This is a genomic window from Mycobacterium sp. 4D054 (assembly GCF_052245755.1).
Taxonomy (GTDB): domain Bacteria; phylum Actinomycetota; class Actinomycetes; order Mycobacteriales; family Mycobacteriaceae; genus Mycobacterium.
Map to the genome: position 1 here is coordinate 1 of NZ_JBQQCF010000042.1, position 46642 is coordinate 46642.

The 46642-nt window shown below is 67.1% G+C and carries 57 protein-coding genes, 4 tRNA genes and 2 pseudogenes; 39 read left to right on the forward strand and 24 right to left on the reverse strand.

Going from position 1 to position 46642, the window contains the following annotated elements; genetic code table 11:
- Both ACTWP6_RS23565 and ACTWP6_RS23570 read left to right on the forward strand, forming a co-directional pair.
- On the forward strand, positions 1-218 hold a 218-nt coding region (locus ACTWP6_RS23565), incomplete at its 5' end, for a hypothetical protein (protein ID WP_443188923.1).
- A gap of 157 nt (positions 219-375) precedes the next feature.
- Entirely contained in the window at positions 376-819 is a 444-nt protein-coding gene (locus ACTWP6_RS23570; protein WP_260755795.1) for a pyridoxamine 5'-phosphate oxidase family protein, read from the forward strand.
- Positions 820-822: 3 nt separating this feature from the next.
- Here ACTWP6_RS23570 and wzm read toward each other — a convergent pair whose 3' ends face one another.
- The 4 genes from wzm to ACTWP6_RS23590 are packed head-to-tail and all read right to left on the reverse strand — an operon-like array spanning position 823 to position 3923.
- Entirely contained in the window at positions 823-1653 is an 831-nt protein-coding gene (wzm, locus tag ACTWP6_RS23575) for a galactan export ABC transporter permease subunit Wzm/RfbD (RefSeq protein ID WP_260755794.1), read from the reverse strand.
- Complete coding sequence (glfT1, locus tag ACTWP6_RS23580) at positions 1650-2594, reverse strand: galactofuranosyltransferase GlfT1 (RefSeq protein WP_443188924.1); 945 nt, start codon at positions 2592-2594, stop codon at positions 1650-1652. The genes wzm and glfT1 overlap by 4 nt, the downstream gene beginning before the upstream one ends.
- A complete protein-coding gene (gene wzt / locus ACTWP6_RS23585) occupies positions 2591-3406 on the reverse strand; it encodes a galactan export ABC transporter ATP-binding subunit Wzt/RfbE (RefSeq protein WP_260755792.1) in 816 nt (271 codons plus the stop codon). Before wzt ends, glfT1 begins: the two co-directional genes overlap by 4 nt.
- Before the next feature lie 7 nt (positions 3407-3413).
- Positions 3414-3923, reverse strand: a complete 510-nt coding sequence (locus tag ACTWP6_RS23590; protein WP_443188925.1) for a bacterial proteasome activator family protein — start codon at positions 3921-3923, stop codon at positions 3414-3416.
- A gap of 411 nt (positions 3924-4334) precedes the next feature.
- Between ACTWP6_RS23590 and ACTWP6_RS23595 the strand changes: the two genes are divergently transcribed.
- Positions 4335-5531, forward strand: a complete 1197-nt coding sequence (locus ACTWP6_RS23595; protein ID WP_443188926.1) for a cysteine desulfurase-like protein — start codon at positions 4335-4337, stop codon at positions 5529-5531.
- Between the two features lie 6 nt (positions 5532-5537).
- Here the strand turns inward: ACTWP6_RS23595 and ACTWP6_RS23600 are convergent, their stop codons facing one another.
- On the reverse strand, positions 5538-6515 hold the full coding sequence (locus ACTWP6_RS23600; protein WP_443188927.1) for an NAD(P)H-quinone oxidoreductase: 978 nt from the start codon (positions 6513-6515) through the stop codon (positions 5538-5540).
- A 77-nt stretch (positions 6516-6592) separates the two neighbouring features.
- Here ACTWP6_RS23600 and ACTWP6_RS23605 point away from each other — a divergent pair, with 77 nt between their 5' ends.
- The 3 genes from ACTWP6_RS23605 to ACTWP6_RS23615 all read left to right on the forward strand — a co-directional run bounded on the left by ACTWP6_RS23605 (position 6593) and on the right by ACTWP6_RS23615 (position 8036).
- A complete protein-coding gene (locus ACTWP6_RS23605; protein ID WP_260755788.1) occupies positions 6593-7105 on the forward strand; it encodes a MarR family winged helix-turn-helix transcriptional regulator in 513 nt (170 codons plus the stop codon).
- Positions 7106-7115: 10 nt separating this feature from the next.
- Positions 7116-7202 (forward strand) — tRNA-Ser (locus tag ACTWP6_RS23610).
- Positions 7203-7613: 411 nt separating this feature from the next.
- Positions 7614-8036 carry a hypothetical protein gene (locus tag ACTWP6_RS23615; RefSeq protein WP_443188928.1) on the forward strand — a complete coding sequence of 141 codons (423 nt, stop codon included), beginning with the start codon at positions 7614-7616 and terminating at the stop codon, positions 8034-8036.
- A gap of 537 nt (positions 8037-8573) precedes the next feature.
- On the opposite strand, the gene ACTWP6_RS23620 is transcribed toward ACTWP6_RS23615, so the two are convergent.
- Entirely contained in the window at positions 8574-8750 is a 177-nt protein-coding gene (locus tag ACTWP6_RS23620) for a hypothetical protein (protein ID WP_443188929.1), read from the reverse strand.
- Between the two features lie 5 nt (positions 8751-8755).
- Complete coding sequence (locus ACTWP6_RS23625) at positions 8756-9400, reverse strand: hypothetical protein (RefSeq protein WP_443188930.1); 645 nt, start codon at positions 9398-9400, stop codon at positions 8756-8758.
- Between the two features lie 259 nt (positions 9401-9659).
- On the opposite strand from ACTWP6_RS23625, the gene ACTWP6_RS23630 reads away from it, so the two are divergent.
- From ACTWP6_RS23630 to ACTWP6_RS23675, 10 genes are all read left to right on the forward strand, one after another.
- Entirely contained in the window at positions 9660-9848 is a 189-nt protein-coding gene (locus ACTWP6_RS23630; protein WP_443188931.1) for a helix-turn-helix domain-containing protein, read from the forward strand.
- Between the two features lie 97 nt (positions 9849-9945).
- Positions 9946-10557, forward strand: coding sequence for a hypothetical protein (locus ACTWP6_RS23635; RefSeq protein ID WP_443188932.1), 612 nt, complete (start codon positions 9946-9948; stop codon positions 10555-10557).
- Positions 10558-10648: 91 nt separating this feature from the next.
- Positions 10649-10774: a hypothetical protein gene (locus tag ACTWP6_RS23640; protein ID WP_443188933.1), complete on the forward strand. Its 126-nt coding sequence runs from the start codon at positions 10649-10651 to the stop codon at positions 10772-10774.
- Positions 10775-10986: 212 nt separating this feature from the next.
- Positions 10987-12570 carry a hypothetical protein gene (locus ACTWP6_RS23645; RefSeq protein ID WP_443188934.1) on the forward strand — a complete coding sequence of 528 codons (1584 nt, stop codon included), beginning with the start codon at positions 10987-10989 and terminating at the stop codon, positions 12568-12570.
- A gap of 91 nt (positions 12571-12661) precedes the next feature.
- A complete protein-coding gene (locus tag ACTWP6_RS23650) occupies positions 12662-13624 on the forward strand; it encodes a hypothetical protein (RefSeq protein WP_443188935.1) in 963 nt (320 codons plus the stop codon).
- A 416-nt stretch (positions 13625-14040) separates the two neighbouring features.
- Positions 14041-14871, forward strand: coding sequence for a hypothetical protein (locus ACTWP6_RS23655; RefSeq protein WP_443188936.1), 831 nt, complete (start codon positions 14041-14043; stop codon positions 14869-14871).
- Between the two features lie 349 nt (positions 14872-15220).
- A complete protein-coding gene (locus ACTWP6_RS23660; protein ID WP_443188937.1) occupies positions 15221-15544 on the forward strand; it encodes a hypothetical protein in 324 nt (107 codons plus the stop codon).
- Positions 15545-15695: 151 nt separating this feature from the next.
- Positions 15696-16181 (forward strand): GNAT family N-acetyltransferase, encoded by a 486-nt coding sequence (locus tag ACTWP6_RS23665; protein ID WP_443188938.1) that lies wholly within the window; start codon positions 15696-15698, stop codon positions 16179-16181.
- 11 nt (positions 16182-16192) lie between these two features.
- A complete protein-coding gene (locus ACTWP6_RS23670; protein WP_443188939.1) occupies positions 16193-16642 on the forward strand; it encodes a GNAT family N-acetyltransferase in 450 nt (149 codons plus the stop codon).
- Between the two features lie 115 nt (positions 16643-16757).
- Positions 16758-17504 (forward strand): DUF5131 family protein, encoded by a 747-nt coding sequence (locus ACTWP6_RS23675; protein WP_443188940.1) that lies wholly within the window; start codon positions 16758-16760, stop codon positions 17502-17504.
- Here ACTWP6_RS23675 and tcmP read toward each other — a convergent pair.
- Complete coding sequence (gene tcmP, locus ACTWP6_RS23680; RefSeq protein WP_443188941.1) at positions 17501-18496, reverse strand: three-Cys-motif partner protein TcmP; 996 nt, start codon at positions 18494-18496, stop codon at positions 17501-17503. The two genes, ACTWP6_RS23675 and tcmP, sit on opposite strands and share 4 nt — an antisense overlap.
- Positions 18497-18617: 121 nt before the next feature.
- On the reverse strand, positions 18618-18773 hold the full coding sequence (locus tag ACTWP6_RS23685; RefSeq protein ID WP_443188942.1) for a hypothetical protein: 156 nt from the start codon (positions 18771-18773) through the stop codon (positions 18618-18620).
- A gap of 83 nt (positions 18774-18856) precedes the next feature.
- On the opposite strand from ACTWP6_RS23685, the gene ACTWP6_RS23690 reads away from it, so the two are divergent.
- From ACTWP6_RS23690 to ACTWP6_RS23700, 3 genes are all read left to right on the forward strand, one after another.
- Complete coding sequence (locus ACTWP6_RS23690; RefSeq protein WP_443188943.1) at positions 18857-19795, forward strand: hypothetical protein; 939 nt, start codon at positions 18857-18859, stop codon at positions 19793-19795.
- Between the two features lie 68 nt (positions 19796-19863).
- Entirely contained in the window at positions 19864-20151 is a 288-nt protein-coding gene (locus tag ACTWP6_RS23695) for a hypothetical protein (RefSeq protein WP_443188944.1), read from the forward strand.
- Positions 20152-20276: 125 nt separating this feature from the next.
- On the forward strand, positions 20277-21239 hold the full coding sequence (locus ACTWP6_RS23700) for a hypothetical protein (protein ID WP_443188945.1): 963 nt from the start codon (positions 20277-20279) through the stop codon (positions 21237-21239).
- A 55-nt stretch (positions 21240-21294) separates the two neighbouring features.
- Here the strand turns inward: ACTWP6_RS23700 and ACTWP6_RS23705 are convergent, their stop codons facing one another.
- The 3 genes from ACTWP6_RS23705 to ACTWP6_RS23715 form a co-directional block, all read right to left on the reverse strand.
- Positions 21295-21501 (reverse strand): hypothetical protein, encoded by a 207-nt coding sequence (locus ACTWP6_RS23705; RefSeq protein WP_443188946.1) that lies wholly within the window; start codon positions 21499-21501, stop codon positions 21295-21297.
- A 70-nt stretch (positions 21502-21571) separates the two neighbouring features.
- Positions 21572-22006: a hypothetical protein gene (locus tag ACTWP6_RS23710; RefSeq protein WP_443188947.1), complete on the reverse strand. Its 435-nt coding sequence runs from the start codon at positions 22004-22006 to the stop codon at positions 21572-21574.
- The gene (locus ACTWP6_RS23715; protein WP_443188948.1) at positions 22003-22749 is read right to left on the reverse strand and encodes a recombinase family protein; all 747 of its coding nucleotides are present in this window, start codon (positions 22747-22749) and stop codon (positions 22003-22005) included. The genes ACTWP6_RS23710 and ACTWP6_RS23715 overlap by 4 nt, the downstream gene beginning before the upstream one ends.
- 329 nt (positions 22750-23078) lie before the next feature.
- Here ACTWP6_RS23715 and ACTWP6_RS23720 point away from each other — a divergent pair, with 329 nt between their 5' ends.
- Positions 23079-24245 carry a hypothetical protein gene (locus tag ACTWP6_RS23720; RefSeq protein ID WP_443188949.1) on the forward strand — a complete coding sequence of 389 codons (1167 nt, stop codon included), beginning with the start codon at positions 23079-23081 and terminating at the stop codon, positions 24243-24245.
- Positions 24246-24358: 113 nt separating this feature from the next.
- Here the strand turns inward: ACTWP6_RS23720 and ACTWP6_RS23725 are convergent, their stop codons facing one another.
- A complete protein-coding gene (locus ACTWP6_RS23725) occupies positions 24359-24667 on the reverse strand; it encodes a hypothetical protein (RefSeq protein WP_443188950.1) in 309 nt (102 codons plus the stop codon).
- A gap of 499 nt (positions 24668-25166) precedes the next feature.
- On the opposite strand from ACTWP6_RS23725, the gene ACTWP6_RS23730 reads away from it, so the two are divergent.
- On the forward strand, positions 25167-26471 hold the full coding sequence (locus ACTWP6_RS23730) for an MFS transporter (RefSeq protein WP_443188951.1): 1305 nt from the start codon (positions 25167-25169) through the stop codon (positions 26469-26471).
- Here the strand turns inward: ACTWP6_RS23730 and ACTWP6_RS23735 are convergent.
- Genes ACTWP6_RS23735 through hisC form a run of 4 tightly spaced genes read right to left on the reverse strand, consistent with a single transcriptional unit; the run spans position 26458 to position 29301 of the window.
- The gene (locus ACTWP6_RS23735; protein ID WP_260755786.1) at positions 26458-27282 is read right to left on the reverse strand and encodes a crotonase/enoyl-CoA hydratase family protein; all 825 of its coding nucleotides are present in this window, start codon (positions 27280-27282) and stop codon (positions 26458-26460) included. The two genes, ACTWP6_RS23730 and ACTWP6_RS23735, sit on opposite strands and share 14 nt — an antisense overlap.
- Positions 27283-27293: 11 nt before the next feature.
- Positions 27294-27740: a hypothetical protein gene (locus ACTWP6_RS23740; RefSeq protein WP_443188952.1), complete on the reverse strand. Its 447-nt coding sequence runs from the start codon at positions 27738-27740 to the stop codon at positions 27294-27296.
- 18 nt (positions 27741-27758) lie between these two features.
- Positions 27759-28235 carry a DUF4334 domain-containing protein gene (locus ACTWP6_RS23745; protein ID WP_443188953.1) on the reverse strand — a complete coding sequence of 159 codons (477 nt, stop codon included), beginning with the start codon at positions 28233-28235 and terminating at the stop codon, positions 27759-27761.
- A 7-nt stretch (positions 28236-28242) separates the two neighbouring features.
- Complete coding sequence (gene hisC, locus ACTWP6_RS23750; RefSeq protein ID WP_443188954.1) at positions 28243-29301, reverse strand: histidinol-phosphate transaminase; 1059 nt, start codon at positions 29299-29301, stop codon at positions 28243-28245.
- Positions 29302-29384: 83 nt separating this feature from the next.
- Between hisC and ACTWP6_RS23755 the strand changes: the two genes are divergently transcribed.
- The 4 genes from ACTWP6_RS23755 to ACTWP6_RS23770 all read left to right on the forward strand — a co-directional run bounded on the left by ACTWP6_RS23755 (position 29385) and on the right by ACTWP6_RS23770 (position 30596).
- Positions 29385-29473: transfer RNA gene (locus ACTWP6_RS23755), tRNA-Ser, on the forward strand.
- Between the two features lie 34 nt (positions 29474-29507).
- Positions 29508-29580: transfer RNA gene (locus tag ACTWP6_RS23760), tRNA-Arg, on the forward strand.
- 109 nt (positions 29581-29689) lie between these two features.
- Positions 29690-30193 (forward strand): metallophosphoesterase family protein, encoded by a 504-nt coding sequence (locus ACTWP6_RS23765; RefSeq protein ID WP_260755782.1) that lies wholly within the window; start codon positions 29690-29692, stop codon positions 30191-30193.
- On the forward strand, positions 30186-30596 hold the full coding sequence (locus ACTWP6_RS23770) for an MmcQ/YjbR family DNA-binding protein (RefSeq protein WP_443188955.1): 411 nt from the start codon (positions 30186-30188) through the stop codon (positions 30594-30596). The genes ACTWP6_RS23765 and ACTWP6_RS23770 overlap by 8 nt, the downstream gene beginning before the upstream one ends.
- Position 30597: 1 nt before the next feature.
- On the opposite strand, the gene ACTWP6_RS23775 is transcribed toward ACTWP6_RS23770, so the two are convergent.
- Positions 30598-30936 carry a winged helix-turn-helix transcriptional regulator gene (locus tag ACTWP6_RS23775; RefSeq protein ID WP_443188956.1) on the reverse strand — a complete coding sequence of 113 codons (339 nt, stop codon included), beginning with the start codon at positions 30934-30936 and terminating at the stop codon, positions 30598-30600.
- A 103-nt stretch (positions 30937-31039) separates the two neighbouring features.
- Between ACTWP6_RS23775 and ACTWP6_RS23780 the strand changes: the two genes are divergently transcribed.
- The gene (locus ACTWP6_RS23780; protein ID WP_443188957.1) at positions 31040-31906 is read left to right on the forward strand and encodes an NAD(P)-dependent oxidoreductase; all 867 of its coding nucleotides are present in this window, start codon (positions 31040-31042) and stop codon (positions 31904-31906) included.
- A 29-nt stretch (positions 31907-31935) separates the two neighbouring features.
- Positions 31936-32762 (forward strand): annotated as a pseudogene (locus ACTWP6_RS23785) (NAD(P)-dependent oxidoreductase).
- Here ACTWP6_RS23785 and ACTWP6_RS23790 read toward each other — a convergent pair.
- A complete protein-coding gene (locus tag ACTWP6_RS23790; RefSeq protein ID WP_443188958.1) occupies positions 32728-33312 on the reverse strand; it encodes a cupin domain-containing protein in 585 nt (194 codons plus the stop codon). The pseudogene ACTWP6_RS23785 and the gene ACTWP6_RS23790 overlap by 35 nt on opposite strands.
- A gap of 36 nt (positions 33313-33348) precedes the next feature.
- On the opposite strand from ACTWP6_RS23790, the gene ACTWP6_RS23795 reads away from it, so the two are divergent.
- Positions 33349-35226 carry an alkyl/aryl-sulfatase gene (locus tag ACTWP6_RS23795; RefSeq protein ID WP_260755779.1) on the forward strand — a complete coding sequence of 626 codons (1878 nt, stop codon included), beginning with the start codon at positions 33349-33351 and terminating at the stop codon, positions 35224-35226.
- A gap of 16 nt (positions 35227-35242) precedes the next feature.
- Here ACTWP6_RS23795 and ACTWP6_RS23800 read toward each other — a convergent pair whose 3' ends face one another.
- Complete coding sequence (locus ACTWP6_RS23800) at positions 35243-36019, reverse strand: SDR family NAD(P)-dependent oxidoreductase (RefSeq protein WP_443188959.1); 777 nt, start codon at positions 36017-36019, stop codon at positions 35243-35245.
- A gap of 18 nt (positions 36020-36037) precedes the next feature.
- Between ACTWP6_RS23800 and ACTWP6_RS23805 the strand changes: the two genes are divergently transcribed.
- The 3 genes from ACTWP6_RS23805 to ACTWP6_RS23815 all read left to right on the forward strand — a co-directional run bounded on the left by ACTWP6_RS23805 (position 36038) and on the right by ACTWP6_RS23815 (position 38568).
- The gene (locus ACTWP6_RS23805) at positions 36038-36646 is read left to right on the forward strand and encodes a histidine phosphatase family protein (protein ID WP_260755777.1); all 609 of its coding nucleotides are present in this window, start codon (positions 36038-36040) and stop codon (positions 36644-36646) included.
- Between the two features lie 10 nt (positions 36647-36656).
- Positions 36657-37676 (forward strand): phosphotransferase family protein, encoded by a 1020-nt coding sequence (locus ACTWP6_RS23810; RefSeq protein ID WP_443188960.1) that lies wholly within the window; start codon positions 36657-36659, stop codon positions 37674-37676.
- Positions 37677-37755: 79 nt separating this feature from the next.
- Positions 37756-38568, forward strand: a complete 813-nt coding sequence (locus ACTWP6_RS23815; protein WP_260755775.1) for a transglutaminase-like domain-containing protein — start codon at positions 37756-37758, stop codon at positions 38566-38568.
- Position 38569: 1 nt separating this feature from the next.
- Here the strand turns inward: ACTWP6_RS23815 and ACTWP6_RS23820 are convergent, their stop codons facing one another.
- Entirely contained in the window at positions 38570-38932 is a 363-nt protein-coding gene (locus ACTWP6_RS23820) for a LapA family protein (protein ID WP_260755774.1), read from the reverse strand.
- A gap of 104 nt (positions 38933-39036) precedes the next feature.
- Between ACTWP6_RS23820 and ACTWP6_RS23825 the strand changes: the two genes are divergently transcribed.
- From ACTWP6_RS23825 to ACTWP6_RS23845, 5 genes are read left to right on the forward strand one after another with little or no spacing between them, the layout of a single operon-like run.
- The gene (locus ACTWP6_RS23825; RefSeq protein ID WP_443188961.1) at positions 39037-39987 is read left to right on the forward strand and encodes an ABC transporter substrate-binding protein; all 951 of its coding nucleotides are present in this window, start codon (positions 39037-39039) and stop codon (positions 39985-39987) included.
- A gap of 16 nt (positions 39988-40003) precedes the next feature.
- Entirely contained in the window at positions 40004-41116 is a 1113-nt protein-coding gene (locus tag ACTWP6_RS23830; protein WP_443188962.1) for an ABC transporter ATP-binding protein, read from the forward strand.
- Positions 41117-41120: 4 nt separating this feature from the next.
- The gene (locus tag ACTWP6_RS23835; RefSeq protein ID WP_260755771.1) at positions 41121-41789 is read left to right on the forward strand and encodes an ABC transporter permease; all 669 of its coding nucleotides are present in this window, start codon (positions 41121-41123) and stop codon (positions 41787-41789) included.
- A complete protein-coding gene (locus tag ACTWP6_RS23840; protein ID WP_260755770.1) occupies positions 41786-42580 on the forward strand; it encodes an ABC transporter permease in 795 nt (264 codons plus the stop codon). The genes ACTWP6_RS23835 and ACTWP6_RS23840 overlap by 4 nt, the downstream gene beginning before the upstream one ends.
- Positions 42577-43197: a putative glycolipid-binding domain-containing protein gene (locus ACTWP6_RS23845; protein WP_260755769.1), complete on the forward strand. Its 621-nt coding sequence runs from the start codon at positions 42577-42579 to the stop codon at positions 43195-43197. Before ACTWP6_RS23840 ends, ACTWP6_RS23845 begins: the two co-directional genes overlap by 4 nt.
- On the opposite strand, the gene ACTWP6_RS23850 is transcribed toward ACTWP6_RS23845, so the two are convergent.
- On the reverse strand, positions 43160-44104 hold the full coding sequence (locus ACTWP6_RS23850) for a prephenate dehydrogenase (RefSeq protein WP_260757848.1): 945 nt from the start codon (positions 44102-44104) through the stop codon (positions 43160-43162). The two genes, ACTWP6_RS23845 and ACTWP6_RS23850, sit on opposite strands and share 38 nt — an antisense overlap.
- A gap of 120 nt (positions 44105-44224) precedes the next feature.
- Between ACTWP6_RS23850 and ACTWP6_RS23855 the strand changes: the two genes are divergently transcribed.
- The 3 genes from ACTWP6_RS23855 to ACTWP6_RS23865 all read left to right on the forward strand — a co-directional run bounded on the left by ACTWP6_RS23855 (position 44225) and on the right by ACTWP6_RS23865 (position 45409).
- On the forward strand, positions 44225-44749 hold the full coding sequence (locus tag ACTWP6_RS23855; protein ID WP_260755767.1) for a tRNA adenosine deaminase-associated protein: 525 nt from the start codon (positions 44225-44227) through the stop codon (positions 44747-44749).
- Positions 44746-45195, forward strand: coding sequence for a nucleoside deaminase (locus ACTWP6_RS23860; protein ID WP_260755766.1), 450 nt, complete (start codon positions 44746-44748; stop codon positions 45193-45195). Before ACTWP6_RS23855 ends, ACTWP6_RS23860 begins: the two co-directional genes overlap by 4 nt.
- A 123-nt stretch (positions 45196-45318) precedes the next feature.
- Positions 45319-45409: transfer RNA gene (locus tag ACTWP6_RS23865), tRNA-Ser, on the forward strand.
- Between the two features lie 183 nt (positions 45410-45592).
- On the opposite strand, the gene ACTWP6_RS23870 is transcribed toward ACTWP6_RS23865, so the two are convergent.
- Together ACTWP6_RS23870 and ACTWP6_RS23875 are read right to left on the reverse strand one after the other, a co-directional pair.
- A complete protein-coding gene (locus tag ACTWP6_RS23870) occupies positions 45593-46309 on the reverse strand; it encodes a Fic family protein (RefSeq protein WP_443188963.1) in 717 nt (238 codons plus the stop codon).
- Positions 46310-46390: 81 nt separating this feature from the next.
- A pseudogene (locus ACTWP6_RS23875) lies at positions 46391-46522 on the reverse strand (Fic/DOC family N-terminal domain-containing protein); the annotation flags it as partial.
- Between the last annotated feature and the right edge of the window lie 120 nt (positions 46523-46642).

Consider the following 46642-nt stretch of genomic DNA (forward strand, 5'->3'; position numbering starts at 1 on the left):
CCCCCTCGGGCGGAAACGCCGATGCCACGATCAGCCAGCTCGAAGCCCAGGGCCACCGCGTGGTGGTCAACCGGCTGTCGAACGCCCCGCTCAGTGAGGCCAGTGTGGTCGGGATCCACAAGGGCGGCGACATCCGCTCCACGGTCCGCGACTACCGCTACGACCGCACTTTCCAGAACACCACCACAGGCAGCGTCTACTACGTCGACGTCCGCTGAGCGGACAATCAGATCGGGTCCGCTGAGCACGTCCGCCGAGATCGCATCCAGCGCGGGAAGACGCGCGAAACCACCGCGTGGAATGCGATTTCGGCGGAGGTGGGGAAGTGCCTTTGGACCCTAGGAGCGGCGCGCGGCGGCGGCGACGATGGGAACCATGGACGCGACAACGACCCCGGACGCCCCGGTCACCGAGCTCACCGAGACCGAGAGCTGGCAGCAGCTCGGCAGCGTGTCACTGGGCAGGCTGGTGACCACCGTGAACGGCTGGACCGAGATCTTCCCGGTCAACTTCGTCGTGCAGAACCACACGCTGCTGTTCCGGACCGCCGAGGGCACCAAACTGCTGACCGCCGCGCTCAACGAGTACGTGCTGTTCGAGGCTGACGATCACAACGCCGTCGAGGGCTGGAGCGTGATCGTGCGGGGCAAGGCGCTCCTGCTGTCGACCTCCAACGAGATCGCCGAGGCGCGCCGTGCCGGGCTCTACCCGTGGATCGCGACGCAGAAGGAGCGGTTCGTACGCATCACGCCACAGTCGATGACGGGCCGGCGGTTCGTCTTCGGTCCCGAACCGGACGGCACCGCCCTGGTCAGCTGACCGTCACACCCAGTAGGGCACCCGCGCGCGGTACTGGCGCATCGCCAGCGCGGCGAAGCCCCAGCCGACGACGGTCAGCACCAGCACCACCACCCAGTGCCGGAGCTCCTGGTCGGCGCCCAGCAGCGGGGCGCGCACGATGTCCAGGTAGTGCAGCAGCGGATTGAGCTCGACGATCTTGGCCCACCCGCCCGCTCCCTGGGCCTGCAGTGTGGACTCGTTCCAGATGATCGGCGTCATGAAAAACAACAGCTGCACCAGGCTGCCGAGCAGCGGGCTGATGTCGCGGTATCGGGTGGCCAGGATGCCGAAACACAGTGCGACCCAGACGCAGTTCAGTGCGATCAACACCAGCGCCGGGATCACGGCCAGGTCGGTCCACGACCAGGGCTTCGGATAGATGATCGCGATGATCACGAAAATGATGATGTTGTGCGCGAACAACAGCATCTGCCGCCACACCAGCCGGTAGACGTGCACCGACAGCGGGGTCGGCAGCTGCTTGATCAACCCCTCGTTGGCGACGAAGACGTCGGCGCCTTCAAGAATGGAGGCGTTGATCAGGTTCCAGACGATCAGCCCGAGTGTCACGTACGGAAGATGTTCGGACAGCTCCAATTTGAACAGCATGGAGTACAGCCCGCCCATCGCGACCGCGGTGGTTCCGGTGGCGATGGTGATCCAGAACGGGCCCAGCACCGAACGCCGGTAGCGCTGTTTGATGTCCTGCCAGCCCAGGTGCAGCCACAGCTCCCGCTTGCCGAACCCGGCGACCAGATCGCCCCACGCCCGACGCAACGTCCGGGACTGTGCGGCGGCATCCATGATCGTCATTCGCTTTTCCCGTCGCTTCGCTCGCCCTGGAACTTTCGCTCGCCCTGGTGTGGTCCGAATCTCTCGCGTCGGCCCAAGCGCTGCAGGCGAATCCACTCCCGGAACCCAGCCGGGTCGCGCCGGGACACCAGGAAGTACCACCCGAAGCGAAGCAGCTCCTGGGGGAGCAGTTTGCGCAAACCGGGCTGCGACAGCACGAAGCCGCGGTTGCGGTAGGTGTAGAAGCGCTTGGTGTCGTTGTCGGGGTACTGGGTGTGCATCCGGCCTCCCAGGATCGGCTTGAATTCCTCTGTGCCGCAGGGATGCAGGTAGCTGGTGAGTAGGGACGTGCCGAACGGCAGACCCGAGCGAACCAGCCTGCGGTGCAGTTCGACCTCGTCGCCGCGGATGAACAGCCGCAGGTCGGGCACCCCCACCGCCTCGACGGTCGAGGCGCGGAACAGCGCCCCGTTGAACAACGACGCGATGCCGGGCAGCAGGTCACCCTGACCGTCCACCTGCAGCTCGCTCACCAGCCGGCGCCACTTCAGGCCGCGGCGCAGCGGGAAGGCCAGCCGGTCGGGGTCGTCGAGGTTGCACACCATCGGAGACACCTCGGCCAGGCCGTGCTCGGTCGCGCACGCCAGCAGGGTGGCCAGCACCTCGTTGTCCCCTGGCCGGCCGTCGTCGTCGGCCAGCCAGATCCAGTCCGCGCCCAGGCTCAGCGCGTGCAGCATGCCGAGGGCGAAACCGCCCGCGCCGCCGAGGTTGCGCTTCGATCCCAGGTAGGTGGCCGGGATCGGTTGTCCGGCAACAAGATCCCGTACGTAATCGTCGGCGTCGTTGTCGACCACGATCAGGTGATCGGGCCGCCTGGTCTGTGAGGTCAGCGCGTCCAGCGACTTGGCCAGGTCGTCAGGACGGCGATGGGTGACTACGACGGCAACAACTTTCTCGGTCATGCAGACCGGTTCTCCCGCGCGTTCTCCTCGAGCACCTCGCGCACGTGCCGGGCGGCGTCCTCGCCTTCGTAGGCGCGGACGACGTCCTCGATCTCGCCCTCCATCTTGATGGTGCCGTGGTCGATCCACATCGCGGTGTTGCACAGGCGGGCCAGGAACTCGTTGGAGTGGCTGGCGAACACCAGGATGCCTGACCGTGCGACGAGGTCGGCCAGCCGCGACTGCGCTTTTTTGAGGAACTCCGCATCGACGGCCCCGATGCCCTCGTCGAGCAGCAAAATCTCCGGATCGATGCTCGTCACCACGCCCATGGCCAACCGCACCCGCATGCCGGTGGAGTATGTGCGCAGCGGCATCGACAGGTAGTCACCGAGTTCGGTGAACTCGGCGATCTCGTCGATCTTGCTCATCATCTGTTTCCGCGTCTGCCCGAGAAAGAGCCCGCGGATGATGATGTTCTCGAAGCCGGAGATCTCGGGGTCCATCCCGACGCCCAGATCGAACACCGGCGCCACCCGGCCGCGCACCGTGGCCACGCCCCGGGTCGGTTCGTAGATGCCCGACAACAGCCGCAGCAACGTCGATTTGCCGGCCCCGTTATGCCCGACCAGGCCGACCCGGTCGCCCATCTTCAGCGACATCGTGATGTCGCGCAACGCCTCGATGACGACGACGTTGGACGCGTTGCGCCCGATCGTCCCGCCGGCCTTGCCGAGGAAGGCCTTTTTCAACGACCGCGTCTTGGCGTCGAAGATCGGGAACTCGACCCACGCGTTGCGGGTCTGGATGTAGGGCTCGGTGCTACTGGTCACGCGGCTCTCACAAGTACTGGCCGGTGCCGTGTCCCTGGCCGCCACGCTGACCGGGCATCGCCATGCCGGGTGGCAGGGCGCCCTGACGCATCTGCTCGAGCTGCTGCCGGGCCGCCATCTGCTGGGCGAACAGCGCGGTCTGGATGCCGTGGAACAGGCCTTCCAGCCAGCCGACCAGCTGAGCCTGGGCGATGCGCAGCTCGGCGTCCGACGGGACGGCGTCCTCGGTGAACGGGAGGGTCAGCCGCTCCAGCTCGTCGCGCAGTTCGGGGGCCAGCCCCTCCTCAAGCTCCTGGATGCTGGTGCGGTGCACATCGCGCAGCCGTTCGCGGCTCGCCTCGTCCAGCGGAGCCGCCCGCACCTCCTCCAGCAGCTGTTTGATCATCGTGCCGATTCGCATCACCTTCGCGGGCTGCTCGACGAGGTCGGACAACGACTTGCCGTCGGATCCGCGCTCTGCCTCGATCTCGCCCTCGCCGATGACCTCGATGTTGTCGTCGTCGCTGTTGATAGACATGCCCCTAAGAGTGCCCCAGTATTTCTCACTTATTGCGATCGGGCTCCGCCTCACGTGAACGAGAGACCTCGCTGTCGTCGTAGATCTTCTCCCACGCGCCCGATTTGTCCAGTGACGGCGCAAGCGCACATGCGAAGGATCTACACGGCGTGCGGATCGCCTGGATGTCGCCGAATCTACTTCCGCAAACTCGTGTTCCCGGTGCGGCAATGCTTGGCGTGCTCCAGTCCCCTCACCAGCAACGATGACAGCGGTAGCGCTCCGCGACTGTCGGCGGCTCGACTAGTATGGCTGCGCAGATGGCCCGCGCCGGTGTAGACGCGGGCGGCAACAGCGAGGTCGGGCAGCCGCCGGGACGCCTCGAATTCGGGCGGAACGGCGAAGTTCCAAGGCGCACTAAGGTGGTCTGGCATGGCATACGACGTCGCCCGGGTGCGCGGACTGCACCCCTCACTGGGCGATGGCTGGGTGCATTTGGACGCCCAGAACGGCATGTTGCTGCCCGATTCCGTGGGCCGTGCCGTGTCCACCGCGTTCCGTGGATCGATGCCCACCACCTCCAGCGCGCACCCCGCCGCGCGGCGCAGCGCGGCCGTCCTGGCCGCCGCCCGGCAGGCCGTGGCCGATCTCGTCAACGCCGACCCCGCCGGTGTCGTGCTGGGCGCCGACCGTGCGGTCCTGCTGACCTCGCTGGCCGATGCCGCGTCGGCCCGGGTCGGGCTTGGTTACGAACTGGTGGTCAGCCGCCTCGACGACGAGGCCAACATCGCCCCGTGGCTGCGCGCCGCCAACCGGTTCGGCGCGAAGGTCAAGTGGGCCGAGGTCGACATCGAGACCGGGGAGCTGCCCTCCTGGCAGTGGGAGGGGCTGGTCACCCGGCCGACCCGACTGGTGGCGATCACGTCGGCGTCGTCGACGCTGGGCACGGTCACCGAACTCAGCGAGGTGACCAAGCTGGTGCACGAGGTCGGCGGTCTGGTGATCGTCGACCACTCCGCGGCAGCGCCCTACCGCCTTTTCGACTTCGACGAGACCGATGCCGACGTGGTGGCGGTCAACGCGCTGGCGTGGGGCGGCCCGCCGATCGGGGCGCTGGTGTTCCGCGACCCGTCGACCATCGACGCGTTCGGCTCGGTGTCGCTGAACCCGTACGCGAGCGGTGCGGCGCGCCTGGAGCTGGGATCGCACCAGTTCGGGATGCTGGCCGGGGTGGTGGCCAGCATCGAATACCTTGCCTCCCTTGAGGATTCGGCGCAGGGATCGCGGCGCGAGCGGCTTTTGGTGTCGATGCAGTCGGCCTCGGTGCACATGGGCGCGCTGTTCGAGTACCTGTTGACGTCACTGCGGTCGCTGCCGACGGTCACCGTGATCGGCAATCCCGAGGTGCGGATCCCGGTACTCAGCTTCGCGATCGACAACGTGCCCGCCGAGCGGGTGGTGCAGCGGTTGGCCGACAACGGCATCCTGGCGATCGCGAACGTGAGTTCGCGGGTGCTCGAACTCATCGGCGTCAACGACATCGGCGGCGCGGTGACCATCGGGCTGGCGCACTACAACACCGCGGCGGAGATCGATCAGCTGGTGCGCGCGCTGGCGTCGCTGGGCTGAAATCGCCTAAACATCAACGCGCAGAATCACTTTCCCGGATACGTCGCCGGATTCCAGGAGTTCGTGGGCGGCCTGGGCCTCGGTGATCGGAAACTCGGCGCCGATGACGGGTCGCACCTGCCCGTCGGCGATCATCGGCCACACATGCGCGGTGACCTCGGCGACGATCTCGGTTTTCCCGCCGGGCCCGTCCACCGGCCGGGAGCGCAGGGCGGTCGCGATCACGCTGCCGCGTTTGGCCAGCAGCTTGCCGATGTTCAGCTCGGCCTTGGCGCCGCCCTGCATGCCGATGATCACCAGCCGGCCGCCGGGGGCGAGCGCGTCGATGTTGCGGTCCAGATACTTCGCGCCGATGATGTCGAGGATCACGTCTGCCCCGCCGGCGTCGCGGACCACGTCGACGAAGTCGTCGTCGTGGTAGTTGACGGTGATGTCGGCGCCCAACTCGGCGCACAGATCGAGTTTGTTGGGCGAACCGGCGGTCACCGCCACCCGGCAGTTCAGCGCCTTCGCGACCTGGATGGCGTGTGTGCCGATACCGCTCGCACCGCCGTGGACCAGCAGAAGTTCAGGCGCGACCATGCCGGCCGTCATGACCACGTTCGACCACACCGTGCACGCCACCTCCGGCAGTCCGGCCGCGTAGGGGAGCGGGACACCCTGCGGGACGGGCATCACCTGACCGGCCGGGACGGCGACGAACTCGGCGTAGCCGCCTCCGGCCAGCAAAGCGCACACCGGTTGCCCGGTCGACCACTCGGTCACACCGTCGCCGACCTCGGCGACGATGCCGGACACCTCCAGCCCGATGATCTGACTGGCTCCCGGCGGGGGCGGATACTTGCCGGCCGCCTGTAACAGGTCCGCGCGATTGACGCCGGCGGCACTAACCTGAATGAGAACTTCCCCCGCGGCAGGGGCGACGTCTGGGACAGACTGCCAGGTCAGCTTGTTCGAGGAGTTGTCCGCCACGATCGCATGCATTCATACAAGGCTACTACGCTGGGAAAACTCCCATATTTTTCTCCCCCGGCAACGCTTCAGGGGCCTAGTATGTGCACATGGAGGGGATCATCGGGGGGCGCACGGCGAGTGATACGCCTGGCCTCGACATAGCTGAGCAACGGGCGTGGCAAAACTTTCTGGACGCCGCGCTGCGAATGTACGCGACCATGAACCGGTCGCTCACCGACGAGCACGGGCTGACACTCAACGACGTGCGGCTGCTCGACATGCTGGCCAAATCACCGACCGGGTCCGCCCGGATGGGTGATGTCGCCGAGGCGTTGATGTCGCTGCCCAGCCGGGTGACGCGTCAGATCCACCGTCTGGAGGTGCAGGGGCTCGTCAGCCGCGGCGCCAGTCCGGACGACGGACGTGGGGTGCTCGCGAGCATCACGCCAGAGGGGAGAATGGCGTTGTCCACCGCGATGCAGACCTATGGCGCCGCGGTGCGCGCGCACTTCCTGGACCGGCTGAGCCGCCCACAGGTCACGGCGATGGGCGAGAACTGCCGCCGGATCAGCGTCGGCCTGAAGAACGGCGCGCCGCACGCCAAGATCGGCCGCGTCTAGACTGTCCCGCGGTGGCGTGGCAGAGCGGCCTAATGCACTCGCCTTGAAAGCGAGAGACGGCTAACACCGTCCGGGGGTTCAAATCCCTCCGCCACCGCAGCTCAGAAGGGGTTTCCGGTGTCAAGCCAGGCACCGGTACCTCCGAAACCTGCCACAGTTTGCCGCCAGGCCCGCGGTGCGGATGCGGGCGCTCATCGGACGCCTCCCTCTGGCGCATGTCGGCGCCCTTAGCGTCGGTGAGGAGCATCTTTCCGAGCGGGCCGATCTGTACCTGCACCGCGCGGAGCATGAGCTGGAAGAGGGTCGACTTTCCCGCGCCCGACGTGCCCGTGAGAATTCGATGTGGGCGGCGGCGAAGGTCGATCATGAGCGGCTTCCCGTCCCGGGTCACTCCGACCGGGAGCAGCACACCGTCGCGGGCGGCGATCAGCGACTCCGCTTTGGTCCGAGGCCGCCACAACCGCATGGGTGAGAGCGGTGTCTGCTTCGGCCAGTTCGCTTGCGCGCGGTGAAGCAGCTGGAGCTCGACGACTCCGGGCTTGCGGGCGGCCAACTTCACGTCGCAGCGGAGCAGTGCGGTCAGCTTCGGCAGCGCAGCCTCGAAGTCGTCGAGGCCCTGCTCCCGGTGCATCTCGACGACGAAGCCCGGGCCACGTCCGGTGTCGCCCAGGCACTCGATGATCTGGGGGAACTCGTAGCGGTAAACGGGCTGCGGCTTCGCCTTCGGGTTCTTCGGCTTCTGCGTGTAGCGGCGGTCGATCTTCCGCACCGCGAGGCCGGCGTTGAACCAGAGCGCCTGTCGCCGCTCGTTCAGGTCTGCGTAGACCTGGAAGACGTTGTGGTTCACGGCGCGGAATGCAGTGCGCGGATCGACGCCGACCACGGCGCGTGTCAGCTCGATGCGCTGCCCGCCGTGCGGTCCGGCGCCTGAGAGCAACTTCCCCTCGTAGCGGCCGGCGCCCATCGCGAGCGCCTTCTGCTGGAACTGGGTGATCGCCTCTGCTGCGTTCATGTCCGGGCGGATCTCCGCGCGGATCGTGACGCCGGTTTCGCCGGTCACACGCACCTGTGTGTTCGCGTTGCAGCCGAACAGGTCGCGGCGGCGCTGCTCGTCCTGGAAGCGCTGCGTCCACAGCCGCGCCACCCGCTCCGGGCTCTCCTCGACCACAGTGTCGTCCGCGATCCGCTGCGGTCCCGGGCACTGCGCGCCGGCCTCAATCTCCTTCCACAGTCCGGCGAGCTCGTCGACCGCGGAGGCGATAGCTGCGGACTGCTGAGCCTTCGAGTCCGCGGGGGCAGGACCGGTGGAGGTCGCGGTCTCGGTCTCGTCCACCACGTGCAACCGCGGCGGTGCGGCCGTCTTCTCCCGCTTCGGCTTCGGTTCCCGCGCCGGCTCGGGAGCCGGACGAGCGGCGCGTGTGGCGCCACCCCTCCCGGTTCCGAACAGCGCGTCGATGTCAGCCATCCGTCACCACTCCCACGCTTCGGCCGGATCGGGTGCAGCGGGCTGCTCCGGCTCCTGTGCCTGCTGCTTCTGCGCGGCGGGGGTCATGCTGAGGCGGGTCATGTACCAGTCCCGCACCGCGTCGCGGGTGAAATCGCTCGCAGTCTCGACGCGTGCGGTGCGCATCAGGTGCTCGAGCACCTTGTTCAGCTGCTTGCCCCGATGGTGTAGTCGGCAGTGCTCACCGACAGCTCCAGGTCACCGGTGCCGTCGCCGTAGCCGTTGACGTTCACCACAGTCGCAGCCGGGGTGAACTTGCCCTTCTGGTCCCAGTGGCCTATGCGGGCGAGTTCGCATGCTTCCTTCCAGGCAGCGTGCACGCGCCCGATACCGCCGTCGCGGTCAACCAAGTTGCCGAACGCCGTGCCCCGCTGCCAGGGCACCGCCCACCCGAAGCCGGCGTAACGCTGCAGATCCTCCGGGCTCCGTGCCTCCAGTGCGGTGTCGGCTTCTTGAGCGATCTGTCGGCCCTGGGCGAGCGCAGCGGACGCCTGCTGCTCTTTGCCCTTCGAGACGTTGGCCCAGACCACGATCCCGACCACCACCAGGCAGATGACGACGAGTGCGGGGGCGTGGTCGCCGATCCAGTCACTGATGCCGCCGCCGGAGCTGCCGGAGCCGGTCGACGTGGCGGGTGCGGTGGTGGTGGGCGTGAGCGGCTTGCAGGTCATCGTGTTGTGCGGCCCGTACACGGTGCAGACCTCGGGATCCGCGTACGCCGGCGACGCCGTGGTCAGTGCGGTGGTAGCGGCCGCCGCGATGGCTGCGGAAAGTTTGCTGTGCTGACTCATGCCTCCAGCTGTACAGGACTCTGCGCGGGTCTGCAAATGAAATTCTGCAATTGTCTTCGGCATGTCGAGCGGCTATTCCACGAAACAGAGAATCAGAAGGTCTGAGCACATCATCGGCCGATTCTCGGAAACGGAGAATTGATGCTCAGCTGCGAAGGGCGCGTCCTTGAGCCCGCCGCGCACCAGGTGTAGCTTGCATAGCAGAGCCTAGCAATTAGCCGCTCAAATAACTTTGCTACGGACTGCGTAAAGAGGAGACGTGGACGACATCCCCAACGAGATCGAGGTCGACCCGCAGCGGTTCATGACCATGGCCGAGGTGGCCGCCCTGTGGAACTGCTCCGTGGACACGGTGCGCCGTCGCGTGAAGAGCGGCGCCTTGCCGTCGATCCAGGCCGGTCGCGGTGTCCGCATCGCCCGCGAGGACGCGGTGAAGGGAGCGGAGTGATGACCGAGAGCAACAGCTACTCGGGGCCGGCGCAGCACCCGCACCGGACCCTGTTCCAGCGCATCAAGGACTGGTGGCACCTGCGGAAGGCTCAGCGATGAGTACGTCAACGACCCCAAGCACCGCGGCGAAGATTCGGGTCGTCCAGGATCTCGCGCTCGAGCGCGGTTGCGGTACCGCCGCGCTCGCTGTGTACGACTCGCTGGTCGAGACGGCCGCCGCCTGGTTCGACGACGCCGACGACATCAGCGACAACGTGGCCCCGCTCAAACGGGACTCGGTGGGGATCGCCGCGAGGGCCGGGCTCCCACATCGGACGGTGATCGAGATGGGTGCCTGGCTCGCGCAGACCTGGGATGACATCTGCGAGCGCGCCGCCGCGCTCGACGCCCTCGGCGAGGGGCTGGACGACCCGTTCCCGGTGATCCCGCCCGTGGCCGGCGCGTACAGGGCCTGCGCCGAGGAACTGGCGCAGCGCACCGGGTACGGCGCCGCTGCGTGCCGGTACGCGGGCGCGCAGGCCGAGGCGAGGTGGCTGCGGCTCTACGGCAACCGGCTATTGGCCTCGCTCCACGAACTGGCGGTCGTCGACCCCGTTCTCCAGGCCGCGCGGCGTGAACTCTCCGCGGTGGAGAAGACGAGGGTGACGGACTGGGTTCAGGCCGAGTGGGAGCTGATCGACGAACTCGCTACGGAGGCTGCCGCCTGATCCGGCGAGCGGCGGTGTGGCGCAGACGCAGGAGCTGCACCGCGCCGGGTCCGCCGGACCAGATGAGAGGACCCGAGGAAGAGGAGAACTGATGCCTGACAACGAGAACGAGACCACCGCCGTGTCTGTGCCCGATGGCGGCGGCCCGGTCACGGAGCAGGAGCGGGAGATGTGGCGCAACGCGGCCGCCGCCAACGGCGGGACCGAGGGGCTGTGACGATGGCCGACGACAACGAGACTGAGCGCACCTGGACCGCGATGGAGAGCGACACCGACAGCGGTGAGTCTGACCCGTTCACCTTCTTCACGCAGAAGGATGAAGACCGCTAGCGTTCCCGACCAGCACCGTGCCCCTGCCCGCTTTGGGTGGGGGCACAGTGCTGTCCGCGGTCCCCGGAACTGTCGGCACTCGTTCGTAGGCTTTCGCACATGTCCGACGCCGCCGTCCCGATCAGCCTCCCAGATGGGCAACCCAACCATCGCTTCATGCGGTACGTGCGACCTCCCATCAAGGACGACGACAAACACCCGCCGCTCTACCCACTGCGGCCGGCCAACCGCCCGCTGCGGCTGGGAATCGACGTGGTCACTATCCCCGCGCCGCCGGACGGGACCTTCTCCACCTTCCTCGACCGCGACGAGCTCGACATCCAACTGCTGGTGCCGAAAGGCACCGAGGTTCCGCAAGCCTGGGTACAGGTCGTCCCTGACGCGCCCGTCCGGCAGATCGGGTTCACGACTGTGGCGGAGGCGTCTCGCCATCTGGACACGGTGGAGTTCCGGGTGACGACCGAGAGCGAGCAGGAGTGGGGTTGGACGCTCGCGCACTTCTTTCCCGTGTACCAGCAGCTCGATGAGCAGCTCGCCACCCCTGATGCGGAACCGGTCACCCTCGAGCAGCGGAACCGGGCGGCGGCCTACGCGGCCGCCGCAGCCGCGGTCGGCATCGACGCGATCGTCACCACCGCTCCGACCGTCGACCGCTGCGACGTCGCGGACAACGACATCGTCGTGAGCGTCACGCCCGATGACGCGGTAGCCCTTATCGGGCATCACCTGCGGATGACCAGCAACCCCGTCGTGCAGGTCCTTCGCGGCGGGCTCGTCGGCGGCGGGTCATGGGAACAGACGGAGTCCACGGCGACGATCGAGAACTTCTACGACTGGGGCGTCGGGGCCCGGATGCCCTTCTTCGACTGCCTGCACCTGTTCATCGCGTCCCGGACGGGTGGACCCGAGGTTGTTGCCGCGGTCAACTCCATCCGGGTCCGCCTGTGCCGCGCTACCCGCGCCCTCGACCAACTGCTCGCAGTCCTGTCGAACCCGATCAGCGGCAAGCGGAGCGCCGACGTCGTGGAAGCCGCCGCGGAGGCTTTCGACCGTCAGTTGCTCTACCTCGCCGCTGCCTTCGACCTCTACGGGCGCCGCTTCCTGCTGCTGATCGATCCCACCCGGGATCCGAAGAGACACCGGCTCTCCCTCGACGCCGGCGGTTACGTCACCGAACACCTGGTGCGGGAGTATCCAGCTGATGCGCTCGCCGAGGTCGAACGGCTGCACGCCTACGCCGGAGTATGCAAGGTGCTCCGCAACCACATCCACGACGGGATCTTGCCTGTCGATCAGCATCCGGGACGCGGGTACGGCAGCGCGAAGAACATCGCCCTGAACCTCGATGCGATGCCGGAGCTGCTTCCCGGCGCGAACCCGAAGCTGACGCAGAACCACTACGACAGTCTCGGCGTTTGGCGCGCAGAACCCTCCGAGGTTCGGTGCCCGCCACACTGTCGCCGATCTGGCGACGGCGGCCGTCACACTGATGAGTGCCGGTACCGGGCTGATCGAGGCGTTCACCGAGCTGATCCTGCGGAACAGGCCGATGGCGGCATCGGCCCCACACCCGATCCTCGGCTGCGTGCAGACGCTGCCCGGCGAGGCCGAACCTCAGCCTGGCGAGCGGGAGCTGTTCTACCGGTCGCTGTTCGCGTGGCCGCAGGTGTGACCGTTCGCTGAATGCGCTGCCGGGCGATTGCCCCTCACGGGGGCGTATCGGCGGGGGCAGACAGGCCGCAGGGTTGTCGTACCGGCCGCCTACCGTTGCTGCATGAATATGCTGAACCTGGGTGGCGTCACCGCCGAACAAGCCGAGGCGCTGTTCAACCTCACGAACAACGGCGTCCTGACGCGGATCGACGAGCGCGGCAAGCGCGCCGGCGAGCTGTTCCAGTGGGGGCTGCATCCCCACACCGCCGAACCGGCCAGTCCGCTCGCCGGTGACGACGCCGCCTTCGCCGCCGCGTATCCGCTGACGCTGGCCGGCCCACAGGCCGTGACGGAACACGCACTGTTCCCCGCGATGAGCGCTACGGAAAGTCTGCACACGGTCGGGATTCTCGTCGCCCGCCGCAAGTCAGACCGTCAGCCTCACATCACCGAGATCCTGCAACTGTGCCGCGTAGCGATGGAGTGCGCCGCCCTGACCATCTGGTTGCTCGGCGACCCCGACCGCGACGTGCGCAGGGACCGATGCATGGCCGAGGAGATGGAACAGCTGGAACAGCGGCGCCGATACCTCGTGATCGGTGAGCAGGACGAGACCGCCCGACCCTCGCGCTTCCCGCCGCAGATGCTTGTGGAGAACGCAGAGCACCGCCGCAAGTACAACGCGATGCTCGACGCGGCGAAGGCGGCTTACACCTTCGAAAAGACGCCTTCGTTCACGAAGATGATTCGCGAGTCCGCGCAGTGGGTCGATGCCCACGTGCCGGCACACGACACGGGCGAGATCGCAAACAACGGTCTGGAGAGCAGCGCCCGGCAGTTCTACTCCTACGGATCCAGCTTCATCCACGGCTATAAGTGGATGACGGAGTACAGCCGCAGCGGCACCGTGTTCCCGCTGATCGCCGATGCCCTGGCAGTAACGCTGAACATGGCCGAGTGTGCGGTGTGCCTGTTCGAGGCGGCGTCCAGAGCACCCGGAGGAGCCAGGCCAGAAGGTTCCTACATCCCCGAGCGGTTCGAGCCGACGATCGCGGCGTGGTCCGCGGAGTTGTTCGGGCCGTAGCACCCCGCGCGTCGCGTCGCTGGTCGCTCGCTCTGTGGCTCACGACGTTCGTGGTCAGTAGCAGCAGGTCCGTGCCCTTGCCCGTCCTGGGTGGGGGCACGGTGCTGCGCACGATGTTGAGTGTCGCGCGGCGGTACGCATGACTTGTCGGTGGCCTGGCGGAGACTAAGCCGATGTCGAACAAGCGCAGGAGTACCAAGGCGGCTCCCACCCCGCGGACCCTCGTGCGGTTCAAGTACGGCCCTGACGTCAGGCCACACACGATCGCCGAGTTCAAGCGCACCCGCGGATTGCCGAGAATCCCTGGTCTCCATCAGACCCCCGGACTCATAGCCGAGCGCGTCCGCACTTTCGCGCAGACGGTGAACGATGTCGTCCCGCCGCGTACGACGGTATCCGTGTGGCCCGCGATCGACATGTCCGTCACTCTTGCGCACGTCGCGGCGGAGGAGTTCGGACCGGAATCTGGGAACGCCTACACCCTTGACCGCGGTGCGAATACGGCCGTGGCCAAGACACTCACCCGTTCCGACGGCAGCGGCTTCGACATCGTCGTGGACGGCAACCTGTTCGTCAGCACGCAGGCCGACAGTGATGAACAGGTGGCCAACAAGTCCGGCGTCCTGGCGCACCTCGCAGCGCACGAGCCTCAACACATTGTCCAGAGCCTTGCCGCGCTGGACACTGTGGATCTAGCCGAGGCCGCCAGCGGTGGATCCCCTGCGGTAAACGACCTCCTGCTGCCGTTCGCCGAGGCGATCAACGAGTACCAATGCGAAGTCGCCGCCAACCGGATCATCACCGAGCCCTTCCCGCATGACGACCAGTCGCTGGCCGACGACCTGCGTGCGTTTCGGGCGGCGCTCTCCGAATCTGTGCGCTTGAACGACACGGATATCTACGTGGCCTGCAGGACTGTTCTGACCGGGGCGAAGGAACTGGTCAAAGGCATCGCGTACGCGGCCGCCTACCGGTTCTACGACGGCGACGATCGGTCGGCCCCGGACCCGCTGCCGGAACAGTGGGACCGCTACATGGCGGAGCTGTGGCCGGACCTGCTGGGCATGTTCGCCACGATTCCCGCCGCTGGTGAGCCCACTGACAAAGCCGCGCTGGGCCGCCTCCTCTACGCGATGACGGAGCGAACCCTGCGGTGGCTTGAGGAGATCGGCGTCAAGTACGAGGTCGAGGTGCAGGGCGACGAGTGGCTCAGGTCGTGCTGGTGGAGCGTCGCCGAACCGATCTAGTGGTCTCCGCCGCGTGGTGCAAGAGCGGGGCGGTGCCCCCGGGACCAGCTTGACCGGCCCCGGGGATCAGCCGTTCAGCTACCGGCGCCGTGCCCGCTGGTCCGACTCCTGCCGGCAGCGCGGGCAGTCCCCGCACCGCTTAGACGGGTCGGCTCCCGGCGGGATGAACTGGGCGTGGTAGCCGGGATGGTTGCAGTATCCGCAGATCGCCATGATGTGGCTCTCCTGATTCTTCGTGGTGTGAGCGACACGGATGTGCCCTCATCTCTTGATGGCGCTCCGGCAGCGTTCAACAGCCCGGTGGTTTGGGATCCGGGACCGTGCACCCCTCCCAAGTACCGTCCTCGCCATGACGAACAACAACAGTGAAGTGACGGCAGTCGAGCGGTTCTTCGAGGCATCGGGGCCGATGGCCACCTCGCTCTTGGAGTGCAACTCCCGCCGTTACGAGGAATGCTTGAAATCGAACCGGGGTGCAGTCACGGTGTGGCTGGCCTCCGGGAAGGTGGAGCGGATCGCAGGTACCCGCTACCTCGAGGTGGAGCGACTCCGCGGTGAAGAGGTCGACGGCGTTCTCGAGGTCCTCTACCTCGGGGAGGTGCTGCGGTCGTATGCGGACGGTACCTGGACACGGTGGCAGCAGGTGGAGGGTGCCGACCCGTTCACGAGCTGACCTGCCGGACACGCTGCGGCTCCGGTCCGGTCCTGCCGCAGGCTCCGCATACGCTCAGCTTGCGCACGCGTCGACTGGCAGGGGGGGCACACAGGATGGGGTCGATCCCGCGAGGTCATGGAGGTTTTACTGCGGTTGCCGAGGAGGCGCGATGACCCTGCGGTTCATCGACCACCACGGCGACCCCACTGACCGTCGCATGTGGACCCCGTTCCCCTCGTCGGAGGACTTTGCCCACCCGGACTGGTGGCGAGACGGCGGCGGGACCATCGGCGACCCGTGGTTCGTTCAAGTGCTCGAAGCCGGTTCCGAGGTGGCCCGGGTGCAGCTCGACGACCGCGGCTCAGCCAACCAGGAGTACACGCTTGTGCCTCCGCCAGGTCCGAAACCCTGGCTCAAGATCATGTTCATCGAGGTGGCTACCTCGGCTCGCCGTCGAGGGATCGGTACCCGCGTGGTCCAGAGGCTCGTGGCGCGCCACCCCGACCGCAGGCTCCTGGCGTACAGCGAAGGAGCGGATGAATTCTGGGGCTCCCTCTCCGATTGGGAGCGCTTCGACCATCCCAGCGGTCGGCACCAGCCGCTGTTCATCGCGCCGGCCCGGAACCCGGACCCTGCTGTCGGCGCCCGTCCGTAGGCTCCCCGCTCATGGAACTGCAGCTCGTCGACCACCGCCGCGGTTCCGCCGACGATCCCTGGTGGATGCCGCCGTTCGACGAGGCCGTGAGCTACGCGCACCCCGACTGGTGGAACCCGCACCTCCTCGGCGTTGAAGATCCCTGGTACGTGCAGGTGCTCGAGACCGGAGCCGAGGTGGCGCGCATCGAGCTCAACGAGGACGTGGACATCGAGCACTACGCGAATGTGCCGGCCGTCGGCTCCGAGAGGCTGGAGATCGCGTTTATCGAAGTGGCCACCGCTGAGTGCGGCCGCGGAATCGGCACTCAGGCGGTGCGTGAGCTGGAGCAGCGGCACCCCGACCGCCGGCTACTGGCGTACAGCGAAGAGGCAGATGAGTTCTGGGCGTCGCTGGGGTGGGAGCCCTTCCAACACCCGGACGAGGATTGGCGCACCCTGTTCATCCAGCCGGCGGGGTAGATGCGCCTGCGGGTTGCCACTTTCGACACACCGGCAACAATGGCACCGTCCAGCTCGTCGGTACCACACCATAGAGTGGCGGCGAACGTAGGAAACCGCAGGTGAGGAGACCCCGATGGCAGATCGATCGGCGATCGAGTGGACCGAGGCCACCTGGAATCCCGTTACCGGCTGCGATCGCGTTTCCGCAGGGTGCGACCACTGCTACGCGATGACGCTGGCCAAGAGGCTCAAGGCGATGGGTTCGGCGAAGTACCAGGCCGACGGTGACCCACGCACCTCTGGTCCCGGCTTCGGTGTCACGGTGCATCCGCAGGCCCTCGGCGAACCGTTGAAGTGGCGGACACCGAGGGTTGTGTTCGTCAATTCGATGTCCGACCTGTTCCATGCCCGCGTGCCGCTCGACTTCATCCGCGACGTGTTCGACGTGTGCCGGGACACCCCGCAGCACACATACCAGGTTCTGACCAAGCGCAGTTTGAGGTTGCGTCGCGTCGCGGACAAGCTGGACTGGCCGGAGAACTTGTGGATGGGCGTTTCCGTGGAGAGTTCCGATGTCCTGAGCCGCGTCGACCACCTACGGGAGGTGCCGGCCGCAGTGCGGTTCCTGTCCTGCGAGCCCCTGATCGGCCCGCTCGACGGGATCGATCTCACCGGTATCGGCTGGGTGATCGCCGGCGGCGAATCGGGACCGCGCTACCGGCCCGTCGATGTCAACTGGGTCCGCGGTATCCGCGACGCCTGCACCGACGCCGAGGTGCCGTTCTTCTTCAAGCAGTGGGGCGGCCGCACCCCGAAGGCGCTCGGCCGCGAGCTCGACGGTCAGCTGTGGGACGAGATGCCCACCGCGGTGGCCGGTTAGGCGTGGTCGTCCTCCTCGGGCGTGTACCGCATCGGTTCGACGGGCGGTGCCAGCGGCTCGCGGACCGGCGCTCGGGTGACCATCTCCACGAGCTCCTCAGCTCCGAATAGGCCTTCGTCCTGGTCCTTCGCGACGCGGCGTTCGATCTTCGTTGTCGTCCGCATCTTCTCCAGCGCCACGCCGTGCTTGGCGAACACCGACTCCATGATCTTGTTTCCGGTGGCGTTCGCCGACGCGAAGATCACCGTGTAGATCGGTACCCCGTTCGTGTTGGTGAACTCGAGCGGGATGGTGGTCGTGTAGCCCAGATCGTTCTCCAGCCGCCACCGCATGAGGTTCACCAGTTCGTGGCGGAACTGCTCGGCGTTGAGAACGCCGTCCCGCCGCGCGTGCCACAGCTCCCGCCACTGCTGCGTTCCGAACATCAGGTCCACACGCTGCGCGTACCTCGGATCGGGCTCGCTGCCGGAGAACTGCAGACCCCGAGGCAGCAGCGCGTGGCCGAAGTAGAGCCACAGCTCGATCTTGAATCCACGCTTGTTCTGGCGCCAGTTCGCGAGGTATCGGAGTGTGCGCCAAGTAACCTCGGCGCTGTACTGATCGACCATCGCGAAGACCGCAGCCCCGCGTCGCCAGCTGAGGTCGTAGGTGTTGAGGTGCTTCGGGATCTCGACGTTGCAGTCGCCGGGCAGGACCACCAGGTCCCGGTTCGGGTGTGCGGCCTCCAGCTTCTTGCGGAGGGTCTCGGCGGTGCGCTCCTGCAGTTCACACAGCACCACGCGGTCGAAAGCGGGGTCCGTCGACAGCGCCCGGTGACCGGAGCCGAGGATGACGTTGCCGGTGCCGCGCTCGAAGTTGTCCGGGGCGCCGGCAAACAGGTCGAGGTACAGCGTGTACTTCGCCGTCTTCGATGCCCGCGTGAACGCGTTCAGGTAGTCCGAGAGCGCTTCCAGCTTGATTCGGGACCAAGGTCCCCAGCCCCGACCACTCACCGCTCCGCCTCTCGATCCCGCCGCCCCACGGGCATCGTTGAAGCGTAGGCACGGTTTGCTACCGGCTGCGCGCAGGCACGCCGTGACCGTCAATTTTCTGGTCGCCTGCGTGGAGTAGCGGTTATCTGCTCATCCACCGCGCCAGCTCGGCGACGGCCTCATCCGCCGTGACCGCCCCGGTCCCGCGAAGGAACCAGTGCCATTCGCGTTGCCGGGCGAGGTAGGCCTCCACGGCGGGCAGCAGCGCTGGCACGTTGAGGTCCTCCGCGAAACTCATCCGCACCGGCTTAGACGCACGCCGCGGGTGATCGGTTCCAGCGAGTCCGAGGCCCTGCACCCTCGCCGTCTACCGTCCAGCCCATGATGAACCGCACTACCGGCGTCCCCGTGGCCGCCTACACGGCGCTGTCTGAAGTCGTCCTCCGATTCGCCGACGCGATGGAAAGCCTGATCACGGACGAACTCCGCGCGCCCTTCTCTCGGATCCCGAGTGAGGCTGTGCGCGACCGCGCAGCTGACGGGGAACACCTTGGCACCCGGACCAAGAAACCCCTGACCAACCTGGCGATGAACCAGGGCTACTCCACTGTGGCGCAATGCGACCTCCTCCGCGGGATTGCGGCGGCGCTACCGGCGGAGAAGGTCTTCTTCTCGCCGTACCCGTTGGCGCGGACCTGTGTGGTCACAGCGGCGAAGGCATGGTTCATCGTCAGCGGTCCCACCCGTACGGAGCGCCTGCGGCGCCATCTGAACGAGGAATTGGGCGCCATCTACGGAGCCGCGTGGGACTTCAACGATTCGGACAGCGTCACCGACATCGCCGCCCTGACGGACGATCACCTGGCGGTCGGCGCGAGCGCCGGCCTGGGGGCCGTGCACAGGAAGAAGCTGAAGCCTGGGCTTGCGCCGTACCTCGTCCGCTCCGGCCAGCAGGATGGCAATACACCGCCATCGGAGACCGCCATCGTGCGGGAGATGTTCACTGCATCCGGCTTTGGAGCAGACCAGGCGGGCAAGCCGTACACCCTGTTGTCCGCAGCGACGCATGGGCGCTTCATCCAGTCCGGTGTTTCCGAGTCGATTCTCACCGGACGAACCGAGTTCGGCGTGCAGATGCGGGCTCTCCACTCTTCTGCCGAGACGTCGGCCAAGGTGACGGTGCTCGCTGCGATCGCGGCCCGGACCCATCTCCGGGAACTGGCCAGGTACGCGAACGAGCCGCAGGAGCTCGTGGATGGTCGCCTGGGTGGTCCGCTCGCTGAGTGGTGCGCCGCGGGACGAGTTGAGGTGCCGGACTGAGTGAGGTCGCGCGGCACTACCTGTAAACAAGCTTCCGGCGGCTTCTAAGAGTAGAAGGGCCACAACCGATGGCCCCGAACCTGCAGGAGGCCATAATGCCGCAACTGTTCTGGTCGCTCGTCGGTGACGAGCACTCCGACGGCGCCAAGTCGGTCATCGTTCACGGCTGGGCGGCCCACGCCTGTGACGGCGTCGCGTACGAGGTCTGGCCGTCACGGCCACAGGACCACATCGACGACGTGGTGACGCTGACGGTGATCTTGAACGACGAGGTGGTCATCGAGATTGGCCGGTTCGGGTCCTACACCGACGCCCAGACGGCCGCCCAGGCGCGTTTCGACGATCACAGCGTGTAGCCGAGCTGGGTCGGGTTGCGGAGTCGGATCCAGCTCGTCGGTGGCGGGTGGATAGGTTCCATCGGATCTCGGGCCGGCCCGCAAGCAGCGCCGATGTTGTCGTACCGGATGTCTACCCTCAACGGGTGACATTCCCGCCGCCGCTGGCAGGCCGCTTCACGCCGCCGGAGTTCGACTACTTCGCCGATGTAGTGATGCGGTACGTGGACGCCGCTGAGAACCTGCTCAAAGGTGAGCTCTCGCACCCTTTCAACATCGGGAGTGAGGCATTGCGGGACGCGGCGGCCCACCTCCAGCACCCGGGGACGCGGTCCAAGCAGACCCTGCTGACTTTGGCGACGCAGCAGGTAGCGGCGGGCCTCGAACAGTGCGACTTGCTGCGCGGTATCGCGGCCATCCTCCGCACCGATCTCGTCACCTTGGCGCCGTTCCCGCTGGCGCGAACGTCCGCTGTCATCGCTGCGAAGGCCTGGTATGTCCTCACTGCGGGTTCCAAGGAGGAGCGGCTGCGGCGCTACCTGAACGAGGAGCTCGCAGCGCTGTATGGCCTTCCGTTCCCGGCGGACAACGCCGCCGCTGCGGCCGAACGCGACGACCGCACCGCCGACTACCTGGCCGTCGGCGCGACCGCGGGACTCGAGTCGGTCTACCGCAAGAAACCGCGGCCATGGGACGCCCCGATCCTCGCCCGCGCAGGTCAGGGACTCGCCGACGCGCCTCTGCCGGAGACGCAGCTCGTGAAGGATTTCTACCGCGCATCGGGGTTGCAAGAGGACGAGCTGGCAGGACTGCCGTATTCATTGCTGTCCGCGGCCACCCACGGACGCTTCCGGCACGCGGGGCTCGTCAACTATGCGGGCGCCGGCCCGTCGGTGGGAGGTGTGTCGACAGCAGCGATGAACGTGACGCTGGAGGTCACGGCCCAGACCACCATGTACGCGGCGATCGCGATGCGCATCTACCTCTGCGCCCTCGCGCGATACACCGCCGTTCCCGAGACAGTCGTGTTCGGCCGCCTGCAAGGACCGACTGCGGAGTGGTCGGCCATCGCTCAGCCGGTGACCGGGCTGCCACACGAAGACGAGTAGCGGGCACCTAGGCCGCTGGCCCCATGCGGTGGAACCGCGCCGGAGCCGCTGATTCCTAAACTTCAGGGTCGTCTTCCGCTTCGTTAGGCAGCTCATCGAGTGCCCAGAACGCGCCGGCGCGGAAGGCCTTGAGAAGGGCGTCGTATTCGTTGCGAGATCGCTGGTCGTCAGGAAGCGGTTCGAGCGGGTTCAGCTCTAGCACCTCGTAGACGTACGAATGAGCCTTGGCCACAGCCGCGTCTCTGTGATCGAAGTAGCTCACCGTTGCCTCCTTGCGTATGCGATCGCCCAGCGCATTATGCGGCGTGCAGCGGCGGGAGTGGAGCCGGACGTTACGCCGCCTGACGGCCGACATCCTCCACCCTGATCAGCCACGCGCCCGGCACCGGTGCACCGGCCCGTACCGCAACCTGCTGCCCCTTTCGGATCCTGACGTTCAGCGCCTGCCGGGTGATGCCCATCATCTCCGCGGCTTCAGCCACGCTGAGCCAACCGTGCTCACGCCGCCACTCGGCGGGGCCTTTGCGACGGCGGGCCACCTCGGCGATCCACTCGGGTCGCGTTACGGAGCGATCGCCCCATCGAGTCACATGCAAGCGACCGTCCGCGATCATGTTGCTCACGGCGTTGCGGCCGACACCCAGCACGGCCGCGGCGTCGACGATCGTGAGGAAACCCTCCGCGTGCAGTGCCTCCTCTTCGCGGCGGAATCGGGCGCGAAGGGCTTCGGCGGCGCGGTGGTAGGCGGTGCGGTCGTTGGTGGTCATGCTGGAACTCCTTCTTCGACGACTTCGCGGTGCCGGGCGAGGATGCGGGTGACCGTGGCCGACTGCCACCGCCCGCCCCGCTTGGTGGGGTGCCCCTCCGCCGTGAGGATCGCCGCGATCTGCCGGGAGCTCTTCCGCTCGCGGGACATTTCCAACATCCGGGCGAGCGTCGCCTGTTCGGACGGGACCGGAACCAACTTCCCGTTCGGGTTGTTCGGTCCGCGCTCGCCCTTCTTCTCGCTGCGGTAACCGTACGGAGTGCGGCCGGCCGCCCATCCGCCCTTCGCGGCCTTGGCCTTGCGGCCGTCACGGAGACGCTTGGCGATCATGCGGCGTTCCAGCCCGGAGAACACGGCGGTCATCTCGCGGTAGGCGGTGCGCATCGGGTCGTCGGGATCGTCGCGCGGCACCGGGCCGGTCGACGTGAACACCTCGGCGGTCGTCCCGGTCCAGACCGCGGCGAGTACCGCCTCCTGGACGGTGACAGAGCGGGCGAGCCGGTCGAGGTCGCGGACGATGAGGCCGTCAGCGGTTCCGGCGTTGATCAGATCGAGCGCCTCGGTAAGGCCGGGCCGGGCGTCGGCGTCGAGCGCACCCGACAGTCCCTCGTCGGCAACCCACGCCACCACGCGGTGGCCGCCTGCCTTCGCGGCGTCCTTGATCGCCGCTCGTTGCGCGTCGAGGCCGAAGCCGTGCTCGGCCTGCTCGATGGTGCTGACTCGGAGGTACGCGACCAGCTTCACTGCGATTTCCTGACTCGGAGGGGTAAAACGCTCTGAACTGCAATGCTACCGAACTTTGCGGTTAAGTAGCAGCTTGACCGGTCGAAGACGGGCGGTTTGCCCGATTCCGGGAGGTTCGGGCGCGCCGCGGTCGGCGATCCGGAGCGCCGGTCACCACGGTGCCGACGATGACCGATGCGACACGGAAGGTGGAGACGCCGAGCGGCTGATGATGTGCTCGCGGGCCGAGGCTGGCGCCGGTCACGGTGATAGACGGCTTCCCGACGCATTGCTTCCAACGGGGCATCTGCGATCGCGACAGACGCAAACTAGCTGGCTACTGTTCAGTTGTGCTGATCGAAGAGCAGCGTAGGGATGAGCCCAACGGTCTCGTCGTCGTAGAGAGGTTCTACGGAGAAGAGTTCGGATCTGACCTTCTCTCGCGGATCGCGTCTACACCTGAGGATCAACTTCTTGTGCTCGCCGAGATACTTCACGAGTGGCGCGAGCGCTCATGGAAATCAAGATCCGCACGAAGCTTGGCTAAAGACGCAGTTATTGAACCGCGCGTCGCGTTGTTTGACCAATTGCCGATCGCAGCTCGGCCGAACATTGAAAATCTGCTCCTACTGGCACCACAAGTTGTCGTAAACGACCCCATCGCCGCATGGGCTGAAATGGCGCTACGGAAGGGAGAGGCGCGGGCATGGCCGGCGCGACAACTCCCGTTCGGGCAGGACGCGTTGGCCGGTCGCTCGCGAGATGTACTGCTAGCTGTGCTCGGTGGACTGCGACCGGTAGCGGGTCTGATAGCGGCTGGAGAGATCTTGCTGGTGGCAGGAGAACGCAGCCCCAGATCCAGTGCACTCGCAGGACATCACCTTGACAACTCGCGATATGCAGCTCGCGGACTCGTAATGGACGGCTTTCCCATAGGCGAAGAGGGCGCTCTTTCCGATAAAGCGAGAAACAACGAACTTCTTGAGTTGGCAGAGCATTTCGTCTCACTCGGCTCGATGACTAATGCTCTTCCGATTCCCACTGGAATGGAATATTTGTTCAACGGGCCGTTTTCAGCAGAGGCCATGGCCCTGACCATTCCAAAGCTGGAGCTGTCAGTGTCCGACGCAATCTTGATGCGACGTGGCGAAGAGGTCTTCAAGCACTTCCGGGACGCCCTTCGGGAGGTTCTACTGTCGGCCGGTGCCGGCCTGGAAGGGGAGTCGCCTGTCGAATACGGCGAGCGGTTGCGCGCAGCGGCGGAGCGCCACCTTGCTCAAGTTGAGGACGAGCTCCGAGTGACTGTTTCGCGGGGGAAGCTGTTCGGACTCGTGCCAGGTGCCGCCAGCGGAGTCGCTCGATTGACAACGGGGGCTATCGATCTCACGCTCCCTGGCGCAACCTTCGTAGCTTCGAAAGCAACGCGGAAGCTGGTTAGCAGGAAAGTTGCGGCAGGCGCCGCAGCCGAGAGTGCCCTTCGATATACGGCGAACCTGAAGTTGACGGGTCGGCTCTAGCTTCAGGAGTGCGCCGCGGCGGCGGGATCCGGTACTGAGGCGGATACGCGTAGCGAACCGGGTGATTCCCACGACGGCGAAGCTACGCGGCGGGAACGACAGGGGGTGGTGGATTACTCCGGCTTCCGCTTCTTGCGTGGAACCCGCGGGCGCAACTGTTCCCAGTCGATCGTGACTGTCCGCTTCTCCCCGGGCTCTGGCGCCGGCGGTGGTGGGACGCGGAAGACGACGTAGCCGTCCGTGCCCGTCGGATTCGGGCGGCCGCCCTTGCTCAGCTCGACTCTGTGCGGGCTGCCGCCTTCCGGCCAACGCTCGGTGAGATACGGAACGAACGCGTCGGGGTCGGACATCGGGATCGATTCGTCGGGTGACAGCTCGGCGAGGGAGAACGGAACCCACTTCTCGTGAAAGCGCGGCGGCATGGAGGCATTCTCTAAAACAGAGAACGCGGGCAGTAGACGGGTAAGGCTCGGCGGGTGGTGGGGTAGCGGGTTCGTGTCGAACGCATCTGCCGCAGGTAAGGGGGGGTAGAGCGAAGGGGGGGTAAAACCGACCGTCCGACGACCCCTCAAACTCGGACGCCGCTTGCAATCACATAACCGCAGCTCAAGGTAGGTGTGAGTGAGAAATCATCGAATCTATAGAGATTGACCGTTCTCGATTCCTGCCTGGGTCAAAATTTCTACCCCCCCTTACCCCCCCTTCCGCTGTGAACCTATAACCGCAGGTCAGACAGCCGCAGAGGGGGGGTAACTCGCGAAAGCGAGAGACGGCTAACACCGTCCGGGGGTTCAAATCCCTCCGCCACCGCTCGTGCTCGCTGTAGGTAGGGGTCCCCCGATCGGCGGACACGACGTTCCACCGACGACTCCACCGATCACCGGATGTGCCTACGGCACCGGTACGAGCAGCATCGACGCCATGGCAACAGTGGTGACCGACCGCGCCGAGGCGCAGACCCAGAACCTGCGGCAGATCGCGACGGCAAGCTACGTCGGCTCGGCGATCGAGTTCTACGACTTCTTCATCTACGGCACCGCCGCTGCGCTGGTGTTCCCGACGGTGTTCTTCCCCGAACTGGGCCACGTCATGGCCACCACCGCGTCCCTGGGCGCGTTCGCGGCCGCGTTTCTGGCCCGTCCCCTGGGCGCCGCGGTGTTCGGTCACTTCGGCGACCGGATCAGCCGCAAGCAGACCCTGGTGGTGACGCTGCTGCTGATGGGGTTCGCCACCGTCGGCGTCGGGCTGATTCCGAGCACGGCCAGCATCGGTGTCGCGGCACCGCTGCTGCTGATCGCGCTGCGGCTGGTGCAGGGTTTCGCCGTCGGCGGTGAGTGGGCGGGCGCGGTGCTGATGACGGCCGAGCACGCACCCGAGGAGCGGCGTGGTTTCTACGGCATGTTCACCCAGCTGGGTCTCGGCACAGCGCTGGTGCTGTCGAATCTGGTCTTCCTGGTGGTGCACCTCGGCTTCGGCGGCGCCAATGAGGCGTTCCTGCAATGGGGTTGGCGGATCCCGTTCCTGCTCAGCGCCGTGCTGATCGCCACCGCCTTGTTCATCCGGCTGCGGATCCGGGAGTCCCCGGTCTTCGGCGAGGCCGAGACGCAGCAGGGCGCGCCGCTGGCGGAGCTGATCCGCCGGCAGGGCCGTCAGGTGCTGCTGGCCGGGGGTGCGGCGATCTGCGCTCCGATGCTGGTGTTCCAGGCGGGGACGTTCTTCACGCATTACGCCGCTGAGCACATGGATTACTCGGCCAACCTGGTGCTGCTGGTCAACGTGATCGGCGGGCTGTGCGCCGTCGGCTTCGCGGCCGTCTCGGCCGTTTTGTCCGACACCTACGGCCGACGCCGGGTGACGGCGCTGGGCTACGCGCTGGCCGCGCCGTGGGCGTTCGCGGTGTTCCCGCTGATCGCGACCGAGGACCACGTGGTCTTCGGCGTGGCTATCGTGCTCACCTACGCGTTGATCGGTGTCTGCATGGGTCCGCTCGCGGCGTTCCTGCCGGAGATCTTCGCCGCCCGCTACCGCTACACCGGTGCGGCGCTGTCACACACCCTCGGCGGAGTCATCGGCGGCGCGCTACCGCCGGTGATCTCGCCGATGCTGATGGCGACGTACGGCGGCACGGCGATCGCGCTGATGATGGGCGGCCTGGCGGTGGTCAGCCTGGTCTGCGTGACGGCGCTGCCCGAAACGGCGCAGCGCCGACGCCCTACTCGCCGGTGAAGTTCGGCGGCCGCTTCTCGAACATCGCCGTGATGCCTTCGGTGAGGTCCTTGGACGGCAGGAAGGCCGAGTTCCATGCCGCGACGTAGCGCAGGCTGGCCGCCACCTGGGCGGTGCGCTGCTCGTCGAGCACGTCTTTGATGCCGTGCACAGTGTGCGGCGGGTTGGCGGCGATCTCCGCCGCGGTGGCCCGTGCGGCGGCCAGTGATGCCTCGGCGTCGGGGTAGACATCGTTGACCAGGCCGATCTTGTCGGCGCGGGCGGCGTCGATGTCCCTACCCGTGAGCGCCAGCTCGCGCAGATGCCCGTCGGACAGGATCAGCGGCAGGCGCGCCAGAGAGCCGACGTCGGCGACGATCGCCAGCTTGACTTCGCGCACCGAGAACTTCGCGTCGCTGCTGGCGTAACGGATATCGACCGCGGAGATCAGGTCTACACCCCCGCCGATGCACCAGCCGTGCACCGACGCGATGGTCGGGGTGCGGCAGTCGGCGACCGCGGTGATCGCGTACTGCATGGTTTTGAGCTTGGCATGGAAGTCGGCGCGTGGCTTCGACGACGACGCATCGGCCATCATCGAGCCGAGCGTGTCACCCATCGCGGCCAGGTCCAGGCCGTAGCTGAAATTCTTGCCCGAGCCGGTCAGCACGATCGCCCGCACCTGAGGGTCGGCGTCGAGCTCGTTGAACACCACCGGCAGCTCGGCCCAGAACGCCGGGCCCATCGCATTGCCCTTGCCGGGCCCGATCAGCGTGACCTGCGCGATGTGATCGGCGATGTCCACGGTCATGGATTCATAGGAGTTACCCATGACCAGAGAGGTTAGCCGCCGCCCAACAGGACGTCGGCGACGACTGCGCTGGGCAGGAACTGGCAGGCCGCGTCAGCCAGGATCTGCCCGACGAACTCGCCGTCGGGGCCCAGCGGGTTGCCCTCCTGGGACAGGATCTCGCGCACCACGGCCACCCGGGTGGGTTCGTCGAGGCCACTGAACTCCTCGCACGTCATCGTCAGCGAGTTGGCGGGCGCCGGCACCTGCGGGACGTCGGTGTTGCGGGTCGGAAGCGGCAGATTCGGGATCTGGATGTCGGGGATACCCGGGATGCCGGGGCTGCGGCTGGTGGTGGTCGGAGATGACGTCAGCGGCGGGCCGGGCTGCGTGGTCTGCGCGACGGCGCCCTCGGTGGTGCGCTGACAGGCCGTGGTCAGGCCCAGGACGACACCCAGACCGACGAGCGTCGCAGCCGTGATCCGCGCGTGCGTCTTCATCCTGGCCACGATATGCGGCTACACCCGTTCCAGGTAGAAGTACAGGTGGCGGGGCGTGCCCGAGCTGGTGTCGAGGGCGCCCTTGCCGTTCATGATGCCGATGACGGCGTTGTCATCGACGACCTTGAAGTGGTCGTGCACCGGCCTTCCGTCGTAGACCATCGTCGCGACCACCTCACCGCGGAACTCCTCCATCCAGAGGCTGGCCTCGCCGTTCATCGCCTCGGTGTTGGAGAACTTGGCGCCGTCGGCGTCCAGGCAGACCAGCGGCTTGGCATCGGTTGCCGAGTGGAACGTCTTGCCGAACCAGTTCAACTTCTTCATGAAGCCGTTGGCCTTGTGTCCGGTGTCGAACTCGCCGCCCTTCCATTCGCCGATCATGAAGTCGATGGTCGCCGGCGCCAGGGTGGCCCAGAACGCGTCCAGTTCGGCATCGGCGATCCGGTCGGTGCGCCCGGTCAGCTCGGTGAAGGTCTTGCGGGGGTCGGTGGTCATCTGTCTCCTAAACGAGGTGGGCTGCCCAGCGCCCGGCGAAGTCGAGGAAGGCGTCGTTCTCCTCGGGGGCGGCGACGGTGACACGGACGCCGTCCTCCCCGTACGGACGCACGATGATGCGGTCGTTCGCGGCGTCGGCCGCGAACTCCTGCGCCCGCCCGACCAGCGGCAACCACACGAAGTTCGCCTGCGAGGGCGGCAACTCGTAGCCGGCCCCGCGCAGCGCGGCGCTGACCCGCTCGCGTTCGGCGACCACGGCGTCGGTGCGTTCCAGCAGTTCGTCGGCGGCGTCCAGGCATGCGATGGCCGCGGCCTGCGACACGCTGGTGGCGGTGAACGGCACGTACACCTTCGAGAGCGCGGCGACGATGTCCGGATCGGCGACGGCGTAGCCGACCCGCAGCCCGGCCAGCCCGTAGGCCTTCGAAAAGGTGCGCAGCACAACGACATTGCTGTGCGCCCGGACGAGCCCGAAACTGTCGGGCACGAGCCCGTCGCGGATGTACTCGATGTAGGCCTCGTCGAGCACCACCAGGATGTGCGGTGGCACGGCCTCGATGAACCGCGCCAGTGCGTCGGGGTCGACGACGGTGCTTGTCGGGTTGTTCGGGTTGCACACGAAGATCAGCCGGGTGCGGTCGGTGATCGCGGCGAGCATCGCGTCGAGGTCGAAGGTGTGGTCGGTCAGCGCCACCTGCACCGGGGTCGCGCCGGCGGTGCGCACCTGCAATGGGTAGATCTCGAAGCTGCGCCAGCCGAAGAGCACCTCGTCACCGACGGTGGACGTGATCTGGATCAGCTGCTGGCACAGGCTGACCGATCCGCTGCCGACGGAGATATTCTCCGGGGCGAATCCGACGTATTTGGCGAGACGCTCCCGCAGCTCGACGTAGCCGTTGTCGGGGTAGCGGTTGATGCCATCGATCGCGTTCTCGATCGCGGCCCGCACGCTGGGCAGCGGGCCGTGGACGGTTTCATTGCTGGCGATCTTGATGGCGCCGGGCACCGTCCTGCCCGGCGCGTAGGCGGGCAGATCGGCGAGTTCGGGGCGCAGACGGGCGGACACCTGAACAGTTTAGGGCCCGTCCGGAGCTGCTTTGCTTCCCGCGGCGGGGCCTGTGTACTCTCATCCAGCGGCGGTAAACGTCGGGAGGCGTGCCAGAGCGGCCGAATGGGACTCACTGCTAATGAGTTGTCCCCCTTACAGGGGACCGGAGGTTCAAATCCTCTCGCCTCCGCTGTTCGTCATAACTGAATATGCAGTACAACCATGCGCCCGTAGCTCAACGGATAGAGCATCTGACTACGGATCAGAAGGTTAGGGGTTCGAATCCCTTCGGGCGCGCTTACTACCAGCGACAACCGTGTGGCTCTGACGACCGTGGGATCCGTGCACGCTTTCCGCCGAATCCGCGTACCTATGGCCCACGCTCGCCCCCGCTAAAGTCGGGTTCGTGCGCCTTCTGCTGATCGCCGACACGCACCTGCCCAAACGCGCCAAAGATCTGCCGCCCACAGTGTGGGACGCGGTGGACGAGGTCGACGTGGTGATCCACGCCGGAGACTGGGTCGAGCCGGATCTGCTCGACACGCTCGAGGCCCGAGCCGACCGACTGGTCGCCTGTTGGGGCAACAACGACGGACCGGAGCTCCGGCGCCGGCTGCCCGAACGGGCCGACGTGGTGCTGGAGGGCCTGAAGTTCACCGTCACCCACGAAACCGGCGCCGCGACGGGACGGGAGGCGCGGCTGGCCCGCGACTACCCGGACACCGATGTGCTGGTGTTCGGCCACAGTCACATCCCGTGGGACACCACCGCCAAAACAGGGCTGCGCCTTCTCAATCCGGGGTCGCCCACCGATCGGCGCCGTCAGCCCTATTGCACCTACATGACCGCGACGGTGCATTCCGGCGCACTGCATGACGTCGTGCTGCACAGGCTGCCGCGTCGTGCGTGACCGTCCCGCCACCGTCGCGGACGTCCACGAGATCGCCGCGTCGATGCCGCACGTGACCCGCCTCGAAGGCCCGAAGGCGAATCCGATCTACCAGGTCGGTGGCAAGTCGTTCGTGTACTTCCGGACCCCGCGGCCCGACGCGGTCGACCCGGACACCGGTGAGCGCTACACCGACGTCATCATCATCTGGGTCGAGTCCGAGGACGACAAGCTCGCCCTGACGCAGGATCCCGATTCACCGTTTTTCACCACCGACCATTTCAACGGGCACCTCTCGGTACTGGTGCGAGCCGGCCGCTTGGGTGAGGTCAGCGTCACCGAGTTGCGGGAACTGATTCAGGACGCGTGGCTGTCGCGGGCCTCGCAACGGCGCGCCGAAAAGTGGCTCGCAGAACAGGGCTGACTCAGCCCGCGTCGGCCGCGCAAATCAGCTCGATGTGCCTCTCGGCCCAATTTCCCAGTGGCTCAAGAGCTTCGAGCAACTCCTGGCCGGCCGAAGTCATCGAGTACTCCACCCGCGGAGGCACTTCGTGGTAGCTCTCGCGGTGCACGACGCCGTGCGCCCGAAGTTCCTTGAGGTGCTGTGTCAGCATCTTCTGTGAAATCCCGGCCAGGCTGCGGTGCAGCGCATTGAATCGTTTCGGGCCCTCCTGCAGCTCCCACAGAATGAGCGGCTTCCACTTGCCGTCGACGACCGCCATCGCCGCATCGAGTCCGCACGTGAATCTTCCGAGTGATGACACGGTCCGCCTCCTGCAGTTCAGCGCCAATCGTTTCATTTTGGTAAGTACCGCACTTTTTAGTGGGTACTTGTCGGCTGGTTTGTGTCGTACCGACGATGGTGCCATGAATTCAGTGACTGTCCTCGGAACCGGTGAGATGGGTTCGGCGCTGGCACGGGCGGCGTTGGCCGCCGGCTACCGCACCACCGTGTGGAACCGCACCCCCGAACGAAGCGCCCCGCTGCGGGCCGCCGGCGCGGCCGTGGCGGGCGCGGTGGTCGACGCGATCGCCGACGCCGATGTGATCGTGGTGTGCCTGTTCGACCATGTGTCGGTGCACGACGTGCTCGATCTCGTGGCCGCACAGCTCGCAGGTCGTGACCTGATCAACGTGACCACCACGACGCCCGACGGCGCACGAGAACTCGCTCGGTGGGCGGCCCGTGCCGATATCCGGTACCTCGACGCGGGCATCATGGCGACGCCGGACATGATCGGCACACCCGCGTCCACGGTGTTCTACAGCGGCGCGCGTGAGGTGTTCGACGTGTATCGCAACTTCCTCGAAACGTGGGGAACTGCAGAGTATTTCGGGACAGACGCAGGAATGGCGTCGTTGTACGACCTGGCGATGCTGGCCGGGATGTACCTGATGTTCGCCGGATTCTTCCAGGGTGCCGCGATGGTCGCCGGCGCCGGCGTCACAGCCACCGAATTCGCCACGCGGGCGGTTCCGTGGCTGCAGGCGCTGGCACCCGCGGTGACCGCCTACGCCGGGGTGATCGACGACGGGGACTACGCGGTGCCGGGACAGCAGAGCCTGAACTTCAGCGATCTGACCGACATCATCGCCGCGGGCCGGTCCGTCGGCGTCGGTACCGAACTCATCGACACCCTCCAACAACTCATCCGCCGCCAGATCGACGCCGGATTCGGTGACCACGGCTTCGCCCGGGTGATCGAGAGCATGACGAAGGAGCACGCCGCATGACCACTGCCACCGTCATCGGACTGGGGCCCATGGGCCGCGCCCTGGCAGTCGCCCTGATCAAAGCTGGATGTGACGTCACGGTGTGGAACCGTACGGCTTCAAAAGCAGCCGAACTCGTCTCCCTCGGCGCGCACTGGGCGCCGGACCCGGCCGACGCCATCGGCGCCGCCGAGGTCAGCCTGATCAACGTCGTCGATCACGACGCCGTCGACGCTGTGGTCCGTGCTGCTGGGGACGCCGTCTCAGGCCGCGTGTTGGTCGGACTGAGTTCGGACACCCCCGATCGCGCGCGCGGCACCGCCGCGTTGGTCACCGGCGCCGGCGGCCACTACCTCGACGGCGCGATCATGACGCCGACCGACGTGATGGGTACGGCCGGCGCCGGCGTGCTCTACGCCGGGCCGCGAGAGTTGTTCGAGACTCAGCGCGGGATCTTCGAGATTCTGGGACAGGCAACGTGGCTGGGGGAGGAGCATGGCCGGGCCGCCGCCTACGACATGGCGCTGCTGGACGTGTTCTGGACCGCGACAGGCGGATTCATGCACGCGTTGGAAACCGCACGGGCTCAGGGCATCGCGCCCGACGAATGCTTCCGCACGCACTGGGCATCGCGGCGATCCTGCCGCCCGTCTTCACCGAGATCGCCGAGCGCATCCAGGCGGATCGCCACGACGAGGCCCGCGCATCGGTGTCTTCGGCTGCGACCTCGCTGAAGCACCTGGTTGCGACATCAGTGCACAGCGGCGTCGATGCCGGCGTTCTCAAGACGATGCAACGCTACGCGGACGCCGCGATCGCAGCCGGGTACGGCGATGCCGAGATCAGCCGCCTTGCGGGGGCGATGCGGGCCGGGTGACGTCGGCGTGGTGGGCGCCGCAGACGAACAGCGCCAACCGGGCCGGAGTGTCACCCGGGTTGCGCCACCGGTGCCGGGTCCCGTTCTGCACGACCGTGTCTCCCGGTTGCAGCGTCACCTCGGCGCCGTCGTCGAGCTCGAGGATCACCGTACCTTCGAGCACCACCTCGAAGTCGATGGTGTCGGTGGTGTGCATGCCGGGATCCTCGGGATCCATGTAGCCGAGCAGCCCGGGCAGCTTCTGCTCGGCGTCGGCCAGCGCCGCCTCGGCGTCGATCTGGCTGGGGTCCCCTGTCGCCGTCGCATGCGGCGGCAGCGTGAACATCGAGAAGCGGAAGCCCCCGACGGGCGGAAAATACGTGTGCCACTGCGGCATCGAGCCGTCGTCGGGGAATCGGGGTGCTTCGTTGCCGCCCCACAGCAGCGTGAACTCGGAGCCTGGGAGCAGCATCGGCACGCGGGGGGCGACCTTCTCGTCGCTGACGAACACTGACTTGCCGGACGCATCGTGTCCGGTGACGACTCGGCGGATGTCCATTGTGTCAGTCAAGCATCGAAACCGCGCCTGACGTGGCAGTCTCGCGATATGAACAGCAAGCCGCCGACACCGACGATCGAAGACGCGCACCGGGTGCACCGCGAGACCCTTCCGTTTGACGACACCCGGGATTTCGCCGACGCCGACCGGGGCTTCATCGCCGCCCGGCAGCCCTGCGTCATCACCGCCGCTGACGGACGCGTGGTGTGGGACAACGACGTCTACGGGTTTCTGACCGGAGACGCCCCGCCCACGGTGCACCCGAGCCTGTGGCGCCAGTCGACGCTGGTGGCCAAGCAGGGGCTCTACGAAGTGGTCACAGGCATCTACCAGGTGCGGGGATTCGACCTGTCCAACATCACCTTCGTCGAGGGTGACACCGGCATCATCGTGATCGACCCGCTGGTGTCCACCGAGGTGGCCGCCGCCGCGCTGGCGCTGTACCGCGAACACCGCGGCGATCGCGAGGTCCGGGCGGTCATCTACACCCACAGCCACGTCGACCACTTCGGCGGGGTGCTCGGGGTGACCTCGCAGGCCGACGTCGACGCCGGCAGGGTCGCGGTGCTGGCGCCCGAGGGATTCACCGCCCATGCGGTGCAGGAGAACGTGTATGCCGGCACCGCGATGACCCGCCGCGCCGCCTACATGTACGGCACGGTGCTCGAGCGCGGGCCGCAGGGGCAGGTCGGCTGCGGGCTCGGCCAGACCCCGTCGACGGGTGAGGTGGCGATCATCGTGCCGACGGTCGACATCCGCGAGACCGGCGAGGTGCACACCATCGACGGCGTGGAGATCGAATTCCAGATGGCGCCGGGCACCGAGGCGCCGGCCGAGATGCACTTCTACTTCCCGCGCTTCCGGGCGCTGTGCATGGCCGAGAACGCGACGCACAACCTGCACAACCTACTGACCCTGCGCGGCGCGCTGGTGCGCGATCCGCACGGCTGGGCCGGGTACCTGACCGAGGCGATCGACACCTTCGCCGACCGCGCCGACGTGGTGTTCGCATCGCACCACTGGCCCACCTGGGGCCGCGACCGGATCGTGGAATTCCTGTCGCTGCAACGGGATCTGTACGCCTATCTGCACGACCAGACGCTGCGCCAACTCAATCAGGGGTACACCGGCATCGAGATCGCCGAGAGCTTCACGATGCCGCCCGCGCTTGAGCAAGCCTGGCACGCCCGCGGCTACTACGGGTCGGTCAGCCACAACGTCAAAGCCGTCTACCAGCGCTACATGGGCTGGTTCGACGGCAACCCGGCCCGGCTGTGGCCGCACCCGCCGGAGGCCATCGGCCCGCGCTACGTCGCGGCGATGGGCGGGATCGACCGCGTCGTCGAGCTGGCCCGACAGGCGTTCGACGACGGTGACTTCCGTTGGGCTGCCACGCTTCTCGACCATGCGATCTTCACCGACGAGAACCACGTCGGCGCCCGCGAGCTGTACGCCGACACCCTCGAGCAACTGGCCTACGGCGCCGAGACGGCGACCTGGCGCAACTTCTTCCTCGGCGGCGCGACCGAGCTGCGGGACGGCAACTTCGGTACCCCGACCCAGACCACGTCGACATCGATGGTGGGGCAACTGTCTCCAGAGCAGATGTTCGACGTGGTGGCGATCAGTGTGAACGGGCCGCGGGCATGGGATCTCGACCTCGCCATCGACGTCACTTTCCTTGACGTGCAGACCAACTATCGGCTGACCCTGCGCAACGGGGTGCTGGTCTACCGCAACGTTGCCGCGGACGAGGCGACGGCCCAGGCGACGGTCCGGTTGGCGAGCAAGCTGCGCCTGCTCACGCTCGCCGCCGGTGACAACACCTCGCCTGGTCTCGAAATCAGCGGGGACGCAGGCGTTCTCACCGCTTTGTTGTCGGCGCTCGACAAGCCGGACCCGGACTTCAACATCATCACGCCGTGACTCCCGCGGCGGCCCGCTAGGGGATGCCGCCGTCAGCGCGGATGATCGAGCCCGAGGTGAAACTCGACGCATCCGACATCAGGAACAGCGCGGCGCCGACGATCTCGGCGGGCTGGCCGGCCCGCTGCAGGGCGCTGCGCGCGAACGGGTTGGTGTCACCATCGGTGAAGGTCCAGGCATCGCTGATGTCGGTCAGGAACGGCCCGGGCATCAAGGTGTTCACCCTCACCGTCGGACCGTAGGCCAGCGCCAGAGCCTCGGTCATCGCATTCAGCCCAGCCTTCGACGCGGCGTAGGGGACGAACGTCGGGTGCGGTCGCAGCGACCCGTGGGTGCTGACGTTGATGATCGAGCCGCCGCCGTCGGCGAGCATGCGATCACCGACGAGCACCGACAACCGGAACGGGCCCTTGAGGTTCAGGTTCACCACCGAGTCGAACAGCTTCTCGGTGACCGACGACAACGACTCGTACAGCGGGGACATCCCCGCGTTGTTGACCAACACGTCGACCTTGCCGAACCGGTCGTAGGCCGCGTCGACCAACCCGTCGAGCTCATCCCACCGTCCGACGTGCACCGCGTACGGGTATGCGGCCGGGCCGGTCCCGGCGGTGACGGCCTCGGCGGTGGCCACGCAGGCGTCGTACTTGCGGCTGGCGATGACGACGTCCGCCCCGCAGCGGGCCGCCGCAAAGGCCATCTCCCGTCCCAGACCCCGGCTGCCGCCGGTGATCAGCACCACCCGGTCGGTCAGATCAAACAGCCGGCCGGGGAATCCACCCGCATCGGTCACGGGCCATATGGTGTCACGGTGCAACTGCTTCTGGTCCGACACGCGCTGCCCCGGCGAAGCGAACCCGGGCAAGGCTCCGATCCGCACCTGTCCGAAGAAGGCGTCGAACAGGCCAAACGCCTGCCCGACGCGCTGGCCCGGTTCCCGATCACGCGACTGGTGAGCAGCCCGCAGATCCGGGCCGTCGAGACCGGGCGGCCGGTGGCCGACGCGCTGGGACTGCCCATCGAGGTCGACGAGCGCTTCGCCGAGTACGACCGCGACTTGGAGCACTACATCCCGATCGAGCAGATCGCCGCCGAGAACCCGCAGGAGCTGCAGCGTCTCATCGACGGGCACCTGCCCAGCGCCGTCGACGAGGACGAGTTCCTGGCCCGCGTCAACGCCGCCGTCGACGACGTGGTGGCCGCCTCCGAGCACGACGACACCGTCGCGGTGTTCAGCCACGGCGGAGTCATCAACGTGATCCTGCACCGAGTGCTGCGGACCGAGCGGTTGCTGTCGTTTCACGTCGACTACGCGTCGGTGACGCGGCTGCTGTCGTCGCGCACTGGGCGGATGGGCGTGGCGGGGGTCAACGCCACCGAACACGTATGGGACTTATTGCCCAGAAATCAGCGATGGTAGGAAAGTCAGCGTGACTGACCTCGAAGGCCTCGATCTTTCCGCCCTGGACCGACACCTGCGCGAGGTCAGGGTGCCCCGCAGCGGTGACCTGCGCGCCGAGCTGATCTCCGGCGGCCGCTCAAACCTGACCTTCCTGGTGGCCGACGACGCCTCCCAGTGGGTGCTGCGCCGCCCGCCGCTGCACGGCCTGACCCCCTCGGCGCACGACATGGCCCGGGAGTACCGGGTCGTCGCCGCGCTGGCCGACACCGCTGTCCCGGTCGCGCGCGCGGTCACGATGCGCGACGATGCCTCCGTGCTGGGGGCGCCGTTCCAGATGGTCGAGCACGTCGCCGGCCGGGTGGTGCGCCACACCGACCAGTTGAAAGCCCTCGGCGACGAGGTGGCGATCGAGGCGTGCGTCGACGCGCTGATCACGGTGCTTGCCGACCTGCACGCGGTGGACCCGGACGCGGTCGGGCTGTCGGACTTCGGCAAGCCGAGCGGCTATCTGGAACGCCAGGTGCGGCGCTGGGGTTCGCAGTGGGACCTGGTCAAGCAGACCGATGACCCGTGCGACGCCGACGTCCGGAAGCTGCACCGGCGTCTCGGCGAAGCCCTGCCGCAGCAGAGCCGCACCTCGATCGTGCACGGCGACTACCGCATCGACAACACCATCCTCGACGCCGAGGACGCCACGAAGGTCGTCGCGGTGCTGGACTGGGAGATGTCCACGCTCGGTGACCCGCTCAGCGACGCCGCGCTGATGTGCGTGTACCGGCACCCGACGTTCCACCTGGTGCATGCCGACGCCGCGTGGGCGAGCGAACTGATCCCGAACGCGGACGCGCTCGCCGAGAAGTACTCCCGGGCGGCCGGCCAGCCGCTGGACCACTGGGACTTCTATATGGCGCTGGCCTATTTCAAGCTCGCCATCATCGGTGCAGGCATCGCCTACCGGGCCCGCGAGGCCGGCGTCGTCGACGACACCGACAAGGTGGCCGAGGCCGTCGGCCCGCTGATCGCCGCGGGGCTCTCCGAGCTCTGCTGACGCCGAGGTTTCGCCGCAGGTCGGCGGCGGGTAGAGGGAGGCGTGCTCCCACCATGCCCCCGATGCGCCCCGCACGACGATGAAACGTGACGTCGGCGCGGAACTCGACGTCGAGATCACCGAGCCCACGACGCTCGAATTCCAGATCGCCGTAGCGCCCCAGCCGGGTGCCGAGGTCACCGAGTCACTGTCGTTCACGTTGAACGGCAACGAGATTCCAGACGCCCGGATCAACCAGATCGCCGGCGACCACGGCAACCGCATCCACAAACTCGACGCGCCGGTCGGCAACCTCAAGGTCAGCTACCGGGCGAGCGTGGTCGGACAGGCCGACCCGGCGCCGGTGCGCGACCTCGACCTGTCCATGTATCTGCGGCCCAGCCGGTACGCCGAAGCCGACAAGTTCTTCGGTTTCGCGGGCACAGAATTCGGTGACGTCGACGACCCCGTCGTGCTGCTGGCGAAGGTGTCGTCCTGGGTGGGTGCCCGGCTGAGGTACGTGCCGGGGTCCAGTGACCCGATCGACGGTGCCGCGGACACGCTGCTGGCCGGTTCCGGGGTGTGCCGCGATTACGCGCACCTGGTCATCGCGCTGCTGCGGGCGGTGAACGTGCCCGCCCGGCTGGTGTCGGTGTACGCGCCCGGGTGCCACCCCATGGACTTCCACGCCGTGGCCGAAGCGTTCGTCGACGGTCAGTGGCACGTCGTGGACGCCACCTGCCTGGCGCCGCGGCAGTCGATGCTGCGCATCGCGACCGGGCGGGACGCGGCAGACACCGCCTGGCTGGACAACCACGGGGGCGCGATGACGGTCAACGCGATGGAGGTGTTCGCGACCGTCGACGGCGAGCTGCCCCGTGACCGCATCGAGCAGTTGGTGTCGATCCGGTGAGCTACACGCCGCCCTTGAGGTTCCTCTTGGCGGCGCGGCGCAGTTGGAACATGCGCACCGCACCCACCGCGACCGTCACCAGGCCGCCCGCCACGGCGGCGAACAGGATCGCCACACCCAGCGGCAGGCTCCAGTGCCAGCCGAGGAAGGCTAACTCCACGGACTCGGTGTTCTGCGCGATGAAGACCAGCAGCACGATCAGGATGAGGAATCCCAATGTGAGTGCCGCCCACAGTGCGGCGGCGCGGGTGCGGTGCACCGCGGACTTCGGCGGCGGCGGTGGCGGTGGCGGGGTCCCCATCGTGGGGGTCCCGGGCGCGTCGAACGCCGGCTGGTCGGCTGACGCGAACGGATCGCTGGACATGGCTCCATCTTTGCCCTAATGCGCTTTGAATGAAACCACTTCACCGGTGACGTAAGGTCGGCGAAGCCCTTCTCGCAGGCAGGCGAGAGTGAAAGGACGGTCGGATGAACTGTTCCCGACGAATCAGGCGCGCCGCTGTCGCGGTTGCCGTAGCCGCACTCACCCTGATGGTCGCGGCGTGCGGCAGCTCCAATCCACTCGGCGGCGGCGACATCTCCGGCGACCTCAGATCGATCAAGGTCGGTTCCGCCGACTTCACCGAGTCGAAGATCCTCGCCGAGATCTACGCCCAGGCGCTGGAAGCCAACGGGTTCTCCATCTCCCGCCAGTTCGGGATCGGCAGCCGTGAGACCTACATCCCCGCGGTGCAGGACCATTCGATCGACCTGATCCCGGAGTACACCGGCAACCTGTTGCAGTACTTCGACGCCGAGAGCACCGCCACCACCCCCGACGAGGTGTTGCTGGGCCTGCTCAAAGACCTCCCCGGCGGTTTGTCGATCCTCTATCCGTCGCCGGCCGAGGACAAGGACACCCTGGCGGTCTCGGAGCAGACCGCGCAACGCTGGAACCTCAAAACCATCGCCGACCTGGCGGTGCACTCGCCGGAGGTGAAAATCGGTGCGCCATCGGAGTTTCAGACCCGCCAAACCGGGCTGGTAGGACTCAAACAGAAGTACGGGCTGGACATCGCGCCGGCCAACTTCATCGCGATCAGCGACGGGGGAGGCCCCGCGACCGTCAAGGCGCTGACCGACGGAACCGTCACCGCGGCCAACATCTTCAGCACCTCACCGGCGATCGAGCAGAGCCGGTTGGTGGTGCTGGAAGATCCGAAGAACGTCTTCCTGGCGGCCAACGTGGTGCCGTTGGTGGCCTCGCAGAAGATGTCCGACGAACTGAAGACCGTGCTCGACGCCGTCAGCGCGAAGCTGACCACCGAGGCGCTGATCGAACTGAACACCTCGGTGGAGGGCAATCAGGGGGTCGACCCCGACGAGGCGGCGGCGAAGTGGATCTCCGACAACGGCTTCGATCAACCGATCGGGAAGTAGGGGGCGGGAAACTCACGTGATCACCTTCGAACACGTCACCAAGAAGTTCCCGGACGGCACCGTGGCAGTCGACGATCTGACGCTGAACATCCCCGAAGGAACGCTGACGGTGTTCGTCGGCCCGTCGGGCTGCGGCAAGACCACGTCGATGCGGATGATCAACCGGATGATCGACCCCACCTCCGGTGTCCTGACCGTCGACGGCAAGGACGTCACCAAGGTCGATCCGGTGAAGCTGCGACTCGGCATCGGCTACGTGATCCAGAGCGCGGGGCTGATGCCGCACCTGCGGGTGGTCGACAACGTCGCGACGGTACCGGTGCTGCAGGGTGAATCCCGGCGCAGCGCACGTAAATCCGCGCTCGCTGTGATGGAACGTGTCGGGCTGGACCCCACACTCGCCGACCGCTACCCGGCTCAGCTCTCGGGCGGTCAGCAGCAGCGTGTCGGGGTGGCCCGGGCGCTGGCCGCGGATCCGCCGATCCTGTTGATGGACGAGCCGTTCAGCGCGGTCGACCCGGTGGTCCGGGAAGACCTGCAGACCGAGATCCTGCGGCTGCAAAGCGAATTACGCAAGACGATCGTGTTCGTCACCCACGACATCGACGAGGCGATCAAGCTCGGCGAGAAGGTCGCGGTGTTCGGCCGCGGCGGGGTCCTGCAGCAGTACGACGCGCCGGCTCGGCTGCTGTCCAATCCGGCCAACGACACCGTCGCCGGATTCGTCGGTGCCGACCGCGGATACCGCGGCCTGCAGTTCTTCCACGCGACCGGGCTACCGCTGCACGGCATCCGCCATGTCGGTGAACCCGAGATCGACGACCTGGTACTGAGGCCGGGAGACTGGGCGCTGGTGACCCGGCCCGACGGCACCCCGTACGCGTGGATCGACGCCGCCGGTGTCGAACTGCACCGCAGCGGGAGTTCGTTGTACGACAGCACCATTGCGGGTGGGTCGCTGTTCCAGCCCGACGGCACGCTGCGGCAGGCGCTGGACGCGGCGCTGTCCTCCCCGGCCGGGCTCGGGGTGGCCGTCGACGACGGCGGCCAGGTGATCGGCGGGATGAAGGCCGACGACGTGCTCGCCGCGCTGGACGCACAGCGCACCGCCAGGCAGGCCGGGGGCTGAGCCGATGCGGTACCTGGTCACCCACCTCGACACGCTATGGACGCTGACGGTGATCCATCTGCGGCTGTCGCTGATCCCGATCGTGCTGGGACTGCTGATCGCGGTGCCGCTCGGTGCGCTGGTGCAGCGGACGACGGTGCTGCGGCGACTGACGACGGTGACGGCCAGCATCGTCTTCACCGTCCCGTCGCTGGCCCTGTTCGTGGTGCTGCCGTTGATCATCCCGACCCGGATCCTCGACGAAGCCAACGTGATCGTCGCGCTGACGCTGTACACCGTCGCGCTGCTGGTGCGGGCGGTGCCCGAAGCGCTGGACGCGGTGTCCCCGGTGGTGCTCGACGCGGCCACCGCGGTCGGATACCGGCCGCTCACCCGGATGCTGAAAATCGAACTGCCGCTGGCGCTTCCCGTGCTCATCGCGAGCCTGCGGGTGGTGGCGGTCACCAACATCTCAATGGTCGCCGTCGGGTCGGTCATCGGCATCGGAGGCCTGGGCACCTGGTTCACCGAGGGCTACCAAGCCAACAAGAGCGATCAGATCGTGGCCGGCATCATCGCGATCTTCGTGCTGGCCATCGTGATCGACACCCTGATCATGCTGATCGGCAGGGCGCTCACCCCCTGGACCCGGGCTGACCGGGCGTCCACGGCGAAGGCGGGTGCGCCGGCATGAACTTCCTGCAGGAGGCGCTGTCGTTCATCTTCACCGCCGCCAATTGGGGCGGTCCGGCCGGGCTGAGCGCCCGGATCCTGGAGCATCTGCAGTACACCGTCATCGCGGTGTTCTTCTCGGCGTTGATCGCGGTGCCGCTCGGGATGCTGATCGGGCACACCGGTCGCGGCACCTTCCTCGTCGTCACCGGCGTGAACGCGCTGCGTGCGCTGCCCACCCTCGGCGTGCTGCTGCTCGGTGTGCTGCTGTGGGGCCTGGGTCTGGTCCCGCCGACCGTCGCGCTGATGCTGCTGGGCATCCCGCCGCTGCTGGCCGGGACCTATTCGGGCATCGCGAACGTCGACCGCACGGTCGTCGACGCCGCCCGGTCGATGGGGATGACCGAACGCAGGATCCTGCTGCGGGTGGAGACTCCGAACGCGATGCCGCTGATCCTCGGCGGGCTGCGCACCGCAACCCTGCAGATTGTGGCGACCGCCACCGTCGCGGCCTACGCCAGCCTCGGCGGGCTGGGCCGCTACCTGATCGACGGCATCAAGGTGCGCGAGTTCTACGTCGCCCTCGTGGGTGCCCTGATGGTCACCGCGCTGGCGCTGTTCCTGGACGCTCTGCTGGCGTTCGCAGTGTGGGCGTCGGTGCCCGGCACCGGCAGGCTGCAGCGGTTGGGCGCGATGCCGCAGCCTTTCCTCGGCGACGAGGTCGCATTGGAATCACGGCCGCGGCCCGGTTCATCCCCCGATTCGGAAGCCCGCCACGAACGCGCAAAGCCGTCGCCTACGGTAGAGGCATGAGTGAAGCCGATCGCTCGGACGCGACTGCCCCCAGCCGCGAGGAGCAATCCGGCCGCTGGCCGGCTGTGTTGACCTGGCGCGCGCACGATGTGCCGCGGATGGAGTCGGTGCGCGTGCAGCTCGCCGGTGACCGCATCAAGGCCCACGGCCGGATCGTGGCCGCCGCCACCTCGGAACACCCCCCGTTCAGCGCGTCCTACGACCTCGTCACCGACGAGCACGGGGCCACCAAGCGGCTGTCGCTGACCGTCACGCTGGCCGAACGGGAGCGGCAGCTCTCGATCGCGCGCGACGAGGAGAACATGTGGCTGGTGCAGGAGCGCTCCGGGCAGACCCGCAGGTCGGCCTTCGACGGTGCACTCGACGTGGACGTGATCTTCAGCCCGTTCTTCAACACCCTGCCGATCCGGCGCACCCGGGTGTACCAGGGAGAGGGATCGGTGACGGTGCCAGTGGTCTACGTGCGGGTGCCCGATCTGTCGGTGGACGTCGCGACGATCAGCTACGCAGCGGGGGCCGACGGGATCAAGCTGCACTCGCCGGTGGCCGAAACCACCGTCACCGTCGACCCCGACGGCTTCATCCTGGACTATCCCGGGTTGGCAGAGCGGATCTGACCACCCCGCCGGCGCGCCCTGCCGCGGCGAGTTCGTCGCGCCAGCCGTCGGCGCCGATGACGGTGGTGACGATCTGCGGGCGGCTGAAGCTGTCGTAACGGACCCGAGCGGCGTGGCCGGTCTCGACGAGGTCGGCCACGGTTTGATGCTGGGCCAGCTGGTTGCGGGCATCGATGAGCAACCGAAGCGCGTGGTCGAGCACCGGCATCAAGCGGGTGGAATTGGCCTCGCACATCGCCCGCACCAGGTCGGGCGAGGTCGCGGCGACCCGGGTGCCGTCCCGGAAGGAGCCGGCGGCCAGCGCGAACGCCAGCGGCACCTCACCGGCGGTGGCGGCCAGCGCCTCGGCGAGCAGGTGCGGCAGGTGTGAGATCGTCGCGGCCGCGGTGTCGTGCTCGTCGGAGCGCGCCGGCACGACGAACGCGCCGCAGTCCAGCGCCAGGTCCATCACGCTTGCCCACACCGCGGGATCGACGTGGTCGTCGACGCTGAGCACCCAGGGGGTGTCGACGAACAGTCGGGCGTCGCCCGCGGCCCATCCGGAATGGGCGGTCCCGGTCATCGGGTGCCCGCCGACGAACCGGCTGAGCAGGCCGACCTTCTCGACTTCGGCGTGCACGGCACCCTTGACGCTGGTGACGTCGGTCAACGGGCAATTCGCCGCGGTGGCACGGATGTGGCTCAGCATCAGCCCGAGCGCGGGCACCGGTACGGCGAGCACGATCAGCGCGTCGTGCGCAGCGGCGCGGGCCAGGGTCTGGTCGAGGTCGGTGCTCGCGTCGAAGCCGTCGAACCGGGCCGCCTCCGCGCCTTCGACGGAGCGGTTGTAGCCGAACACGTCGCGCCCGGCGGCTTTCGCCGCCCGCATCAGCGAGCCGCCGATCAGGCCGAGACCGATCACGCACACCGGTGGCTTCGTCACCTGCCTAGGTTGGCACATCGGTCTGGACAGTCGGTGTCAGGAGGGTGTGCAGGGCGGTGCGGACCCGCTGGTCAAGCCCCTGCCGGGGGACTACCCTCAGGCCTCATGGGAGCGCAGAGTGCACAGAAGCAGGAGCGGGTGACCGACGTTCCGGACGGCTTCGCTGTGGCCGTCGTCCGCGAGGACGGCAAATGGCGGTGCACCCCGATGCGGCCGGTAGCGTTGACCAGCCTGACCGCCGCGGAGACCGAGCTGCGTGAATTGCGAAGCGCCGGAGCGGTTTTCGGGATCCTCGACATCGACGATGAGTTCTTTGTGATCGTGCGGCCCGCGCCGTCGGGTACCCGGCTGCTGCTCTCGGACGCGACCGCGGCCCTGGACTACGACATCGCGGCGGAGGTGCTGGAGAAGCTCGACGCCGACATCGACGACGAGGAGCTCGAACGGTCGGACCCGTTCGAGGAGGGAGACCTCGGCCTGCTGTCCGACATCGGCCTGCCCGAAGCGGTGCTGGGGGTGATCCTCGACGAGAGTGACGACCTGTACGCCGACGAGCAGGTGGGCCGGATAGCGCGGGAGATGGGATTCGCCGACGAGCTGTCGGCGGTGCTGGACCGTCTGGATCGGTGACCGACGAGGACCTGATCCGCGCCGCGCTCGACGCCGCCCGGCTGGCCGGTCCTCGGGACGTGCCGATCGGCGCGGTCGTCGTCGCCGCGGACGGGACCGAGCTGTCCCGGGCCGCCAACGCCCGGGAAACCCTCGGCGATCCGACCGCACACGCGGAGATCCTGGCGCTGCGCGCCGCGGCGTCGGCGTGGGGTGACGGGTGGCGGCTGGAGGGCGCGACGATGGCCGTGACCGTCGAGCCGTGCACGATGTGCGCGGGTGCGCTGGTGATGGCCCGGGTGGCGCGGGTGGTGTTCGGTGCGTGGGAACCCAAGACCGGCGCGGTCGGTTCCTTGTGGGACGTGGTGCGTGACCGGCGGCTGACGCACCGGCCGCAGGTGCGCGGCGGGGTGCTGGAGGCCGAGTGCGCGGCGCCGCTGGAGGAGTTCTTCGCGCGGCAGCGGTGACTTCCCGGTTCCGCCGAGACCGCATCTGGCGCGGTCCGGCGGGCACATTCTGCGCAGTGGGCGCAATCTCGGCGGGGTCGGCGCGTTTTGGTCTGGGGCGTGTGCGTCGGTAAGCTGCCACACGGTGGCGTGTCCGAGCGGCCTAAGGAGCACGCCTCGAAAGCGTGTGACGGGTAACCCCCGTCCGAGGGTTCAAATCCCTCCGCCACCGCCACACCTCTCCAGCCTGCGATCCAGGTGAGAGGCTATTTTTATCGTTGCGGCGCTGTGGCGCTGGCCGCGGGGGCCCAAGCTCTCAGGCTTTGCTGACTAGGCGCCTAATGTGATTTGCGCCACAGTTTTACGCAAGATTGTGTGAAGCTTTTTGTCATGTTCTCCGGGTATCGAAAGTTTCTTTTCATCCGGGATCGGCCTCGGTCAGCGGCTCTTGCCGAACGAGCAGTCGGAGGAACTCTCTATTGATGTACAGCCGATCGCGGCCGATCTTGACACTCTCGAGCAATCCATGCTCGGCAAGGGAGTTCAGCCATGACGTCGCCGTGGGCCGGGACACGCCGCAGCGGTTCATCACGGTGGTGATCCGACAGTACGGCTGTTCGAAAAGCACCGATTGGAACTCTGCGTCTCCACCACCCCTGGATGCCGCTCTTGCACGCTGGCAGAAGTCGTCTTGGAGCCGGCGGATCGCATTAACTTTGCGCAAGGTGTACCGGGAGGTGACCTCTATGCCCGTGAGTATGTAAATGACCCACTCTTCCCAGGCCTGGTCAGCTGTCACCGCCAGCAGTAGGCGGTAATAGTCATTCTTCGTATCGATGATGTAGCGGGACAGGTAAAGGACTGGAAGGCGGAGCAGACCAGCTTCGACGAGCATCAACACGTTTACGATCCGGCCGGTTCGGCCGTTGCCGTCAGTGAACGGGTGAATTGCTTCGAACTGATAGTGCGCAACGGCCATCCTGATTAAAGGATCCAGCCCGTCCTGTTCATGGATGTAGCACTCCCAGTCGGTCAATTTTTTCTCGATCACATCGCGCCCTTCGGGCGGGCTGTAGATGACCTCGCCGCTGCCCGGCCGCGCGATTCGAGTCCCGGGGAGGGCGCGCACCTTCATCTCCCGGCCCTTGATGATGCTGCAAACCGCTGCCGCAGTAGTGGTGGTGAGGCCTCGCTCCAAGGTGTGTTCGAAACCAGCCCGAAGAGCTGTGCGATATCGGAGCGTCTCTCTCGTGGCCGGATCAGCATGTGTTTCATCGTCAAGGTGACGAAATAGGTCATCTGTCGTAGTCACGATGTTCTCGATCTCCGAGCTGGCCTGGGCTGTCAGTTCTCATCCGATCAGAAGCATTCTCATTTGATGTGACACATCGGCGCGCCTTTCTCATTTGATCTGATACAGCCGGTACCGTTCTGGGCATGTCGATGCTGGCCACTGGTGCTGTTGCCG

Coding starts and splice junctions, on each gene's coding strand:
- ACTWP6_RS23570 (WP_260755795.1), top strand. CDS start 376: ATGGACGCGACAACGACCCCGGACGCCCCGGTCACCGAGCTCACCGAG.
- wzm (WP_260755794.1), bottom strand. CDS start 1,653: ATGACGATCATGGATGCCGCCGCACAGTCCCGGACGTTGCGTCGGGCG.
- glfT1 (WP_443188924.1), bottom strand. CDS start 2,594: ATGACCGAGAAAGTTGTTGCCGTCGTAGTCACCCATCGCCGTCCTGAC.
- ACTWP6_RS23590 (WP_443188925.1), bottom strand. CDS start 3,923: ATGTCTATCAACAGCGACGACGACAACATCGAGGTCATCGGCGAGGGC.
- ACTWP6_RS23595 (WP_443188926.1), top strand. CDS start 4,335: ATGGCATACGACGTCGCCCGGGTGCGCGGACTGCACCCCTCACTGGGC.
- ACTWP6_RS23600 (WP_443188927.1), bottom strand. CDS start 6,515: ATGCATGCGATCGTGGCGGACAACTCCTCGAACAAGCTGACCTGGCAG.
- ACTWP6_RS23605 (WP_260755788.1), top strand. CDS start 6,593: ATGGAGGGGATCATCGGGGGGCGCACGGCGAGTGATACGCCTGGCCTC.
- ACTWP6_RS23625 (WP_443188930.1), bottom strand. CDS start 9,400: ATGAGTCAGCACAGCAAACTTTCCGCAGCCATCGCGGCGGCCGCTACC.
- ACTWP6_RS23635 (WP_443188932.1), top strand. CDS start 9,946: ATGAGTACGTCAACGACCCCAAGCACCGCGGCGAAGATTCGGGTCGTC.
- ACTWP6_RS23640 (WP_443188933.1), top strand. CDS start 10,649: ATGCCTGACAACGAGAACGAGACCACCGCCGTGTCTGTGCCCGATGGC.
- ACTWP6_RS23645 (WP_443188934.1), top strand. CDS start 10,987: ATGTCCGACGCCGCCGTCCCGATCAGCCTCCCAGATGGGCAACCCAAC.
- ACTWP6_RS23650 (WP_443188935.1), top strand. CDS start 12,662: ATGAATATGCTGAACCTGGGTGGCGTCACCGCCGAACAAGCCGAGGCG.
- ACTWP6_RS23655 (WP_443188936.1), top strand. CDS start 14,041: ATGTCCGTCACTCTTGCGCACGTCGCGGCGGAGGAGTTCGGACCGGAA.
- ACTWP6_RS23660 (WP_443188937.1), top strand. CDS start 15,221: ATGACGAACAACAACAGTGAAGTGACGGCAGTCGAGCGGTTCTTCGAG.
- ACTWP6_RS23665 (WP_443188938.1), top strand. CDS start 15,696: ATGACCCTGCGGTTCATCGACCACCACGGCGACCCCACTGACCGTCGC.
- ACTWP6_RS23670 (WP_443188939.1), top strand. CDS start 16,193: ATGGAACTGCAGCTCGTCGACCACCGCCGCGGTTCCGCCGACGATCCC.
- ACTWP6_RS23675 (WP_443188940.1), top strand. CDS start 16,758: ATGGCAGATCGATCGGCGATCGAGTGGACCGAGGCCACCTGGAATCCC.
- ACTWP6_RS23685 (WP_443188942.1), bottom strand. CDS start 18,773: ATGAGTTTCGCGGAGGACCTCAACGTGCCAGCGCTGCTGCCCGCCGTG.
- ACTWP6_RS23690 (WP_443188943.1), top strand. CDS start 18,857: ATGATGAACCGCACTACCGGCGTCCCCGTGGCCGCCTACACGGCGCTG.
- ACTWP6_RS23695 (WP_443188944.1), top strand. CDS start 19,864: ATGGCCCCGAACCTGCAGGAGGCCATAATGCCGCAACTGTTCTGGTCG.
- ACTWP6_RS23710 (WP_443188947.1), bottom strand. CDS start 22,006: ATGACCACCAACGACCGCACCGCCTACCACCGCGCCGCCGAAGCCCTT.
- ACTWP6_RS23725 (WP_443188950.1), bottom strand. CDS start 24,667: ATGCCGCCGCGCTTTCACGAGAAGTGGGTTCCGTTCTCCCTCGCCGAG.
- ACTWP6_RS23730 (WP_443188951.1), top strand. CDS start 25,167: ATGGCAACAGTGGTGACCGACCGCGCCGAGGCGCAGACCCAGAACCTG.
- ACTWP6_RS23735 (WP_260755786.1), bottom strand. CDS start 27,282: ATGGGTAACTCCTATGAATCCATGACCGTGGACATCGCCGATCACATC.
- ACTWP6_RS23740 (WP_443188952.1), bottom strand. CDS start 27,740: ATGAAGACGCACGCGCGGATCACGGCTGCGACGCTCGTCGGTCTGGGT.
- ACTWP6_RS23745 (WP_443188953.1), bottom strand. CDS start 28,235: ATGACCACCGACCCCCGCAAGACCTTCACCGAGCTGACCGGGCGCACC.
- ACTWP6_RS23780 (WP_443188957.1), top strand. CDS start 31,040: ATGAATTCAGTGACTGTCCTCGGAACCGGTGAGATGGGTTCGGCGCTG.
- ACTWP6_RS23795 (WP_260755779.1), top strand. CDS start 33,349: ATGAACAGCAAGCCGCCGACACCGACGATCGAAGACGCGCACCGGGTG.
- ACTWP6_RS23815 (WP_260755775.1), top strand. CDS start 37,756: ATGAAACGTGACGTCGGCGCGGAACTCGACGTCGAGATCACCGAGCCC.
- ACTWP6_RS23820 (WP_260755774.1), bottom strand. CDS start 38,932: ATGTCCAGCGATCCGTTCGCGTCAGCCGACCAGCCGGCGTTCGACGCG.
- ACTWP6_RS23825 (WP_443188961.1), top strand. CDS start 39,037: ATGAACTGTTCCCGACGAATCAGGCGCGCCGCTGTCGCGGTTGCCGTA.
- ACTWP6_RS23835 (WP_260755771.1), top strand. CDS start 41,121: ATGCGGTACCTGGTCACCCACCTCGACACGCTATGGACGCTGACGGTG.
- ACTWP6_RS23840 (WP_260755770.1), top strand. CDS start 41,786: ATGAACTTCCTGCAGGAGGCGCTGTCGTTCATCTTCACCGCCGCCAAT.
- ACTWP6_RS23845 (WP_260755769.1), top strand. CDS start 42,577: ATGAGTGAAGCCGATCGCTCGGACGCGACTGCCCCCAGCCGCGAGGAG.
- ACTWP6_RS23855 (WP_260755767.1), top strand. CDS start 44,225: ATGGGAGCGCAGAGTGCACAGAAGCAGGAGCGGGTGACCGACGTTCCG.
- ACTWP6_RS23870 (WP_443188963.1), bottom strand. CDS start 46,309: ATGAAGGTGCGCGCCCTCCCCGGGACTCGAATCGCGCGGCCGGGCAGC.